Here is a 57671-nt window from a genome sequence, read left to right on the forward strand (position 1 = left end):
TTATTACTGTTAGCTTTTGGAATTTCAATACGTTCGATGAACTCACCACTTTCGAGTTGTGTCACTTTGTAATCAACAAAATAATCTTCAACAGATATTTGACGAGTACGCTCGCCTTTGCGAAGTACTAGCTTAGCACCTAAGGCGATTAACACGGGCGGCGTGTCTCCAATCGGAGAAGCATTACCGACATTTCCCCCTAACGTGCCCGAATTTCTCACCTGAGTTGAACCAAGGCGATAAAGCATTTGACCAAATTCTGGATAATGCTGGCTTAATAACTGATGGCTTTGCTCATAGCTCACCATAGCGCCAATAGACAAAGTTTCTGCTGATTCATTAATTTGTGCAAGCTCGCGCACATTACTCATCGAAATCATGGTTTGTATTTGCGCCATACCTTGGGTAACGCTTAACGCTAAATCGGTACCACCGGCTAACAATTTAGCTTTCGGGTATTGTTCAACCAATTGTGCTAATTTATCTAAGGTATTAGGAAGATAAAGGCTCTTGCCATTATTGTGCAATTCAACAGTTTCTTCTTGCTGAACTATGAGTTTTAATTGCTTAATAGTCGCCGCTTGCTCGTGCTCAAACTGATCAACGTCATTGTTATCACAAGCTTGTTTTGCCGCTTCAGTGATAGAGCGATAGCCAGTACAGCGGCACAAGTTACCCGCTAAGCCATGCTCGATGTCTTTGTCTAAATCAATAGCAGGAGAATTATCTGTCGCATCAGTGAACTTGGCTTGCGCTAAATTTTTCTTTAATGAAAAAAGTGACATAACAAAACCAGGAGTACAAAAGCCACATTGTGAGCCATGGCAATCGACCATAGCTTGTTGAACACTATGTAATTTATTTCCTTGCTGTAAATCTTCTACTGTCACAAGCTGTTTGCCATGAAGTGCTGATAAAAATGTAATACAGGTATTAATCGATTGATAGCTAAGATGTTCTGTTGTTGTTTGACTTTTTGCTGATTGAACCACTTCAGCAAGCACTGCTGTACAGGCACCACAGTCTCCTGAAGCACAACCTTCTTTCGTCCCTTTTCGACTCAACTCTTCTCTTAAATAGTTGAGTACCGTCATATTAGGATCACAATTTTCGATAACTTTACGTTCGTTATTTAACAAAAATTGAATTTTATTGTCTGACATATGGTTAATTACCTATACAAATATGCGTGCTAAAACTAAAGAATACTTTCTAGAGTAACTTCAATCATTTCGCCAAATTTTAACTGACGATCTTCTGCTGACATTTTTTCGCCTGTTTTAATATGATCACTTACTGTTAGCAGGCATAGCGCTTTTTTACCTAATTCAGCAGCAACGCCATAAAGACCAGCCGCTTCCATTTCTACCGCAAGAATGCCATATTTTTCTAACTTCGCGAATACTTCAAATTCTGGTACATAAAACAAATCAGCTGAAAAAACATTGCCGACTTTCGGCGTTTTGCCTAACCGCTTCGCGGTGCTAACCACTTTTTCTAGTAGCTCATAGTTAGCTATAGCCGCAAAATCATAATTATTCAATCGTTGGCGATTAACATTAGAGTCGGTGCTGGCACCCATAGCTATAACGATATCTTCTAGTTGTATATCGTCACGAATTGAACCACAGCTACCAACACGAATAATATTTTCGACGCCATAATCTCGGTAAAGCTCAGTTGCATAAATAGACATAGATGGGATCCCCATACCTGAGCCCATCAACGAAATACGTTTACCTTTGTATTCACCCGTATAGCCAAACATATTTCTAACTTCGGTGACCTGTTTAACATTAGTTAGGTAGTTGTCTGCGATGAATTTTGCACGTAAGGGATCACCCGGCATGATAACCGTTTCGGCAAAATCTCCGACATTAGCTGAGATATGTGGTGTTGGCATAATAAATTTTCCTAATAGTTCAGAGATGTTTTAATTATTTTATACTTACTTATTATCACATAATAGAAATAACCTGACACCAGTGTCAAGTAAAATCATAATTCTGCTAAAATTAAACCCTAAATTGACTATTAACTTTATTGTTGAAATAGCTTATATTTGCCACCCTGCTAATAAATCCTGTAAAGATGATTGATTAATATGCCAATAATAAAGAATCAACAACCAAACACGTCATCAACTGGGCGGGTCAGAAAAAAGAATCAATTGATCATTTTAAAAGCTGCCGAGCAAGATTTCTTAGAGCATGGTTTTAAAGGGGCATCAATAAAAGGCATTGCTGAACGCGCCGGTATCCCACGGGCAAATGTTCATTATTATTATAAAAATAAAGAAGCTATTTACTCTGATATATTATTAGAAATTCTTAGCTTATGGGATTCATCCATTATTACCTCGACTGAAGAACCTGCTAAAGTTTTAGGTGATTATATTCTTGCTAAGGTGATGTATTCAAAGACTAATCCTGAAGCATCACGGATATTTGCCGGTGAATTTATACACGGTGCTCCTCGCTTGCAGGAATACTTAAAAACCAGTTTTAAAACTTGGATAGATGAGGTTAAAGCGACTATTGAAGGCTGGATTAAGCAAGGTAAAATGGACCCCATTGACCCACTTTATTTACTCTTTACTATTTGGGGAGCCACGCAACATTATGCTGATTTTGCCCCACAAGTTACCGCAGCCATGGGTAAAGGTAAGTTAAGTAATGAAGACTTTGAACAAGTGGCTAAAACCCTTACGCAGATAATTCTTAAAGGTTGTGGTATCAGTAAATAAAAAAATTACACTGATAAAGATAAACCTAGACGTGCAATATTATGCACTAATGCCTTGAAAGACAGGATGTCTGAGAGAGGCCATCCTGAACATCGTTTCTCTTTCACATCCATGTGACCGTGACATACCGTTCATCCTGAACATAAAAAAGGCACTTCACCTTTGAAAATGAAATGCCTTAACGTTACTTTGTTAACTAAGTTTCCTAATGCTTTAAAAGCAATGAATAAGAGAATTTCCCTTAATTAGTTCCCCCAGATACTGTCAACATATTCAGGATGGTCAACAAAAGGATTACGATTACCTTGATGACCAAGTGCCGCTTCATTTCGATCTATTTCTTTTTGACTGACCGGGTCATTAGTATGCCAACGCAATAACATTTCTAATTGCCATAATTCAAAAACTTGATTACTACTACCATCTAAAATAGCATCACCATACACTGAATTATTCTGCCAGCTGCCAATCAAGTTTTCATAACGTGTGGCCATGTAAAATTGTGCACGGGCTAAATCACCTTTAAATTCATCAATGGGTTCAAACACAGTACCGCTATAACCTAAAGTCGTGGTTGCTGAGCCTAATTTACTGTTATTAGTTGAAGTAAAAGATGCTGTGGCAACTTCACCGTAAGGGAAACCACCGCGTTTCGAGTTAACAAAACCGTCGGTAGCATAGATATGATGAACATCAGAGTTCATTGGCTCTACTTTGCCGCCAAACCAGCTTTTTGGGAAAGTATGTTCTCGATTATAACAACCGCCTTCACCGCTATAATTACCACATTGATTGGTGACTTTGATAAAATTATAATTGTCACTCGTCAGCGGATTTTCAGAATAGATATCTAAAATAGAGCCATCATTTTCAAAATAAACATCCAAAGAATGGTTTTCATAGAAGGTCCACAGTGCTGAATAGCCTTGATTTGCATGATCTTTGATTAAATTATAAAGCTCTGTTTTTAACGGGTAACCTGATGTCGAGCTAATGCCGTCATAATAGGTACCAGAATAAGTGCCTGAGCCACTGCCTCCTCCACCTGGAATTCCGCCTGTGTTACCTAAAGTAAAGGTTTTGGTTTCACTGCTGTTGAAGTCACCACCGTTAATTAATGCAGTTCCACCAAGAGAAAATTCATAAGAGCCATTGCCGTATGTACAGCAAATACCATCACCATAAGTATCATTAATAGTAAAAGTATAATCATCATCCGCTAAACAATAACTTTCATTATAGCTGGTCGAACTTTCGTAATTATTACCACTAGCAACTTCTTGATTACTCGTGTTGGTTAATGTCCAACTGGTTTCGTAACCGTAATTATCTGTGGTTAAACTAAAAGTCACATTGTTGGTACTGCAACTGCCGGTCACACCGCCCGATGCTTGAGTAGGTTGAAAATAGTCAACATAGACAATTTCAGAACCATCAAAACCGGCAATGTCGTAAAAACGTAAGCCAACAGCAATATCTGATGTTGAGCTGGCGGTATAACTATGGGTAACTTGTTGCCATTGATTAACTAGACTTTCATTCGAGTAGCCCTGATAGCCATCGATATATAAACGCGCTTTGATACTTCCTTCTGTATGGTAAACCCAAACAGAAAATTCGTAAGTTTGTCCTGCGACAACACTAACCAGTTGTTGAATGTCGGTAGAACCTTGCGTACCGGTATTAACGGTAATTTCAGCTGAACTCAAACCTTCTTGAAAAATAGTGGTATTTTTATTCACGCTAATACCAGAATCAATCGTCGTCCAACCCGAGGGGGAGCCTGCTAACCATGTTTCAAAACTTCCATTATTAACATCTGCAACAGCATAATGGCTGGTAGCACAGAGTAATAAAGCAGCAATATTATTTTTATAGTTCATTTATATACCTTATGTTTTTATTAGATAATGGTAACACTCCCTATATTTTCCATAATGCTTGCAGCTCCGTAATAATACCCGAATAAAACTTGCACAAATGCCGTGCAAATTTGACACGACACCAAGATAAATAATCTTAACCAAGTAGTCAACAAATAACAAAAAGTAATAATGCAGATTGTATATTAATACCACAGCATAAATTCTTATCTAACGGCTGTGGCATTACTGTTAAACTATCATTGCAAAGCTTTAACCGTTTTAACAACCTCATCAACAGTAAAATTAAAGTACTCCATTAACACTTTGCCCGGTGCTGACTCTCCAAAACAACTAAGGCCAACAACGCCGCCACTTAAACCGACATACTTTCTCCAAAAATCGCTATGGGCGGCTTCAATAGCAACACGCTTAGTCACAGCAGCTGGCAATACTTCTTCTTTATAATCGCTACTTTGCGCATCAAATATAGTGGTTGATGGCATAGAAACAACTTGTACTTTTTGTCCTTGCGCGGTCAGTACTTTGCCAGCATCTAAAGCAAGTTCTACTTCAGAGCCCGTCGCAATTAAGATAACCTCAGGTGTCCCTTGACAAGTGGCTAGTACGTAAGCACCTTTTTCAATATTTGCTAACTGTGATTCATTGCGAGGTATGGCTGATAAATTTTGACGTGAAAAAATTAATGCACTCGGTGCTTTTTGATTTTTAACCGCCATTTTCCAAGCAACAGCAGATTCAGTGGCATCACAAGGACGCCAAGTTGTTAGGTTAGGTGTGGTACGTAAATTGGTTAGCTGTTCTATCGGTTGATGCGTTGGGCCATCTTCTCCTTGTCCAATGGAATCATGGGTGTAAACAAAAATATTTTGAATACCCATTAGCGCTGACATACGAACTGCATTTCGAGCGTACTCCATAAACATCATAAAAGTAGCACCGTAATTAATAAACCCGCCATGTAAAGAAAGACCATTCATTATGCCGCTCATACCAAATTCACGAACACCATAATAAATATAATTACCTGCGACATCACTTTCTATACCTTTAGCGTCTGGCCATAATGTTAAATTAGACCCCGCGAGATCAGCGGAACCACCCAATATTTCGGGTAACATGGCCGCAAACTCCGTAATGGTATTTTGTGAAGCTTTACGAGTTGCAATATTTTCGGCTTTGCTTTGACATAACTGAATATAATCATTCGCTTTTTGTTCAAATGCTACCGGCAAGGCTTTATCAATCACTCGGCGTTGAAATTCGTTCGCAAGTGTCGGGTGTTCTGCTTTGTAAACTGTAAATTTTGCTGACCAATTATCGCTATTGTGCTGACCTTTTATTTTATGATCCCAGTCAGCATAAATATCGTCAGAGATAGCAAAAGGTGTTTCATCAGACCAGTTTAAAAATTTACGAGTAGCGGCAACTTCATCATCTCCTAAAGGTGCACCATGGCAATCGTGAGAGCCAGACTTATTAGGAGAGCCAAAACCAATAACGGTTTTACAACAAATCATGGTTGGCCTGTCAGTGACTGCTTTTGCTTGCTCAATTGCACTTGCTATGGCCGTTGCATCATGGCCATCAACAGAAATAACATGCCAGCCATAAGCAGAAAAACGCTCAGGTGTATTGTCGGTGAACCATCCTTTAACTTCGCCATCGATAGAGATACCGTTGTCGTCCCAAAAGGTAATTAACTTGCCTAATTTAAGGGTACCCGCTAACGAACACACTTCATGCGAAATTCCTTCCATTAAACAGCCATCACCTAAAAAGCAATAAGTAAAATGATCAACAATTTGATGCCCTCTTCGGTTAAATTGACCGGCAAGCGTTTTCTCTGCTATTGCCATGCCAACTGCATTAGAAATGCCCGCACCTAATGGTCCTGTTGTTGTTTCGACACCTGGAGTGTAGCCATACTCTGGATGACCCGGAGTTTTGGAATGCAACTGTCTGAAGTTTTTTAGATCATCTATCGATAAGTCGTACCCTGACAGATGTAATAGTGAATAAATCAACATAGAGCCATGACCATTAGAAAGTACAAAACGGTCACGGTCACACCAATGCGGATTATTGGGATCATGCTTAAGAAAGTCCCGCCACAACACCTCGCCTATATCAGCCATGCCCATTGGTGCACCTGGGTGACCCGACTTTGCTTTTTGAATGGCATCCATTGTTAATATTCTAATGGCATTAGCTAATTTTTTACGTGGCAACATGATTACTCCTACTTTTGGTTTCATTGTTTATGATACTATTATTTAAAATAGTATTTTCTTGTCCAATTGGTCAAGAAAAACTTGACACATATGACAAGATAGTATTATTTTAGTGATGACTCTATAGAAGAAAAATGCTGCTCGATATTGAAAAATATTGCTAAATAAAGCTTAAGAGTAAAAATAATTATTTGAAACGTTGATTATTTTATAGAGATTATTTGAACTAACGGATCACTGATATTTCAATGAAAATGTTACAGAATAACGTTGGTTCTTTTTAAAAACTTAGGGAACAAATATAAAATGAACAAACTAAGACTGTCAAAAATAGCCAGTGCGATTGTAATCGCTGTTGGTTTATCGACTTCTGCAATGGCTGCAGATACCTCGTCTTCAATGCGAGGTAAAATCCTAAGCCCTACGGGCGAAGCCGCTAGTAATGTTAAAATCACCGTTATTCATGAGCCTTCAAAAACCAGCCGTGAGTTTATGACAAATGCCACAGGTACCTTTACCGCTAAAGGTTTACGTGTTGGTGGTCCTTATACTGTTATTATTGATTCTGACACTTACAGTGATACCACTTTAGATAATATTTTTCTTAATCTTGGTGATACCCATCGTATTAGCCAACAGCTACAAGCAGATAATATTGAACGTATTCAGGTAACAGGCTCAAGTTTTCTTCAAAAATCAGGTGGTTCAAGCAGTATTTTTGGGGCAGAGCTTATTCAGAATACGCCAAGTTTTAACCGCGATATTAAAGACATTGCCCGTTTAAACCCATTAGCAAGTATTAACGGTAACGGCGAGTTAATTATTGCTGGTGGTAACCCACGTTCAAACAGTTTAACCGTTGATGGTATTGGCCAGAATGATGACTTTGGACTTAACTATGGTGGCTACCCAACAGAGCAACCACCAATATCGTTAGATGCTATTGCGCAAATATCAGTCGATGTGTCACCATTTTCAGCACAAAAAGGTAACTTTGGTGGTGGTACCATTAATGCAGTTACTAAATCGGGATCTAATGAATTTAAATTTTCAGGCTTTGCAGAAACTTCAACACCGGACATGGCTGGTGATGTTCAAACAATAGATATAGCAACTGAAGTTTATTATACTGATTCAGACGTCGATAAAAAGAACCCCAGAGTACGCAATATATTAGATGATGATGACCATCAAACATTTGTTACGAAAACGGTTGCCCCTATCAAAACACAATCACGTTTTGGTTTTAACGTTGGCGGCCCTATTATAGAAGATAAACTATTTTTCTTTGTTAACTATAGTAATTGGTCGAGTGAGTTGGCCATGGATTATGGCTTCCAAGGGAGCGGCGCTACCCATGAATACGATATTTCTCAAGAGCAATTTGATGACTTCAATATAATTTTAGGTGATGTTTATGGCCGCACTGATTCTTTAGGTGGCGATCAAGAAGACACCAATGAAACGTTATTAGCTAAATTAAGCTGGAACATCAATGATGATCACCGACTTGATTTCACCTACCAATGGCAAGATGATCAAGATGAGCGTAATGCCGGTACCGGTGGTACAACCGTTAGCATGGCATCAAACCGCTATACTTATGCAACTACATTTAATAACTTCGCCACTAAAATTTATTCAGATTGGACTAATGACTTCAGTACTGAAATGGGCATAAGCTACAAAGATGTTGCAACAGATAGCAATACTAATAGTGATATTGGTGAAATAACCGCTATTACAGAATATCGTGGTCCACAGTTTGTTTTTGGACAAGACCAGTTCCGTCATGCCAATGAATCAGCCACTCAAAACCTGACATTGTCGTTAGATGCGACTTACTTGATGGATGACCATGAAATTAATTTTGGTCTCCAATATGAAGATTTAAACTTATACAACTTATTTGGGGCTAATTCACTAGGGTCTTGGGAGTTTGCAAGCTTTAAAGATTTTGCCGCACGTGATTTAGCTAGATATGGCGAATTTACTTATCAAAATTCCTATACCGGCGATACTCAAGACCTTGCTTACGATGTTTCACGTAGCCAACTATCCTTTTATATTGAAGACAACTTCGACCTAACAGACGATATCAATGTTACTGCAGGTGTTCGTTATGAACGATTATCATCAAGCGACAAACCAACACTTAATAGCAAATTTCAAGAAACTTACGGTTACACTAACCAGGAAAATCTTGACGGTTTAGATATTATCTTACCACGGGTTAATATTGAATGGAGATTCTCTGAAAAACTAACACTTTCTGCGGGTATTGGTCGTTTTCAAGGTGGTATCCCAAATGTTTGGTATAACAACCCATTTCAAAATGACGGTATTACGCTGGTTGCTGCATCAAGTAAAGCGGTTGAAGATTATTATAAAGATAGACTTGTTGAGATTGACTTCAATGTTCCTAGCGAAATAATCAGCTCACTTGAAAAAGGCGCTGGTAGTACAAACTATACTGACCCGAATTTCAAACTCCCTTCAAGTTGGCGTAGCCGCATTGCCGCAGATTACACTTTTGACATTGATGGCTTAGGCGAAAACTTTAACTGGTCAACAGAGTTGATGTACCATGTTAAAGAAAATGAAGCTGTTTGGAAAAATACCGCATTACTTTATCCTATTACCGCTGCTGATGGTGAGCGTCTAATCTATGAAAGCCGTTACACCGGTGATGTAAAGGATAACTTTGATATTCAAATGACTAACGCGCAAGGCAATGGTCGCTCTATTATCTTCTCAACAGCGCTAGCAAAGCGTTGGGACAACGGCTTAAGTATGACCATGTCTTACGCTCATCAAGATATCGAAGAAAATCACGCAGGCTCATCATCACGCGCACAAAGTAACTACAAAAATAATGTTGTTAAAAGCCGTAATATTGATTTCGTTGCTCGTGGTAATTATGAAGTTGAGCATAACCTAAAAATTAACTTAGGCTATGAAACTGAGTTTTTTGCTGGTTATAAAACTAATATCAATTTATTCTTTGAACGTCGTTCAGGCCGCCCATTTAGCTGGGTAACCGGTAACTATCAAGATGAAGACTTAGGTGATACTCGCGACTTTTATTCAAACTCGGCTTACTTAGCGTACATTCCAACAGGTGCTGAAGATCCAAATGTAAATTGGACCGATTCGGGAATGAAATGGAACGAGTTAGAAGCACTCTTAGACCGAGCAGGTATTAGTGAACGAGGTGAAATTCTTGACCGTAATACTGGCACACAACCTTGGGTAACAACGATGGATCTCAGCATTAAGCAACAGATCCCAGGTTTTGCAGAAGGTCATAAAGGTGAAGTATTCTTGATGGTCAACAATTTTGCTAACATGTTAAATGATGACTGGGGTGTTGAAAAGCGAATGGGCTATCCACAACAAGCTATTTATGATTTTGCTGGTTTAGATGGTGATGGTAAATATAAAATAGATAAAGTTTATAATGGCTCTGATACTCGCAGTTACGATCAAACGGTATTAGGCTCATCTGGTTGGCAGATGAAGGTAGGCATTAACTACAAATTCTAATACCAATCGGTAAAACTGCTTAATAACAGTTTTGTATAAAAATCGAACGGCTTTGATTTAATTCAAAGCCGTTTTTTTATTTTACGGCTAACTTTTAACTGATAAGAATGCTCACAAATATCATTACCTGCTGGGGTTTATCTAGCGACCCCCAAAAGAATAAGCTTATGTTTTAATTAATTTATATTTTAAGTAATACAGAGGGCTGCAACCATACCAACGTTTAAATGCGCGATTAAAAGAACTTTGATCGTTAAAACCAAGTTTTAAGGCGATAGTACCTAAGGGATATTTACCCATATAGCCTTGTAACCGCCTTTTGCGTTCGCTTTCAAGTAAATAAGCAAACGAGGTCTGTTGTTGTTTTAACTGACGTTGCACCGTTCGAACTGTCATGTTTAAAGCACTTGCTGTGCGTATTAAATTGCAATCGTCCAAATCATTTTTAGCCATCAAGAGATGGCTTATTTTCTCGGCTAAGCGCTGTTGGCTTTTAAAACCTGACAATTGCTGCGCCGATACTTGTTTAAGTGCTAAATTAATAGCGGCGTTATCAGTTTTAAAAGGCAGTGCTAAATAGCTACTAGGAAAGATAATTTGATTATATTGTGCATTAGTTTTAATCGGGCAGTTAAACCAGTCAGCGAGTCTCTTTATTTCAATATCAGGCCAAGACTCAGTAAAAAAAATATAACTAGGTGAAAGCTGGGAGTTAAGCAATTGGCGAATAACACTAACCCAAGCCGTCATATTACGTAAAATAGCCTGCGCGCTGCAGCTTGCGTTTGGCAACCAACGAATAATAGCGATATCTTCTTGTTGTTCAAATTCAGCCTTGCCGATATCGGCGACCAAACGGTCATAAATTAACAGCGATGAAATTGCGCTTGCTAAATTATTACTCGATTCGATGAGATAACCCAACACACCAAAATCCGCGGCTCTGATTTGCTGGCCTAATTTAAATCCAAAAATTGGCTCATTTAAAGTCTGTTGCGCATAATTAAGCAGTGCATTATAACTGCTTAAACTAATGCGAGGCGCTAACTGTTGCGCTTGCTTATTAGCGTATTCATCAAAGTTTATCGCCGATAAAACACTTTGACTCTCTAAACCAAGCGTTTCAAGGTAATCAAGACAACTTGTATAGTAATGATCGGCCAACGTGGTCATTTGTCACCTAAAGCTAAAAAATGGTCATCAATAAGCAAGTCTGCCACGGAAGTTTTTTTTATACTAGTGGTAATTATCAAGAGTGGTGGTGGTAACTATGATATCAATAACCTTAAAACAGCATATTAATGCAACACCGCAACAAATTTGCGAGACCTTGCTAGAGCACCAGCAATTAAGTCGTTTTTTTGATGCAACTTTTAGCCTGATTAAACCACAAAATAAAGATGAACTAAAAGGTGGCAAAGGTGCTATTAGGCAAATAAAAATCAGTGGCATTCAATTTGCCGAGCGTATTATTAGCGCTGACCATCACCATATAAGTTATCAAATAATAGGTAATAAACCCGTTGCAGAGCATCGCGGCGACATTTATTTTAATGAAAATGATTTTGCTAAAGATAGTCGCATTCCCGCAACCACTGAAGTTACCTACCATATTAGCTGCAAAGCCCCCTGGTGGTTACCGAGCTTTATACTGGCTTTTTTTATTAGAAAAGATTTAGTGCAAGCACTTAAAAAATTAGCGTTACACTTTAAAGGTGACAGAGTATGTCCATAGAAATTATTTTACTGGCGCTAAGCCCGGTCTTTATTATTTTTGTTACGTTAGAATTTATTAAATATCGCCGTTATTACGATATCAAAGACAGCTTCGCCAACACGGCACTGGCTCTGATGCATCAAGGTGCAGATGCTGTCGCCTTACTGATTTTAATGCCCTTTTTTTATTGGCTTTATGATTATCGACTCTTTGATATAGCGCTAAACCCTATCAGTATTTTTGGTGCCTTTATCTTGCAAGACTTCTTGTATTATTGGTTTCATAAGGCATCTCACCATATTCATTGGTTATGGGCCGCGCATGTGGTTCATCATAGTTCGACCAAAATGAACTTTACTACCGCCTTTAGACAGAGCTTAATGTATCCGCTTGCCGGTATGTGGCTATTTTGGTTGCCGATGATATTACTAGGTTTTGACCCCATTACCGCATTTACTGTAGTCGCACTTAATTTGGCTTATCAATTTTTTGTTCACACTCAAGTTGTGAATAAGTTAGGGTGGTTCGAAAAAGTTTTTAATACCCCATCGCATCACAGGGTTCACCATGCAATAAATGCGGGTTACCTGGATAAAAATTTTGCTGGGGTACTGATTATTTGGGATAAATTATTTGGCACCTTTGCCGAAGAAGAATCTGGAAAACCTTGTAAATACGGTATTGTTGGACAACTGCACAGTAATAACCCACTGACGATTACCTTTCATCAATGGCGTTATTTAATAAGCAGTATGTTGACCAGTAAAGGCATGAAAGCAAAACTGAAGGTACTCTTTGGTTATCCGACCAGCTCCGTTAAAGAGAAGTAAGTGAGATAACCGCTAAGCTTTGCTGGTTCTTACGACTAAGCAACAACACCTTGCTCAAAAGCACTTGAGATAATGGCATCATCATAGTTAAGCATATCCTTTAAAACAAAGTAGGTATGCTGTCCTAACTCGGGTGCTGCACTATGGTATTGCAGAGGTGTCGCCGACAGATTAATGGGTGATGCCACAACATCGATTAAATCGCCATCATCGTTTGGCAGTTGCTTAACCATAGCTCGGTGTTTTATTTGAGGATGGTCAAATACTTGCTCTAGAGTATTTACCGGTCCACAAGGTACTGATATCAATTCAAGTTGCGCTATCCACCACTGCGTTGTTTGTGTCTTAATTTTTTTAGCTAATGTCGACACGACATCGTCTCGATGAAGAACCCGTTGAGCATTCGTGCTATAGCGGTCGTCTGCTGCAAACTCGTTTAGCTGACACAAATGACAAAACCTTGAAAATTGGCTGTCATTGCCGATGGCTAAAATTAAGTCACCGTCTTGGGTGGTAAACGTTTGATAGGGCACGATGTTTGGGTGTGCATTACCTAATCGCGGCGGGTTTTCATTAGTGGTTAAGTAATTCATCGCTTGATTAGCCAGCATTGCTGTTTGAACATCAAGTAAAGCCATATCAATATATTGACCACACTTGGTGTGATGCCTAGCCATAAGAGCGGCTAAAATAGCGTTACAGCTATATAGCCCGGTCATAATATCCACGACTGCAACCCCAACCTTCATTGGACTGCCTTGCTGTTCACCGGTAATACTCATCAGGCCACCCTCGCCTTGTATCATGGCATCGTAACCGGGTTTGTGAGCATAAGGACCCGTTTGCCCATAGCCAGTAATTGAACAATACACCAAATTAGGATTAATTTTTTTCAACTCAGCATAATCTAAACCATATTTAGCTAAATCACCGACTTTAAAGTTTTCAATAAAAACGTCTGACTGCACCACTAAATCTTTAATGATCTGTTGACCTTGCTGACATTGAATATCAATGGCAATAGATTTTTTGTTACGATTAGCGCAATGAAAGTACGCCGCTTGTGGCGGTTGACTGGTTGCTTGGGATTTTACAAAAGGAGGTCCCCAAAAGCGGGTGTCATCACCTACTTTTGGCCGTTCAACTTTTATCACCTCAGCCCCCAGATCAGCGAGCATTTGCGAGGCCCAAGGCCCCGCAAGTATCCGGCTTAAATCGACTACCTTGATACCTGCTAATGCCGATGGAGGGTTTGCGTTTGTAGGAGTATCTGTCATTAGCAAAAAGCTTGTAAACCGGTAATAGCACGACCTAAAATTAAGGCATGAACATCATGTGTACCTTCATAGGTATTAACCGCTTCAAGATTCATCATATGGCGAATAACCCCGTATTCATCACTAATGCCATTGCCACCGTGCATATCACGTGCAACACGAGCAATATCAAGTGACTTACCACAATTATTACGTTTCAATAATGAAATTAATTCAACCGGACATTGATCCGCATCCATTAACCGTCCCATTTGTAAGCAACCTTGTAAACCAAGACTTATCTCAGTTTGCATATCGGCAAGTTTCTTTTGAATTAATTGGTTAGCAGCTAAGGGGCGACCAAATTGCTCACGGTCTATCGTGTAAAGTCTTGCGGCATTAAAACAGAACTCTGCAGCCCCTAAAGAGCCCCAAGCGATGCCATAGCGCGCTTTATTTAAACAACCAAAAGGCCCTGCTAAGCCTTTAATCTCTGGGAACATATTTTCATCGGGTACAAAAACGTTATCCATAACAATTTCGCCGGTGATTGAAGCACGTAAAGAAAATTTACCTTCGATTTTCGGTGCCGTTAACCCTGCCATACCTTTTTCAAGCACAAAGCCGCGGATTATCCCCTCAAACTTTGCCCAAACAACAAAAACATCAGCGATAGGCGAATTGGTGATCCACATTTTACTGCCTGTTAAAGCATAGCCACCCTCAACTTTCTTGGCGTGCGTGCTCATTGAAGCAGGATCGCTACCTGAATTAGGCTCAGTTAACCCGAAACAACCCACCCATTCGCCGGAAGCAAGTTTAGGTAAATATTTCATCCGTTGCTCTTGTGTACCATAGGCATAGATAGGATGCATAACGAGTGATGATTGCACACTCATCGCGCTACGATAGCCACTGTCAACGCGTTCTACTTCACGAGCGATTAAGCCATAGCTAACATAGTTAACTTCACTGCCACCATACTTAGCAGGCAAAGTAGCCCCTAGTAAACCCAATTGACCTAATTCACGCATTATTTCTCGGTCAAAATGTTCATGTCGATTGGCTTCGAGTACTCTGGGCATCAATTTTTCTTGGCAATAATCATAAGCCGTATCGCGTATCATACGCTCTTCTTCGGTTAATTGATTATCAAGGAACATCGGGTCTTGCCAGTTGAAAGGCGTTAATTTGTCGCTCATCAGGTAACTCCATTAGTAGGTGGTTATGCGCTAAATTTTTTATTTATGCGTTAACTCTATCCTCAAAATAAAAATAAATATAATATATAGTTATTATATTTATCATAACTTTCTCTTATATACAGGCTTAATATGAATTTAAAGCGTTTAGCATATTTTTGTCAATTAGCCTTATTAGGCAATTTTACTCGGGCTGCACATAAAATAGGTATTGCTCAGCCAGCGTTGAGTATAGCTATTCAAAAGCTAGAACAAGAGGTTGGTTTAAAACTAATTAATCGTACCGATAAAAACTCCTTATTAACCGCTGAAGGCGAAGTGCTCTATAAACTGGCAACACAATTATTAAGCCAAGCAAAACAAGTTGAATTAGAGTTAGAAGAACTGAAAGATTTAGAAAGAGGTACCATTCGCTTTGGTGTTTCCGCGATGATGGGATCTTATTACTTTCCGAAAGTGTTAACGGCATTTAAGCAACAGTATCCAAAAATAAAAATACACTTGATTGACCAAGGCACAGCGGCACTCGAGAAAATGTTAATGGATGGCGAACTCGACTTAGCCTTGATCCGCGGTGATTTAGAGAATCAACAACTGCGTTATACCGAGCTTATTGATGAGGAAATTGTTGCTGCTATGGCGATTTCACACCCGCTAGCAAAAGAAGAAACTTTATCATTGGCACAATTTTGTCAAGAACCACTGGTGTTGTTTCATCAAGGTTATTTTTTACGTGAAGTGGTTAGTCATTATGCAAAAGCGCATAACTTATCATTAGACATACGTATGGAAACGAATCTTATTGAACTGCAAAAATCATTGGTTCGAAATGAAGTCGGTATCACCACCTGTTTGTCACGTATTTTGCAAAATGAACAGCAGATAACTTCAATTCCGTTTGAACCAAAACTCGCCTTTAAATTGAGTTTGGCATGGAAAAAAAATCATTATCTTTCTAAAGCGAGTAAAGCCTTTATGACTTGTTTAACCTCTACACTCGATCCCATCAACTAAGTATTTTTGCTTAGCTTAGGCTTAGGCAACATAGAAAAATCATCTTCGTTGTTTTGGTCTTTATAGATTGCCCTTATGTTGAACTTAATATGCCAACATCGATTGCCTGCTGTTCATTACTAAAAATAGCCATTGCCGTATTCATTTGTTTAAAGCCAAGCTTTTTATAAAAACCTTCTTTACCCGGATTAGCATATAATATTATTTTTTTATGTCCGAAAGATAGCTCAACTAATTGATTAATCATTTTACGCCCTAACCCCATCCCCTGATATTCAGGATGAATAGCAACGTCACATATATATGAACAATCAAGTCCGTCAGCTAAAGCTCTCCCTGCACCAATAAGCTTTTGTTTTTCATAAACAAAGCACTTAAACTTACTGTTTGAAAAGACAATATTAAGGTCGTCTTTGGCTTTATTACCTAAAGGCGCAATACGATATAACCTTGATAACTGCTGCCAATCAATGTCGGCTTGGTCGAAGACCCATGAAAAGTTCTGCATATATTCCTTATTTAATATCACAACAAGTGGCTAACAATTGTCGTCTATTATCGTAAAATAATGACTAATTTTTTATCATCTTTTATTAATAAAAGAGAAACTGTAAGCATGTTATAAAGCGCTGTTCATTCTCTCAGACAACTAAATTTAGTCATTGTTCTTTTTAATAAAGTCGCACATTGAATCTAACAGCAAGTACCGGCTTTATAAATACTATTCTCTATTACTTATATGGTTGAATAATAATGCAGCTAAAATAATGCCCGCGCCAATACTTAACTTCACTAGATCAGCATCTCTGTTCCAAATAAGTACGTTCACAATAATACCTGCAGGAATAAGTAAATTATTCAACACGGCTAATGCACCGACATTGACTAAGGTAGCACCTTTATTCCAGCCAAAGTAGCCTAAACCCGACGCTACAATGCCTAGGTAAATAAGGACACCCCATTGCGTTGCTGTACTGGGTAATTTATCTGAATTGCCGAATAAGGTATAGCAAACAACAGCAACGATTAATGCACCAATAAAAAACCAGCCAAAGACCGTTTTATCATCTAACTTGCTATTAGCCATTAAACGTTTGTAAGTGACTTGTCCGGTTGCAAAACAAATGTTGGCCGCTTGCACAAGCAGAAAGCCTGTCCAAAAGTTACTGTTAATACTTTCATAACGAATAGCTACTGCGCCGCCAACGGCGATAACGGCAGTTAGAAAAAACTTAGGGTTAAAGTGTTTTTCAAGGGCATCATTTAATAGCGTGATATAGATAGGTGTCATTACCGTAAACAATAAGACTTCTGGTACAGATACATATAAAAAGGAATGATAATAAAAGCTATACATAACGCCAAGTTGCACAGCGCCTATCATCATAAGCTTTAGCGCTAAGGGCTTTGGTATTTGTGTTAATTTCAAAAAAGGTAAAAAAACTAAGGTAGCGAGCGTTATCCGCATAAGCACACTAAACCATGCATCAACCTGCCCTGCCAAATAAACGCCGATTAAACTAAATGAAAATGCCCAAAGCAAAGTAACTGCAAATAAATAGCCCATAAAATCTATCGTTAAATAATTAATTGCCGCAGTCTACCTGTTATTAATTACGGTATAAACAATAAAAGAGAGCAATAAGCAATATAAAGACCAAACCAAGCAAAATCAATTATTCAAGCTGCGACTTGTATGTAAGTCCAAACTCTGTTTATATTGATGCATATTCAGCAAAATCTTAACAGAAGGGAACTATGTCTGTATTGAATCACCCCAAGAAAACCCTGTTTTTATGCGCAGCACTTTCACTCACCGCTTGCCAAAATGATAAAGAACCCAATAAGGCCCCCGTAATGAAAGTGGAAAACCTTGATAAAACTATTACCTATGACACCTTAGGTAAAACTGACCAAGATCATTTATATCTTGAGGAAGTTTTAGGTGACAAAGCATTAACTGAAGTAAAAAGCTGGAATACCCGCACCCTCGACCGCCTAATGGCAGACCCTCTATTTGAAAAAATGAATAGCGAAGTGTTGGAAATTGTTAACAGTAAAGACAAAATTCCATACGCGTCTTATCGAAATGGAGAAGTGCATAATTTTTGGCAAGATGAGCAACATGAGAGGGGGATATGGAGAAAATCGACCCTCAGTAGTTACCTTTCAGACACTCCGGTTTGGCAAACTGTTTTAGACTTTGACGCTCTGTCAAAAAGTGAAAATAAAAACTGGGTCTACAAAGGCAATAACTGCCTTTCACCTGATTACGAAATTTGCATGGTCAGCCTTTCTGATGGCGGTAAAGATGCCGTTATTCAACGTGAGTTTAATACCAAAACTCAAACTTTTGTAACCGATGGTTTTATCACCCAAGAAAGCAAAGGCAGTATAGATTGGCTAGACAAAAACACCTTAATTATCGGGGTTGATTTTGGTGAAAACACCATGACAACATCTGGTTACCCTATGGTTTCTAAACTATGGCAACGCGGTACTGCGTTATCGAGTGCCGTTGAAATTGACCGTGGCGAGCAAACAGATGTTGGCTATTGGGGGGGTATAACAGAGCTAAGTGATGGCCGCCGCGAAATTATTACTACCCGGGCATTAACCTTTTATGATACCGAGTATTATTGGTTTCCACGTAAAAGTGATGGCAGCATCAGTGAAAAAATCAAATTACCAATACCTAAAAAATCAAATTTAAGTGGTGAGTTTAAAGGGCAAATGATTGTCAAATTAAACGAAAACTGGCGTGAATTCAAACTAGGCGACTTAGTCAGCTTTAATATTGATGATTTTATGAATGATAGCAAAATTGACCTTGTTAACCTTGTTTTTAGTCCTGATGAAAAATCTTCAATTGGTAACTTTGGCGTCACAAAATCTAAAGTACTGATGAGCATCTACCATGATGTAACCGGCTCTGCTCATCAATTCGATTGGCATGACGGTAAATGGACCTCTAAAAAATTAGACTTTCCAGCTAATGGTTCCGTCTCTATTGGCAGTACCAACAGTAAAGAAGAAATTGCTTTTATTTCAGCAGAGAGCTTTCTTAACCCTGACACACTTTATACTTATAACACCGCAACAGGTGAAAAAGCTAAAGCGAAATCTTTACCTAGCTGGTTTGATGCTGAAAGCATGGTCAGTGAACAATTTTTTGTTTCTTCAACCGACGGTACTCAAGTCCCCTACTTTGTGGTTCGACACAAGAATACAAAGTTAGATGGTAAAAACCCAACGCTTTTGTATGGCTATGGCGGTTTTGAAGTTTCTCTAAACCCTAGTTATTCCGCTACTCGTGGAAAGTTGTGGTTAGAAAGAGGCGGTGTATATGTCCTAGCCAACATTAGAGGCGGTGGCGAATATGGACCTAAATGGCATCAGGCTGGTTTAAAAACCAATCGCCAACGTATTTATGATGACTTTATTGCTGTCGCTCAAGATTTAATCACAAAAAAAATAACGTCTCCTGAGCATTTAGGTATCGAAGGTGGCTCAAATGGAGGCTTGTTAATGGGGGTGATGTTTACCCAACGTCCTGATTTATTCAATGCGGTAATATGTGCTGTGCCCCTGCTTGATATGATGCGCTATCATACACTATTAGCAGGTGCCTCATGGATGGGCGAATATGGCGACCCTGAAAACGAAATTGAAGGTAAGTTTTTACGAAGCATTTCGCCTTATCATAATATTGACCCTGCTGTAGATTATCCAGAAGTCTTCTTTATAACATCGACAAAAGATGATCGTGTTCATCCGGGACATGCTCGAAAAGTAGCGAAACGCATGGAAGATCAAGGGCATAAATTTTTATACTATGAAAACATTGATGGTGGGCACTCTGCTGCTGCCAACCTTAAAGAAACCGCCAAGCGAATCGCACTGCAACATACTTATTTAATGCAAAAGTTAGCAAATAATTAACAGTTTTATAGCGTAACACTGATGATAGTGGCAGGATAATTCGTAGCACTTGTCTAATTATCACCGCAGGTTTTTTGAAGTCTGTTTAACGTGGTTAAACAGACTTTTTATTAATAGCAGTAACGAAGTCTTGCCATCAATAGCTATAAGGAACATTGTTTCTGTACCTTTATTTAAAGTACCTTGCGAGGCTAATATGGGTAAATAAATACCCAAAACCTTAAAGCACTAGCTTTTGTCTTTTGATATTTGATGAATAAGTAATGTACCCCAATCATTCATTCCATCGCCAATAGCACCGACCATCAGCGACAAATACTTTTTCCCGGTAGCTTGCTTATAAAAATTACTATATTCATTTAAATCTTCATTACTGATTTCACGATAAATAAAATATGACGTTAAAACCATTTGCTGTTCCATTGATGGCTTTATATTGACCGCCATTTGTTCTAATTGAGCATCGAGTTGCGTGGCAAGCTCAACATTTTCTGGTTGGGTGATTTTCAACGCTTCAAACATATTTTCTAACATCGCCATCATCAAATTCATCCCTTGTTCTACAATTTCTGATGACTCAACATAATTAATAATTACTTTTGTTCTCTCAGGAGATGGCGGGCTTGATTGCAACTCAGCCATATAAAGCATTAAATTTTGCTGAAACATTGGATCAGTAGATTGAAGTTCAGCACTTACAACGCGAGAGGCAAGATCACTATCCAACCATGTAAGAATCGGCTGTAGTTCAGCTAATGAAATATTCTTCCTGATGTTTTCAGTCATTTTTTTTAGCATCACATCAGGATTTAATGACGATGCAAACACTTGCATAAATTTTTCATGTTCAACTGGATTTTTAGCCGTTAAAGCCATTTGTTGACCCATCGCTTGCAATTGTAACGGTAGTCCCTCAATTGACTGGGTTATCCCTGACTTATCCATTAACTGATAAATTTGTTTGTCTGTTATCTGATCATTGGCATACGATGTTGTGATGATAGACGACACTAAAATAATGCAGAGAGCTATAAACGTAGTAAATTTTTTCATGTTGTTCTCCAGATTTATTAAACTATATGTTTAAAAATTTTTAGTGACTTTACCATTTGAAGTAAGTCGCTAAATTCCATTAAAAAACTTTCTATAAATACAAGTTATGCCCCCTTTTCATTATCAAACCAAAAAAAAGCCTTGCGTACCGTGCGACTGAAAATGTGATAAAAAAGAGTATCCAATAAACTAATTTGTTATGAACTAGGTTTAGGTATAAAAATCACTAGACTTAATAAAGGTAACTTAAGTCTAGTTTATTAAAACAAAACAGAATAAGTTATTATGGGTGGCCTAATAAGTGGTGTTTTTTGCAAGCGTCATATAGACACTTAAGGTAAAACAGATAACCAGCATCGGCAAAAAAGCACACATTATGATTATTGCCGCGACTAATAACATGATAGTGAACATTCGTTAAAAAGTGGCATGGTTTATGGAGCATTATCGACTCCTTTCGATAGTGAATACCCCGTTCATTATAGCTGATTAATGACAATAGCAAATAAGATCTATTCTCAAGTGTCACCGACCTCTTTTATTTTTCTAAGTATTTCTAAGGAAGTTCAAAATACTTTCTGTGCCTATGTATTTCACATAACTTTTCTTCACAAAACTTCAGCTTTAATGAGTTAAAATACGACGCATTCACGTAAAAAGACCATGTATCCTGTTTTTCAAATGAAGAAAAACCTATTGGATGAAATAACGGTTCAACCATTACATTAAAATCTGGTTTCGTTGCTAAATCTTTAGCTGTTTCAGTAGTTACTTTAATTTGAATAAATACGGAGTCTCCATCACCTTTAAATTGGCTCAGAGATCTTGCAAGTGATTTATATACATTATTCTTATTTGCTCCAATCTTCAAACCATATGCTGAGCCAGATGTAACTGTTTCATCAATATAAGTTAACCATAGATAAGCAGGGTAGCTCAAAAACAGAAAACATAATATTGATAAGAGAGGTCTAATTCTCATTTATCTTTCTCCTTAAACCCAACTCTTTCAGGAACTGTGCTACCGGGTTGGCTTATACCGTTATTTACAAAAGAATACCCCCCATCAGCTTTCTTAGCAATCGCTCCAGCAGCGGAATTACTGTTTACACCACCTTGTACTTCTGGCACCGCACTATATTCTTGGCCTCCTTGCACAGAATCAGTAATCTTAGCAACTTCCGCGTCCGTTGCATCAATCTTACGATAAGTAACTTCTGAACCTTCAATACTTAGACTTTGCCAAGCTTCCATATCTGAATCAGAAGTACCTTCTGAAAACCCTCGTGTATCAGAATTTACTTCGCCCATTTTGTCATTACCAGTATCACCGAATGACCTCACTGTAGCCAAAGGGTCACCTATAGATTTTGCATTGTAAACAATAAAGTTGTGGTTAGCTGAACTTGTAAAGCTTAATGCCTTGCTAACCAAATAGGAAGCCTTCCCATCAGGATCAGTATACTTATACGGATTATTATTTGCATAAGCATAACGATTAAAGTTATGAACATTGTTAAACCCAACAGGATCATTCGAATAAAACCGCCCAATCACTGGATCATAGTATCGTGCTTGCATATAACTTAAGCCAATATCAGTATCGAACTTATGTCCGGTATAACCTACATCATCACTTTGTGTTCCAATCGTTTCACCAAAAGGTTGATAGTGTAGAGTTTTTATAATCACTCCCGCTAAGTTACTAAATGCAGCGGGACTGCCTAAATAGTCAGTATGAATGAATTCTACACTGGCATTTTTTGTGGCGACTAATTTACCACCTAAACGGTAGTAATCTGTGTTAACCCCACCAACTTTTCTAAACATTAGCTGACCAGATAAGCTGTACATCGAATAACTTAAGCCTGAACCATCGTTTGTTTTCACTCTTCGGTTATGGCCATCATAAACATAAGTATTGCCACTTGCTTCGTCCATTTGACCGGCAACATTATACGAAAAGCTATCATGACCATTTGAAGTGACATTTCCTCTACTGTCGTAAAGAAAGTTATATGATTTACTTCCTGTGGTGTAATTTAAACGGTTTAAGCTGTCATAAGCATACCCAATCGATTTAGAACCTATTTTATAGTAGGTAATATTACCTTTGGTGTCGTAATTAACATCTCCGGTACCCGAGTAACTATCGGTGATCAGGTTTAACCTATCAAGCCCGTCATAGGTTGCTTTTAAGTCATAGGCATTATTTTTTTGGTCATCCCAGAACGTCAAATTATTATTTGAGTCGTAGGTCATGGCTTGTTTTATCGCATAAGTGCCACTTCTTGAATCATAGGTTGAAGCAAGTAAGCCAGCACTGTTTAGCGTAGCAGAATACACAAAACCATTGCTATAATTATGAGACTTAATAGCACCTAATGCATGATACTTAGCATTCGTTGCGTAATTACCCACTCGCAATTGTTGACTTAACGCATTATGCTTGACATTCATCACTTGCCCGCTGGGATAAGTGATTGAACTTTGATTACCTAAATTATCCGTTTGATAAATTAAGTTGAAGGTATTCCCGTCTATAGATAAGCTTTCAGAGGCCAATCCCCCTAAACTATTGTATGAATAATGATTAGCAACACTTCCGGTATTAAGGGTAATTAACTGACCATTTCTATCATAATAAAAGCTTTTGTTTGCTCTATCATCCTCATATGTTTCTGAAATAGTATTTCCTCGGTATCCATAGACGTAATTCGTTTTATTTGAACTACTTACTAAACTAACGCACGAGGTGGTACTAGTACTAATCGACGTTCCATAAGCTTTCCAGCTTAACTGCCCGACACTATCAAATGAATAAGCTCTCGGGCCAACATCCTCTCTAACAACTTTACAAAGCTTTTGATAATCATCATAAACGCGGTATTCATGCTCTCCGCCTTGGCTAACGCTGCTAACATTACCGTAGATATTGTAGGCCATACTTGTACTAACATCAGCGGGTGAGTTAATTAAAATAGGCATTGATTGACTAGGTGATGCATAAGACAAATAAGTGGTTGTGGTAACATTGCCTTTATTATCATTAACTTCTACTTTGTCATTAACCAAATATCGATAAGATATTTGACCTGAAATGGCATTGTTATTAACCGCCTTTGGACGCCCTAATCCATCATAGCTGTAATTAACACCATAATAAGTAGACGCAGAACTTGTCTGCTGACTTTGAAAAGTTGGTTTATTTAAGTAGTTAAAGTTTGTTCTTACATACCTTGTTGTATTACTACTATCGCCGTTATCCCACTCTTTTACGGCCAACGGCCTCAATAGTCCATCATAAAAAGTCTGTTTACGGTAGTCACCTTGACTAACCGTTTGAACCGTCATACCTGAAACTGTTCCTGGAACGCCAATACCACCTGATGACTGTGAATATGAAATATTGGTATTTGACCATTCTTCGTCACAAGGGTCTATTAAGGTTAACCGCCCTAGAGTGTTATAGCTGTAGTTTTCACAGTTACCTTCAAAATCCGTTACTCGAGTAACCTGAGCATTGGCATTGACTATTCGATAACCATATTGAGAAACTGTACTGCGGCTCTTAGGCGTCTGAATAGTTCTAGGAATTCCACGATAATAATTTGAGTATTTTACCCACTGATTATTGGCATTTCTTGTTATTTTATTAGGTAGACCATTCGATAAGTAGGTGTAATTGGTATGCCAACGACCAAATGAGTATTGGTTAGCGGGTTGTGACTTGTAGATCCCCGCAGCAGAGTGATAAGTCGTCTTTACTACTTCTTCATAAATAGTACCGTTAAAGACCTTTGTTTGATATGGCCGACCAATTAGCCAGTATGTTGGATCATTATTATAGGTGGTTTGAATATATTTATGTTTGTTACCATTAGCATCATTGTATTGGTGTGCCTGCGTTGGGTTACCATAAATATCATATGAGTTGGTTAGGTGAGTAAAAACATCTTTACCACCTACTCTATAGTATTCTTTTACTTCAGAAGCAATTAACGCTCTGTTTGAATGAGCAACACCACTGCTTAACTCAAATCCCACATTACCGATATTTTGACGAGTAAATGTTTTCTTTGTTTGGAGCAGCATCGCGCCGTTTGTATCAAATTCTTCTACAGCGGCTAAGCTACCGTCTAAGTAACTGGAGTAATCACGGTTATGATAGTATTTTGTTCGACTGTTATCTGGAGCTATTACTTGTGTCCATTTATAATCTTTATTATTGATATTGCTCGGTAATGTACCCTTTAATAACATACTACTTTGGATATTTTCATTAGCGGCAAAACCTGTGTTTTCAGAGTAATCATAATTCCATGTCATCTTGGACATTCCCGGTCCGTCTAACACTTTTTCAATAATAGACATGGTTGCGTAGCATTGTGGTTGTATATAGGGACCGTTATTACTAGTAGTGGTTTCAAGCGTGTTACTTCTTCCTTGAACTTTTCCTTCAAATTGAAATGTGCCAGTTACACCATCAGGGTGTGTGATACTTGCAGTACTGTTTTTTGGTGTATAATTTATGGTGTATGCACAATCATCCATTTTGTCACCGTTCCTGGTACCAACAGTTGGTTTAGCATTTCTATATGGGCTTAAATCAAAAACCCAGTTTTTACCATCAGGTCTGGTGACAGAATCTAGCCCTTCCGAACTCCCATATGAATATGTCCAATGACGTCCGTTATAAGAAACTTTAGTAATATGATTTAGATGGGATCCCGTTCCATAAGTCATAAGAACTGTTCTGCCATCACTGGACGTTATTGAAGTTAGCTTGTTACCAGAATAATTATACTGAATCCAATTACCGAAACGATCTTCTACTTTTGAAGCCAACATAAAGGCTTGATACCGAGAAGTAACTTTATAATCTCGATAAATACCCTTAGAGGATATTAATCTCATTTTGTTGAAAGTGTACTTAAGCCCATAGGGTGAGTGACCGATAAAGCCTTCGCCATTGCCTCCTGAACGAGTAAAACAATCGAACTTCCAATTAGATTTTGTTTTTCTACCGTTTTTTTCAACTAACTTCTCTTGCCGACCGGGTAAAATAAGAGAGTCACCGTTCCAGTATTCATGAGATTCAAACACGTTACCATGATCAGAAATTCCGCCAGGGTTTAAGGAACCAGAGCATTCTTTGCCTATTCCCCATGAACCTGAATACCGAGAACCATTAAAAAGTAGTGTGGTATGAATCGCGGGGATTTCAAGTAACCAATCATCAAAAAAAGCTGAATTATAAGCAGTTAAACCGGCAGCTTCAGGATAGAATTTTCGAGCTATGACAATGTCGGGGCCAATCCCTTTAGCCACCAAATCAGTATGGCTAAATCCAATCGTGCCAGAGTTAAGGTCAATATGCTCGCCGAGTAAGTCGGTTGTATAAGGCGTAACAGAATCTTTTACAGACATACGCGCTAAGATATCTTCATTGGCAATACCATAAGCATCCCCACCAGGGTCGTCTCCGGGATCACCACCGCTAGGAGGAGCTAAAGTAGACATTTTTGTTGATGACTTGTGCGTTGTTGGTAAGTTTTGGCTAACAATTGCTGAAGTAATTTCCGCAGTCATTGCTTCATTGAATGGAATTTGTTTAGCAATTGCCATTATAGGTAAAATTAATGCTATCGTTAAATATCTCATAGAAATCCCTTATCTATTAATAATTACAATAATATTCAGTTACTTATTTTAATAACTTATAAATAAAAGTTAAAAGACAGCCAATAAATTAACCAGGTACACCCAACCTAATCTACTTTTTCGAACGCTGGTTAAAAGATTATTTCATTTTATTTAAAGCTGTAAATGCTTAAGTTTTCCAATTTCAAATAATGAAATATTCGCATAACTTTTTGTTTACTTGTTTGTATGGGTATCACGAGCTGTATATTATTCATACAAATAAGCAAACAAAAAGTTAATATAACGTAAACATAAAACAAATATAGTTGGTAAATATCGCTAAAGCAATTTATGCGTAGACATTAATAAGAGAAAAGAAATAAAGTTATGGCTGTGTATAAAATTTTATAAAAGGCGTATTTATAAAATAATTTTACGTGTTTGATATCATGAGTTAATTAACAAAATGATGATGCTATTAAATAAATGATAGCGCGTAATAATAGGCATTTGTTATGTTTTATATAAAAAATAATCGCTAATTAATCCTAATAGATAGGCTTTCTGGAGTTGTACCACTCATTAGCTGTTCACTTTGATTTAATAGCGTAGTGAATTAATAGCATCTGCTACTGTTAAGAAATATATTTTAGTGAGACAAAGCTCCGCCTTACTAAACTCATGAGCACGGATCAAATCTAAAACTTCCGCTATAATGACTGTTCGCTCTGTTTTAACTAGCACTCGTTGTTGTGATACACATTCTATTAAATAGCAAACCCCCATAGAATCTATAACATAATCCTCATCGCTAAGAATTAAATCCTGACATTCTGAAATAAAATCTAGCGCAGAGGCTAAATAAGTAAGCTCATCTTCGCCTTCTAACTTTAAAACACATGGCCAACAGATCATAAAAACTCTCTATAAATATAACGGAAAAACAAGCCTGCTCAGTCAAGGTTTACTTACGAGTCATCTCTTTGAAGGCAACGGCCCCTGGGTTCATCACCTTCATGAAGCACAGTGTCGGTATGTAGGAACTTTGCCGCTTCTGCAGAATCTTTCACTTTAGAGGCATTGCGCGCCAGCATTTCTGCTTCAAACTCATTGAGGACACTTTCCCTGATGCCAACATCTCTCCATTGAGATAATGGCCGACATCCTATCGATATGCCTCGTGCAAGCGACAACGCATCGAGAAGCGCTTGATTGGCTCCCTGTCCTTTGAATGGGCTCATCGGGTGAGCCGCATCGCCAATGAGCGTAGCTTGTTGCCCTTGCTGCAATAATTCAGCTTCGAGTAATGGCCTATCATACACGGGATAACCAGAAACTTGAGCCACCAAGGTAGCAGCTACAACTTGTGGTATGGGGTCATGCCACTGAGTTCTTCGACACGCTTCGTCTTTTAGTGCCTGAGGACCTTTAGCGCTTAATGCCTTAGCTTCCGCTTCAGGCATAGGAAAACTCAGTTGCCACATCACAGAGTCAGACGCATAAGGCATCATATAAATACGTTCATTACCATTCGCCGTTTGAAAAACAGTCGCTGAGTCCAGCAGTGAACTTTTAAGTCCTTTAAGTGCCGCCAAAGGACAAATACCCAAAATAACAATACAGTCTAAGTATCGTAGAGGTGTTTTATCATCAGTTATCAGTAATTTTCGCACTAAACTGCGAATACCATCGGCGCCAACAACAAGATCGGCCTTGGCGCTTTTCAATTCACCTTCGACCTGAAAGCTCAAATCAACACCTCCCGCCAGCGACTCTTTATAACCTACTAATTGGTGACACCATTTTACTTGGTTGTCACCAACGAGTTGCTTAAGTAAAGCTAATCGCAAAGATTGGCGAGCGATATGAATATTGGTGCGTTTAACCGACGATTTCACCGCAGAGGGATGCCACTTTCTGATCCCCCATTCACCAATAATTTTACCCGTGGTGGTATGAACAACATGCCGAGTTGAAATAACGCCTTGGCTTAATAAAGAAATGCCAAGCCCTGCTATCGCTCTACTGGCTTGTTGTAATGTCAATCCATACCCCTGAGAGCGAGTATCAAAGCCATTGTCTCTTTCATAAAGCGTAAAAGGAATTCCACGGTGCAAACAAGCAACTGCTAGTGCAACACCGCCGATACCGCCGCCAATAATAGCAATGTGCGGATAGTTTTCTTTATCTGCGATGGTAATATTTGTCGCCTGAATAAGGCCAGTTCCATTGCAATTTAAACAATCAAATAGATGTCCCTTAGGACGAACTGGAGGTGTACCTTCACTTTGTTTTTGTTCAAATTCATCCAACTGACGCTGATACTGAAGTCGCATTTTTTTGCGTGGTCTTTTATTTTTTTGACCAAGCCCTTGGCACTGCTGACAAACGGCCCAATTAATTTCTTCGTTGTTCAACTTCATAAGTTCCTGTTTATTTGACCTGATTTTAACTTCACTTTTGCGTAAAAGATTCGTGTTAACAACTCATATTGGGGTTAAATGCAAAGCGGTACATTTCATTAAGGCTATAACAATTTAATGGCTTACTATATCGTTGCAATTAATAATAGCGACAATTATTTAGCCATAATTTTGCAAGAAAAAACTGATGGGCTAGGATTTTAGACTGATTTTTATCAAGAAGACATTCATTTGATGAAAACATTAACGCTATAGTGAAAGAACAGCAGGACATATAGATTCAATATTCTATAAATACGCCACTTAACGTAGCGACTTGTAATCGTATAATATGTTACCTATATTTTAGCGTTCAGCTCAGCATATATGGTACCAGCGCCAATAACGGAGTAATTAATAGCCAATTAAAGTACCAGTCGATAGTGTTTATTCTTGCTCTGTTTTACATACTTTTTGAATGAGTATTGAAACCGACAACGCAATTAATAAGCCCATAAAAAAATAGATGGCGATTAAGTACTTCCCTAAATCAGATGCTTGTATTTCACCATTTACTAATACACATTCACCTTTGCTGTAATTGAAGCTACCACTATTATCTAAGCATTGATCAACCAAAAAGAAATCGTTAACTAACCAAATAGCAACAAAACTAATGATGACACCAATAAACTGTGGGATAGAATTTTTTTTCATAAGTTCCTAAAGACATAACAGAAGGTCAAGTAACACGTCATTGTTGATAATAGTGTAATACAAAATGAGGCTCGATCGATAATTATCCCTGCTTCTTTATAGACTTATTTAATTTATCTAGCTTTAGGTATTGAATAAGTTCCAACAACATGAGCTACAGGGTTTACATCACCATCTGAGTATAAGGATACCTCTCCAACAATGAGTGACTTCCCTATTTTTAGTAAGGTACATTTACCAATAATATCTTTGCTTGAAGAGGGTTTTCTCAGAAAATTAATGGTTAAGCTGGTGGTCACAGCAAGAGAAACGATGCCTATTTCACCAAGAATAGCCACATATAGAGCACAATCGGCAACAGTCATTAACACGGGGCCAGATACAGTTCCACCTGGCCTTAATTCATCAAAACCTACGGTATGTCTTATTGTTGCTGATTGTTCTCCAACAGCTTCAACAATGCACTTGGCCTGCGGAAACTCTGTCCTCATAAAGTCTGTTACTTCTTGCTTAGTCGCCAAGATAGTTCTCCAAAAAACACTAAACCAAGGGCAAATACTACTGGCTGTAAGATGTCTAAAAGTCACTATTTCGGACATGCTTCAAGCTGTTTTACCCTTACTTTTATGAATTGTAATGATAGTGAAAATTAACAATTATTTTTAAACGATTCGATGAAGCGCACAAATTTTGTTATCTGAGGGATCACGTAAATAAGCGAGATAAATATTACCTATCGTTCCATCTCTTACACCCGGAAGGTCTTCACACGCACGACCACCATTAGCAACACCCGCTGCATGCCATGCATCAGCAATAGCGGTACTATCAGCTGCGAAACCAATAGTAGAGCCATTACCATGACTAGCAGGCTTCCCGTCTATCGGCTTACTTAGCCCAAAAACACCATTTTCGGTAAAATAAAAACAACGACCTTTGCCGTCAATTACACCAGGCTCGTGGCCCATGGCACCAAGAATGGCATCATAAAAAACTTTTGATTGTGCGACATCATTTGCACCGATCATTATATGACTAAACATTTTTTCTCCCCGTTAATATTAATCAGGCCATTAAGGGCCAATGAACTTGTCGGCTATAATATTTATTGTTGGCTAGCCAATTTAATAAGTAAATTAAGTACTACCTTATCTTTTACTCACTTATAAAAAAAGCCTTTAGTGACGTATTATCGACACAAAAGGCTTTGTTATTATTACCTATGACCATCTGTCTTATTGGTCATCTTAGCGATTCATAAAACTAATAATATTTTATGTACTTACTAACGCCGCTGACTTAATAGGTAAATCTCGTACTCTAACTCCTGTTATCTGAAAAATAGCATTGGCGATAGCGGGTGCTATTGACACAACGCCAGGCTCACCTAAGCCAACAGGAAACTCTTCGCTTTCTACAAATTCGATATCAAGCTCAGGCACATCATTCATTCTTAATGGAGTGTAGGTGTTTAAATTAATATTACTTACTTGACCATTTTCTATCGGACTTTGTTCGTGTAATGCTAAGCTTGTTCCCCATAGCATTGACCCTTGTACTTGAGCTAAAGCGCCATCAGGATGAATAATAACGCCAGCATCAGCAATCATAGTCAATTTCTTAACCGTGATTTTTCCAGAGCTAGGTTCAACATGTACTTGAGCGGCACAAGCCATCCAAGCTGGCATGGTACGTTCTTGTCCCGCACTTATCGCAACACCAATCGCTTCATTTTTTCCTAACTTAACATTGGCGGTCTTTTCTTTAAGCCTAGTTAATACATGAGCTAAACGCTTAGCACCACCAACACTTTCTGGTGCTTTACCCGCTTGCTTTCCTAAACCATCAAGCATGGATAAACGAAAATCAATAGGATCCATTTTACTTTGATGCGCTATTTCATCAATAAATGATTCTAATCCCCAAACAATCCAACCCTGCCCTACGGATCTTAACCAACCAGGCAACATAGTTTGTTGTGCTAGGCTATTGTTAGCCACGCGCACACGATGGTTTTCCATGCTGTACCAATGATCTGCACCACTGGTGGAAAACATATCGACACGAATTTTATTATCTAAACTTTCAGGCATAAACCCTGGCGCCATCGATAAGGTTGGCCAACCTGCAGCAAGTGCGTGCTGCATGCCAGTAAATTTATTTTTTTGATCAAATAGCGCTTGAAACGAAACAACCGAGGGCGATCTTGGTTGGTCAAATCTAGAGTCATCTTCGCGAGTAAAGACCATTTTTACCGGTTTGCCAATGGCTTTAGCCGTTAATACAGCAGGAATCGCATAATCGCCAAATAAACGACGACCAAAACCACCGCCGAGGTATTGCTGATGCATAACAACATTTTCATCTGAAACTTGTAGCGCTTTAGCGATCGCTGGCAAAGTTAACGACTGCCATTGATTACCGGTATAAACATGCCACAGACCATTTTTTTCTTCTACCGTTGCGTTAACTGGCTCTAAAGCAAAATGTAACGCGGTATGCGTGCGGTAAACAGCATTAATAGATTTATCTGCTTTAGCACTCGCCGCTGAAAAGTCGCCGTCATTAATAAACAACCCACCTTCGTTTTCATCAGCAACTAAACGCTCACCTTCTTTAATAATATCTTGCTCGCTAACTTTGGCAGTTTTACCCGCTTGATAGCTTACTTTTAACGCATCGCCGGCTTTAATCGCGCCGTAATAAGTATCGGCCTCGACACTCACCCAGCCCTGAATGTTTTCACTTGGGTCTTGCAAAATATGATAGCCAAGATAACCTTTAACCTTTTTAGCCGCACTATCATCAACATTGGTGACCTTAGTGCCATAACGTGTTGGTGGAACAATAGGTCGAGCATAAACCATCCCTTCCAACTCAACATCAATACCATAAACCGCCGAGCCATTGGTTTTATCCGGAATATCGAGGGCTAAACTAGGCTTGCCAACTAATGTTCTTTTACTGGCTGGTTTTAAGGGTAATGCATCAATCTCTTTTGGTGTAAAGACACGATTAAAGGTGCCCTGAGTGACGACTTCACCAAAACTCAACGATTGTTCTTGATAAATTACCGCACCATTTTCAACACGACATTGCTCCGCTGGGCAATTCAATATTTTTGCCGCTGCTTCTATTAGCGCAATACGACCGGCTGCCCCAGCCTGAGAAAGTGGCTTAAACGTTTGAAATACTGACCAAGAACCGCCCGTGACCATATAACCCCATTTAGGGTCAGTGTCTACATGAGTAATAGAGACTTTAGACCAATCAGCGCCTAACTCATCCGCCACAACACGTGCGAGTGCCGTACCAATATGCTGCCCCATTTCTGCCTTAGCAATATTAATGTTCACATCGCCCTGTGGGTTAATTTCAAACCATACAGTTGGCGAAAATAATTTATTTTTCAGCGTTTCTTGTGGGCTTTGCCCAATATTGGCGGCGCTAGCTAGGGGTGCGAAAGCCATTAATAATGTACTACTGACCGTACCAACTAAAAAACGACGACGAGATAAGCTGACATTATTTTTTGCATCTTTAATATTTTGCATTGTCATGCGCCTTTATGATTGTTGGGTTGAAGAGCGTGGATCAAAAGTTTGTACATCGGCTGACATAACATCTGCAGCACTTTTAATGGCGCTTTGAATACGGATATAGGCCATACAACGACATAAATTGCCGCTCATATGATCGACAATTTCTTGGTCACTTGGGGAAGTATTACTGGCTAGCAAAGTTGCGGCCTGCATAATTTGTCCAGATTGACAGTAACCGCACTGAGGTACTTGTTCATCGATCCAGGTTTGTTGCAATGGATGTTTGTTGTCTAAACCTTCAATCGTGGTGATATTTTTATTTACGGCAGCTATTAATGGAAAAGAGCAGGTTCTGATCGCCGCACCATCGATATGTACAGTACAAGCACCACACATGCCAATACCACAGCCAAATTTTGTGCCTTTAAAACCAAACTCATCACGGATAACCCATAATAAAGGCGTGTCTTCCTCTGCAGTAGAGGAAACATTTTTCCCATTTAACTTGAATGCAATCATAACTTTCTCTCCAAACTGAGCTAAAAAATTATCAACTCATTTATTTATTAAGTACGCCACTTATAAAAGTAGCTGATTTTTATTTCTGATTATCTCTGTATTAACAGATTGAATTATTTTCAACAGCGCAAATTTGTAGCTTAAGATAAACTTTTGAACAACTTATTGATAATTATATAATGATGCGTTTATTTATAGTTAACTTATACCTAAAAAATTAAAAGTTTGAGCAGTAATATTTATTACTACCTTCATAGGTTAGCACCTTAGGTTTATTTTTCCTCATTAAGGGAGAATATTAAACTAAGCTAAGCGTTCGCCATCAGAATTAGCGCTGTTTTCAACGGGATCACTACCACCAAAAAGGTACAATAGTAAAAAATTACTATAATTGTAGTCACTTAGTTTAAGAATGTCGCATACGATCGAACCCTATAACTGTACTATTGGGCTATTTCGGTACTATTGAGCTATTTCAGTACTATTGAGCTTTAGTGAGATGCTGCACAGTGATGTGGATCAATACCCCTAACCCTCGAGTTTATCGGGTGCATTAATGAGGCGGTTAAACGATTATCAATGGTGATGTAGCTTAATGCTAAGCTAAGACGCTAACGTTGCAATAATAGCGCTGGATGCTAATAAAAAATGTATTAAGTGATGGGGGGCTTCTTTGCTGCTAACTGAACAAAATAGTATCGACCTAAAATCACCGTTAAAATACCACCAAGTACTAAAGCGGATGACTCAACCAAACGTAATGTAATGAGTTCATTGGCAAATACTATTCCGCCTGCAGCAGCAATAACAGGTACAAACAATTGCACAACAGCGGCTTGTGTAACAGAGAGTCCCCGCAGGGCTATATACCAAACAAAATAACCTATGCCAGAAGCTACAGCACCAGACAATACCGCAAGTAATATCCCCATTGGTGTTATATGAGCATCATTAAGTCCAAAAATTATCAGTATTAAAATAAAAGGAGACGTTCTCATAAAATTATAGGCGGTATCACTGAGTGGATTTTTAGATGTTCTGCCGGCAAGGGTATAAAGTCCCCAAGCAATACCTGAAACAGCCATCAGTATAAAGCCTTTAAATGATGGTGTTACTAGGCTAGGCACGATTAAATAAACAAAGCCAGAAAACGCAATGATGAGTCCTCCCCATTCAGTGAAATGAAGTTTATTTCCTGAAATTACACTCGCCATAATCATCGTTATTTGTACTGCGCCAAATAGAATCAGTGCGCCTGTTCCTGTATCTAACGAGATATAGCCAAATGAAAAAGCGATAGCATAAATAAAGAGCATACCTGCTGCTAACCAACTGCCTTTTGATTTAGGTTTAATTTCGTTTGGTTTACGTGTTAGTTGCAGCACAAGAATTAATATAATAATGCCAGAAAGAAGCCGTATAATTGTAAAACTGCTTGCATCAATGGCATTATCGCCTAATGCTAACCTACATAACACAGAGTTTGCCGCAAACGCTAAAAGGGCGAAAATAGTACTCGCAATAATTTTTATAAAATTGATGTTCAAGAAAAATCCCACTTAAAAAACACTAGATTACTGACTTAGGTAATATCTTGGCTGCAATTAGCCAGTAAGTCTCCCTTATACATTGTGCACAATAGAGTAGCCATTATAAAGTAACCGGATTATGTTTGTTTAGAAATTGAAGCACTTTTTCATGATATATAATTCGGTTGTCAGACTTATAAAAATTATGCCCTTCATTTTCAATTTCAAACCATTCATACGACTTGTTATGCTGTTTTAATTGCTTAAGTAATACTTCTGCTTGCTCTAAAGGCGTTCTGTCATCCTTGGTGCCATGCACTAATAAAACGGGCGCTTTTAATAAATTAATCTTATGAATGGGTGAATGATCTTTTTGGATACTTTCTAGACCGATTCTTTTAATTAATATTTTCGCTACCTCAGGCTCTTCGTGATCAACCAATAATGGCAAGTCATAAACCCCTGATCGAGCAATAGTACACTTAAACAGATCCGGTGCAATAATGCTGCTTTGAATAGCACTATAACCGCCAAAACTTGCGCCCATGATGCAGAGACGGTTTTTATCTATGTATTTTTTGTCGACCAAATAATTGATGCCATCTAAAATGTCATACTGAATTTTCTTTCCCCATTGGCCAAAACCAGCGGCTTCAAATTTCCAACCTAAACCTGTTGAACCACGATAGTTAACCTGAACCACCGCATAGCCTCTCGAAGCTAATAATTGAACTTCAGGATTAAATCCCCAATAATCTCGAGCGTGAGGGCCACCGTGAACTAAAACAACAGCAGGTACTGTGGCAGTCGTCGTTTTTGTTGGTAAGGTTATATATCCTTGAATGGGGGTGTTATCTCTCTCGCGTTAAATTTAAACGAGTATTGCGGATGTAATTTTTTAGTATCAATACCCTTTTTGCTATGTGCAACGTGGCTCAACTTATTGGTTTCACCGTCAAATAAATACCATAAGGTTGGTTGAATATCGCTCGAAAGAGAGATTAAGGCTTTTGTCTCAAATGTCTGATCCCAGCTAACGTTAATATGATAACTGGCAAATTGTTCTAAGAAGTCTGAAAGTTTTTCAGCCATAGGATGCTTTTTATCTAAAATTTTATATTGGGGGTACTCGTCAAAGTAAGAGACAACAAAAGGTCTATCTTTATTATCTAAGTAAAGCCAGTTGGTATCATAACCATCGACGGTATATAACGTCGATAATTGCTCAGTCTTTGGATTAAATAAACAAATAGAAATAGTATCGTTACCACAATAATCACTTACCACCAGTTGCTTTTGATCTTTATAACTACTGATAATTGACAAGCTAGTGCTCGCATTTTTAGGTTTGTAGTACAACCAAGACTCATCATCAAAATCATAACGCGCGATAGTAATATCATCATCTTCCGTGTTGCTGCTAAACCATAACTCTTGGCTTTCATCGAAGTAATCTAGCTGAGTCGTTTGATGGTTTGCCTTGCTATCATCTATTTTTGCTAACGTTTCTATTTGACCCTCATATATATTTAACTTAAAAACCCAGATACCTTTATCATTATATTGTGACGTTGAAATAATGATATGTTCAGGGTCATCCTTTAACATGCTGATTATTTCAGGGTGTGCCAAATGTTTTTCGTAGTCGTGGTCTTTAGTCCATTTTCTTATTTTTCCTCGACAAACAAGTGAACGGACACCAAAAATAAAGTTACCTTCATCTTCATCAATATTAATACTATAAATTTCACCATAGTAGCCCTTCCTCTCTTGATTTCTTTTTTTACTGGCAAGAAAAACCAGTAATCTTTCATTATTTGCCCATCGGTATTGACCGACACTGTCTTTATTGGCAAAAGAAATTTGATTAATCGCTTTCATCGTATCAACAGCAACGATCATAAGAACAGGCGTCCCTTTTTGATCTTGGATCAAAGCAAGGTGTTTACCATCGGGAGATAAACTAACATCACGGTAATCGTCTTCCTCAAAGAGTGTATTAATATCGAGGTTTTTTAACGCTAGCTTGTTTTCTATATTGTTATTTTCCAACGCGTGAGCCATGGTACAGCAACTGAAAAACATGAAGACTAATGTCAGTATTTTTTTTGTTTGGGAATACACAGAACATCCTTTTACTATTATATTTCTGTTTATCGTATCCTTGTGTTTTCATAAAGGGCAATATTTATTCGACAGTTTTACCACAGCATTTATAGCTAAGCTATTATAATAAAATGAGTTTTTATTAAGCATATCTAACCATACCGCTCTTTCTTGGATAAAATAGTGAAGTAAAAATAGCCGCAAAATTTCTGCCGTTGACAACAAGCGAAGTAACAGTAACTCAAACGGTTAAAGCACAAAATCATTGCATGAACATGCCTCAAAAAATGGCTTTTATTTAATTGTTCACCTACGCTTTTGATAAACCAACTCAAATAATAATACGACTAATTCGTATTATTATTACTCTTCCATATTCCATTTAGTTGTTGGCGGTTGTCATAGATGAACAATCATATAAAGGAAGCTAACATGACTAAAAATCTAAAAGTAATATTATTTTATTTTGTATTATTAACCTTGTTCTTACTGTTAACTTGGGTGTCAGTACCGGTAAGTGCAGAAGAAAAATCAGTAAAAAACATTGCTAATGTTTGGTTATTTGTACCAAAACCAGGACAAATAGCTAATTTTGAACAATCGTTTATAGACCACATTGCCTATCGAAAATTAATGAAAGACCCAAGAAGCTAGTCTGTTTATCAAGGAGATATGGGGGCAAATATGGATGCTTACATCGTTCGGTCTTGTTGTAATACTTGGTCAGAGCTTGATGATTACCGTCAGTGGAACATTCAAGCGAAAGCCTCTGAAAACTGGCGTGAAAATGTCAGTAAATATATTTCTCATTATGAGCACCACCGCGCTAAAAATGATTTAAACAACAGTCATTGGCCAGCAGATGTTACTTATAAATATATCGGTGTTAATACCTATCAGCTGAAATTAGGACACAGCGAAGCTTTAGAAAAAGATAAGAAAATCATTAGTGATGCGGCTAAAAAAGAAAACTGGCCATATAATTGGTTATGGTATGACAGAGTCAATGGCACACTTGAAATGAGTCTGGCTATTCCTTACATGACTTATGGAGCTATGGCGCCACCAGAAATTAAGTTTAGTAAATTACTAGCTAAACATTTAGATAGTCCAAAGAAAGCTAAAAAAGTACTGCAAAGATGGTCATCACACTTTGATGAAATTTCTTATAACATTTACATATTACGTGAAGATTTATCGATGTAAGGTATTTGATGACTAGGCGCCTAATGAAAGTGCATATAGAGCGAATAAAAAAGCGTCTTTGGTAACAACTAAAGACGCTTTTTATTTTATAAAGAGTATTTATTTCACTATATTAAAGCTCACTGTATTAGCGCTTACTGTATTAGATCTTAATAACGGCCATCTTATCCTGAGACATATCATGCATAGTGTAAGCGATGCCTCCAGTATTATATCCTGAGCTTTTGCGCCCAGCGAAAGGCATCCAATCAACCCTAAAGGCAGTATGGTCGTTGACCATTACAGCTGTAGCGTCTAATTCCTGTATCGCCTTCATCGCAACATCAAGATTTTTGGTAAACACCGATGCCTGAAAAGCATAGTCTAACGAATTAGCCTGAGCAATAGCCTGGTCAATGTCATCATAGCCATAAACACAAATGACTGGCCCAAAGACTTCCATGTTTGAAACTTTGGCATCGACTGGCGGTTCAAGCAGTACTGTTGGCGCATAAGTAGTATCACCCAAGCGTTTACCGCCGGTAACAAGTGTTGCGCCACCAGCCACAGCTTCATTAACCCACTCTTCAACACGATCGACTTCTTTGGGACGAATTAGTGGCCCACATTCGGTTGTTTCGTCAATAGCGTTACCAACAACGAGCTTTTCAGCGCCATTAGCTAGCATTTTTGCAATGGCTTCAGCTTTATTTCGAGGCGCAAAAATACGTTGTACAGAAACACATACTTGCCCCGAATGATAAAAACCACCTTTGAGCAAACTCGGGATCAATGCTGCAATATCGGCACTTTCTTCGATAATAACCGGGGCAACGCCACCATGCTCTAATGCACAGCGTGTTCCTGGCGCTAATTTAGAACGTAACATCCAACCAATTTTAGCTGATCCAATAAAACTAAAAAAGGCAACGCGAGGGTCGGTGATCATTCTTTCAGACGTTGATGTCTCGCACGTAATAAAGCGACACCACTGAGGTGGTAATCCCGCTTCGTGCATAATATCAACGAATGCCTGACAAGATAATGGTGTATCTCGAGCCGGTTTAACTAACACCGGACAACCTGCAGCTATCGCAGGAGCTACTTGATGAACAATTAAATTTAATGGGTGATTAAATGCTGAAACAGCAACCACAACTCCAATAGGCTCTTTACTGGTGAAAGCAATTCGCCCCGCTCCAGCTTCAGTTAAATCCATCGGTATTTGCTTACCTGTTAATGCCGATATTTCTTTTGCGCAAAGCTCTACACCATCGATAGCTCGAGTAACTTCTACACGAGCATCGACCAGCGGCTTTCCGCCTTCACTTGCGATGAGTAATGCTAATTCATCAGCTCGTTGTGAGATTAACACCGCCGCTTTTTTAAGAATACTTATCCGTTTAAAGGCAGGTAGCCATTGCTTACGATCTTTGAAGAGTTGCTGGGCAGTCTCTAAATATTCATCAATTTTATCCCACGTTACCGTTGGAACTGATCCTACATAAGTTTGATCATAAGGGTTAACCACATCGAGTGTTTCAGCGGTACTATTTTTGTCTAAGTCTGCCATAATCTGCTCTTTATAAAGTTAAAAAATGCTTGCTGACAAGCGATATTATAATAAAAGGTTTATATTAAACAAGCCTTTGCTGCCAATTCATCAATCAATACCCTTTGATTCTCAGAGTAATCAACGGGAAGTTCAACAAGATGAACACCTCCCGCTGAAAATGCTTTTTCATAGGTAGCAATGATATCTTCAGCAGAGGTAACTCTGTGCCCAGTTGCGCCGTAACTTTCTGCGTATTTAACAAAATCAGGGTTATTAAATTCCAAGCCCCAATCTGCAAAGCCTGAGCTGGTTTGCTTCCAGCGGATCATTCCATAAGAGTTATCATTTAACACGGTGATCACTAAATTCAAGTCTAAACGAATTGCTGTTTCTAGTTCTTGTGAATTCATCATAAAACCGCCATCACCGCATATTGCCATCACGCGTCGGTCAGGGTTTAACATTGCTGCCATCATACCTGATGGCAAACCAGCGCCCATTGTAGCGAGGGCATTATCGAGTAATACCGTATTAGGTTGATAAGCTTTATAATTACGGGCAAACCAAAGTTTGTACATACCGTTATCTAAGGCGATGATATCTTTTTCACCCATGACTTTTCGAATATCAGCAACAAAGCGCTGAGGAATAATAGGAAAGCGATTATCGCCAGCTCCTTCTTCAAGATGCTCATCTATGGCAAGTTTTACCTTGTCAAAATAGCTTCTATCAAACTTTACTTCTCCTGCTAACTTATCTTTTAAAGCAGTCACAGACGCCGCAAGATCACCAATAATTTCTGATTGAGGGAAATATACTTGATCAACTTTTGCAGATTTATAATTAACATGAATAACTTTTTTACCCCCTTGCTCCATAAAAAACGGCGGCTTTTCAATAACATCATGTCCAATATTAATAATTAAATCTGCACGTTCAATCGCACAATGTAAATAATCACCCGATGATAACGCTGCAGTGCCTAAAAAGAGACTTGAGCGTTCATCAACAACTCCTTTTCCCATTTGTGTGTCAAAAAAAGGAATACGTGTTGTATGAACAAGGTCACACATTGCCTCTCGAACATTTTGACGATTCGCGCCGGCTCCAATAAGTATTAACGGCATTTTAGCGGCCTTTATTAACGTAACCGCTTCCTCGAGTGCCACCTCATTAGGACCTGCATAATAACGTTTATGGGGTGTCATAATCCCTGCCGTACAATTTTCAGCAGCGATATCTTCGGGCAACTCTAATAACACAGCACCGGGGCGTTCTTCTTCACTGAGGCGGAAAGCTTCGCGCACTAATGACGGAATCGTATTGCCATGGACAATTTGTTTAGACATTTTGCAAATGGGGTCAAACAAGCCAACTATATCAATAATTTGGAACTGGCCCTGCTTAGATTTTTTAATTGGCTTTTGTCCGGTGATCATAATTAAGGGCATGCCACCTAAGTGAGCATAGGCCGCAGGTGTAGCTAAATTTGTTGCTCCTGGGCCTAGTGTTGCCAAACAAACGCCCGCTTTATTAGTCAAGCGTCCATAAGTTGCCGCCATAAATCCTGCGCCTTGTTCATGGCGAGTTAACACTAATTTTATCGACGACTTACGAAGGGACTCGAGCATATCGAGGTTTTCTTCGCCGGGAACAGCAAAGATATGATCGACCCCTTCCGCTTCTAATGCTTGCACAAATAAATCGGACGCTTTTATTTTGTCATTTTCGTTCATAGTTTTCCCTCATTAGTTTGTACACAATGGTTTATAAAACTTTACCCAACTACCCTACCATCAAAGAGACTTAAAAGTACGGGTGCTATTTTAAAACGCCATAACCTCGATGAACATTAGGGTCAGTGCTAAGCTATTTTTATCACCACTATTTTATCGATGACGATCGCCATAAATAAAACAGCGTTGGTAAAACCAGCAATGTTAAAATAACCGCACTCAACATACCGCCAACCATAGGTACGGCAATACGACTCATCACTTCAGAACCCGTGCCTGTGCCATATAAAATAGGGAGTAAACCAACAATAATAGCGGCAGCAGTCATCATAACAGGACGAACACGCATCCCAGCGCCATGTAAAACAGCCTGTAGCACATCTTCTTTTTTAGTGATGCTGCCTTCTAAGCGGTGTTCATTGAGCATCGATTGGTAAGCCTGATTGAGGTAAACCAACATAATACCCCCAATCTCTACAGCAACACCGGCTAACGCAATAAAACCAACGCCAACAGCGACTGAGAAGTTAAAGTCTTCTAAGTACATTAACCAAATGCTTCCGACCATAGCAAAGGGTAAAGTTCACATAATCATCGCCACCTCAATAACGTTCCTAAAATTGAGATAGAGTAAAATAATAATAATATATAAAGTTAATGGCACCACATAAGTCAGCTTAGCTTTAGCACGTTGCATATATTCATATTGTCCAGCCCCAAGTAATAGAGTAGCCAGCAGGCAAGATTAATTTATCAGCAATCACTTGTTGCGCCGCTTCAACGTGGGTTCCGACATCTAGGCCATCAATATCAACAAAAGCCCAACCATTGAGTCGGGCATTTTCAGATTTAATGCCCGGAGGTTCATTTTCTAAGATGATATTGGCAACATCACCTAACGAAATACGTTGTCCGTTTGGCGTCATTATGGATAGTAAAGATAATTGTTCAGGCGAATCACGATAATTTTGTGGATAGCGTAAATTAACGGGATAGCGATCTAAACCTTCTACCGTTTTAGTAACATTCATTCCACCAATAGCCGTTGCTACCACTTGTTGAATTTCTGTGATATTTAGGCCATAACGAGCAGCTTTTGCTCGTAGGATATCTATTTTAATATACCGGCCACCGGCAACTCGCTCTGAATAAACGGACGCTGTGCCGGGAACATCGGCTAAAATGACTTCTATTTGCTGACCTATTTCTTGAATAACGTCCAGTTGCGGCCCCGCTATTTTTATGCCTACCGGTGTCTTAATAACGGTTGCCAACATATCAATACGGGTTTTAATAGGCATAACCCAAGCGTTGGTTACTCTGGGTAGTTTGACTAACGCATCAAATTCTTTTTTTAAGCTATCTGTGGTTAAGCCCACTCGCCATTGGTCATGAGGTTTTAACTGAATAAAAGTCTCTATCATAGTCAGTGGCGCAGGATCTGTTGCGGTTTCAGCTCGACCAACTTTACCAAACACGGTTTGTACTTCGGGGACGGTTTTAATCAATTTGTCGGTTTGTTGAAGAAGTTGACGAGCTTGACCAATAGAAATCCCTGGATAGGTTGTCGGCATATACATCAAGTCACCTTCATCAAGTGGTGGAATAAATTCACTACCAATTTTATCCAATGGATATATGCCAATAGCCAACACAGCTAATGCCGCAACTAAAGTTATTTTTGGAAAATGTAAAACCTTCTTCAAAGCTGGCATATAAATAAAGGTCATAAATTGATTAACCAGATTTTTATGCTCTGCTAACACTTTACCGCGAATAAAATAGCCCATAAGTACCGGAACTAAGGTTATAGCTAACGCAGCAGAAGCCGCCATAGCATAGGTTTTAGTGAAAGCGAGTGGAGCAAACATTCGCCCTTCTTGTGCTTCTAAAGTAAATACCGGCACAAAACTGACAGTAATAATTAATAAGCTAAAAAATAATGCTGACCCGACTTCACTGGCGGATTCTGTGACGATTTGCCAACGATTTTCTTTTGTTAAGGGCGTTTTTTACATATGCTTATGCATATTCTCTATCATGACAATGGCGCCATCAATCATCGCACCAATAGCAATAGCAATAGCAATACCGCCCAACGACATAATATTAGCGTTAAGCCCTTGCAAGTGCATAATGATAAAAGCGGTTAATATACCTACCGGTAAACTAATAATTGCCACTAAAGAAGAGCGAACATGAAACAAGAAGATAATACACACTAATGCGACTACGCCAAATTCTTCGAGCAACTTGTAGGCTAGGTTATCTACTGCGCGTTCAATTAAGGCAGAGCGGTCATATACAGGTACTATCTCAACGCCTTCGGGCAAACCTTTTTTGAGTTTTTCCAGTTTATCTTTAACACGATTAATGACTTGCTGTGCGTTTTCGCCAAAACGCATCACGACAATACCACCAACAACTTCACCTTCGCCGTTCAACTCAGCAACACCACGACGCATTTGCGAACCTGTGCCTATATCGGCAACATCTTTTAATAACAGCGGTGTTCCTTTCTCGTTAACCCCTAGCGGAATGTTTTCTAAATCACTGACACTTTTAATATAACCTGTTGTCCTGATCATATACTCAGCTTCTGCCATCTCAACAACTGATGCACCTATTTCCTGATAACCTTGTTTAATGGCCTGTTGTATATGAGAGAGAGGTATACCAAAAGCACGCAGTTTTTCTGGGTTAATTTGTATTTGATATTGTTTAACCATGCCACCAATAGCAGAAACTTCCGAAACGCCAGGCACAGTTTGTAACTCAAATTTTAAGAACCAATCTTGTAAACTCCGTAATTGGCTTAAATCATGTTGACCAGTTTTATCGGTTAGGGCATACAAATATACCCAGCCCACGCCTTTAGTATCGGGACCCAATTGAGGGCGAGCATCACTGGGTAAGTTTGGGGCAACTTGACTTAAATACTCAAGAACTATTGAACGTGCCCAGTAAAGATCGGTATCTTCATCAAAAATAACGTAAACATAAGAATCACCAAAAAATGAATAACCTCTTACCGTAACAGCGCCGGGTACGGACAACATCGCTGTAGTAATAGGATAAGTAACTTGGTCTTCAACAACTTGTGGCGCTTGACCCGGATAACTTGTTTTTATGATGACTTGCACATCAGATAAATCTGGTATTGCATCAATAGGTGTTTTGCTGACAGAATATAAACCAGCAGCCACCAGTAATAATGTTGCAAGTAAGACAAAAAACCGATTACCAACAGACCATCGAATAATAGCAGTGATCATCATTATTTCCTTTCGTCGTTAGTCATGTTATTTACATCGACGCCAGGTGCTGACATTGCCATAGCACTAACAATAATAAAATTACCCGCGCGAATTTCAAAGGTAAACATCACATAGGCATTAATTGAAAATAAGGTCATATCAACCTCTTCATTGACAATAAAATCGACTCTATCGGCTTCTCGGTCGATAGTCACCATTCGATGATTTACCATAGTGGAAATAACGGTATCATTAAGGGTTGTAGAGGAAACACTCTCTTTGATAACGTTATCACTGCTATCACTCATCGTCATCGCTATTGAGTCAGACGTTGTTTGTTCCAGCTGATAATGCATACGTTTAAAGTCAGAAGATTTACTTGATTCAGAATCCAATAAGAATTATGCCGAGCTCACCACTTTATCGCCATCAGTAAGGCCGGTTAGTATTTCAACACTGTCACTGCCATAACGCCCAACAGAAACCTCAACTGACTTAAAACTGCCTTCTCCTAATGCCAAAACAACTCTGTCTTGATTACCCGTTCGAATTAACGCTTCTTTAGGAATAATGAGTGTTCGTTTATCACTTGTTGTATCTATGGCAATTTCTGCAAAAATATTAGGCTTAAAGTCACCCGCTTCATTATTAAAACGTAAACGTACTTTCACAGTAGGTGTTTTAGCATCAAGCATTGGGTAAATATAGACCACTTGTCCCTGCCATTTTTGACCCGGTAAATAATCAAGTGTCATGGTAACGGGTAACGCGGTTTTAACTAGACTTGCTTGCCTTTCAAACACCTCAGCCTCAACCCAAACTTCCGATAAATTAGCTACCGACATTAATGTTGTACCTGGCTTTACAAAAAAACCTTCACGGATATTTAGACTTTCAACAAAACCAGTTTGTGGTGAATAAAAAGTTATTTTTTGTTGTACTTTTCGCGTTTTCTTTAGTTCTTTAATTGCTAGTTTAGGTAACTGTAGTGCTGATAATCTATTTTCTGCCGCGTTAATTAATCGATTGTTTTTCCTCTCTAATCCCAGCAGTAGCTCTTCTTGGGCATTAACTAACTCAGAAGAATAAATATCATATAATGGCTGGTTTTTTTAACTGGATCTTCAACCGCTTTCACATAGAGCTTCTCAATCCACCCTTGTACACGAGGGTGAATATGATCAAGCTTATCTTCGTTATACGTAACATAACCGACGGTGTTAATTTGGTTATTGAGCTTTTTATATTGAACATTTACCGTGCGTACGCCTAAATTATTAACAACATCAGGTGAAATACGAATGGTGCTAGGACCTTCATCGGGTCCTTCGCCACCGTCATCGTAAACGGGTACTAAGTCCATTCCCATGGGTGATTTACCCGGTTTATCTTTGGTATAATTGGCATCCACTGGTGCGACCCAATAAAGTGGCACTCTCTCTTTAGGCGTAACATTTGATACTGAGTTGCTGCCCGAAGTGATAAGTTTAATGAGAGCAAAAGTCAGCATCCCACCAAGAATAATACCAATAACTAATGGTTTAGCGTATTTTGTTGAGGTAGATGTACTCATTGCTTTTCTCCCGAAATAATCGTATCTCGTCTACTTTTGTCTAAAGCCAGTTTGCTATTTTTGTTTTGTATAGCGGCCGAATTGAAACCAACAATAAAGAGATAATTAAGCTCTAGCCTTATCTTCTGCTCTTCTACATTAAGCGTTAGCTCGTCGATTTCAGCGTTTAGCACGGCAATACGTGAGCGAACAACTTCTGAAAAATCGCCGTCTTCATTGGTATAAGCAGTCAAAGAGGCTTCTGCTTGGTCATGTATTTGTAGTAATAATTTATTTTTATATAAATTTTGTCTGTAATTTAAGCGCAATAGTCTTCCTTTTGCGCTTGAGTAAGTACCTAGCAGTTGTCTTAGTAACAGTAATTTTTCGGTTTTCACCGCTTCTGCTTGAGATATCGCCGATTGAACCTCTTTGTCTTGTCGGTTTTCAGTAAAAAGGGGGATGTCAAAAGTTACGCCTATAGAAAATAAATCGGCGCAACTTCCCCCCATAGCGTCATCGCCACGATAGCCATAGCTTGCGTTTACACCCCATTCAGTTTTATATTTTTGCTGCGCCAAATTTATCCCTGTTTTAGTCGCAGTCACCTTCTTATCAACAGCAATAACCGCCGGATGATTTGAAAAATATGGCAGCAACTCTGCTGGTGTAAGCCAATTTTCTTTCAAAACTAAGTGACTATTCATTAACTCTATTTGCGGTAATTGATGACTGACTACAATATCATGTGAAGAAAAAACAGTGAGTAATGACGCTTCGTCTATTGTACTACCCGTCTTAGAAAATGTGTTTAGCCAGGGTAAAAGCATGCCTTCATAGTGATTTTTCTGTTGTGCTAATTTATCTAACCTGTCTTCTAAATAGGTTAATTCTAATTGCGCACGAACAATATCTTGTTGACGAGTTTTACCTAAAGCCGATGAATAGCTTGCAGTTGCTACATCGGCTAACTATTCAAATAACGATCTGTTTTTTTCAATTAAGACAATACTTTGCTGAACTCGATAGGTGTCCAGCCATAAACTTCCTACGGTAATCGCAACCTTTAATTATCTGTCTTTGCGTTGATAGGGAAACGCTACACTTTCAATTTTTAGTTGTTGGCTTTTAATCGCTAAACTGTCGCCACGTGGAAACATTTGTGAAATAGCCACTTTAATTTTCGTCATACCTTCTTGACCAAAGTCATAACCGTTAGTCGGTAAATTTGCCAAGCCAATTGACATTTTAGGATCAGGTAAGGTACTAGCAGCCGAGCTCATCGATTCAAGAGCGTGTTGTTGATGAACATTCCCTGTTAACCAAGGATCATTTTTTTGAGCGACCTTAACTGCCTTTATAAAAGACAATGGTGGCGGGCTCTTAAACATTTTAACATCAGAGGCACTGGCAGAAATAACAATCAAAGCAAGCAGCCCTGCACTGTATTTTAAGTAAAACTTACTATTGATCTTGTGATTATTAATCAGCATATTCCTTAATGGAACACCGTTTGTCAGAACCCATGTTAACGGTCGCGTCACAGTAGCAAGTGCAGGCACTTTATTATCTGAGCCAACAGCAAAGTCTGCCATTAATTTTGGTGTGAATTTTTTGAAAACATAACCCCTCCAAGAGGGATATCAATTAATATTTTTGATTAATTAGGTTTTTTATCAGTATCAGTTGTTATAACAACCCAATATCAAAAGAGCCTAATACAAGAGTAATGATATAAATGGTCCAAAATTTGGAGGCATTTATCCTGTATTTAGCTTAATATTGGTGGGCGGTACAAAGATGCTGGTTGTTGGCTTAAAGCCAAACTAGAAGAAGAAAAGATCTTAGCTGAAAAATTAGCGACAGGTCCGTTACCTGCAACACCTTTGATAAATGCGATAACCATAGAGCAACCGCCAGCAGAGCATTTACATGAAGACGTACAACAATCTTCTTTTGTACTTTCTGACTACTCAGTTGAGTCACTAGCCGTAATGTGGTCGCTGTGATCCATCATAGACATATCTTGTGGCTGCGCATTCATTACCTTCATACCTATCATTTGATAAGCCATACTAGTAGACGCCATTGCCTGACCAACAAAGGCCAAACATACGAACAATATTATTAATGTTTTAGGGAAAATAAATCTCAAAGTGGCCAACAAAATATTAATAAATTAATAAACGATTACATAACTGTTTTTTTTATTCAATAAAAAAATTAATCGCTACTTCTACTAATCATTGCTCTTTTGTCATAACCTCAGCACCTAAATGCCCTCGTAAAAGTGCTTCTAGCACTTCTTTCATTAAACCATTAACCGCACCTTTTATTGCGGCGCCCTTAGATTCAAACGAATATAAATGTATTTTAAAAGAATTTTTATCACATATATCTATTGAAATACGTCATGATCAAAGTGAATACATGACCTAACTTGAAGCGATAAACATTCGTAATTTTATCACTTGATGATGTAATAGTGGTTAAAGTTGAAATTCACTTAACGATATTTCTCATCCTAAAAATTAAAATTCAGCTACATTAGGATCCCCAAAAGGGTTACTAATGCGAGAGAAGCTTTAAACCCTTAGCCAATACCATTGATAGAATATGGTTAATTTCTAACTATTAATTAATTATTAAATTTTAGCGCTAACCGCAATGTTAATTCGCTCAACAGTGCTTGCTCGTTAACAACATGAATTAAATGAACTAGGATATTGAATGACGTTGGTAAACATTTTATTGTGCAAGTTAGCAGCTTCGCATTGTACAAAATATAATCCCAGTAGAAATGATGAATCACTGCAACATGCTCAATACCATCATCATTTTCGTTGTTAAACAACACCTCCTATTTTGTTTGGCTCACTTTACTCAGTAATACTTTTATTTGTAATTGCTCGCCCTGCGGTAAAAAGTCACTTATTGCACCTAAACAATTAGCGTCTTTAAATTGGCAAGATAAAACGGTAACCTGTAGTCTTAATGTAGAGCAAATAAACTCATTCGCACAGTATCAGAGAGAAAAATTGAATGATGCTAATTACCTTAAAGCGGTTAAGGCAAAACTAATATTTGAGAAATAACCCTATTCAATAAACTCTGTTCGACCTTACTTTATGATTAATGTGCGTGATACTTAAAAAGGCTAACTAAATGCAAAAACAAGACGATAAAACAACAGCTAATAAAAAGCATATAACTACCTGTTTATACGGTAATGAAACAGCTAAATCATTAGCCAACTTCACCATTAGCGAATTAAAAATGCCACGTGCTTTCCTTTGGGCATTAGGCACAATCAAGAGCGCATCTGCACAAGCGAACCAAGAACTGGGTCTACTTGATGCAGATAAATCTGCAGCAATTCAATTGTCTGCCAAAGAAGTTGCGGATGGTTTCCACGATAATCAGTTCCCCGTTGATGTCTTCCAGACAGGATCGGGAACCAGCACGAATATGAACGCAAATGAAGTAATTGCCTCATTAGTTAAGTTAAATAGTAATCAAATCATAAACGTTCACCCCAATGATCATGTAAATATGGGACAAAGTTCTAACGATGTGATCCCCTCTTGTATCCACTTAAGTGCAGCAAAACTTATCGCTGAACAGTTATTACCCTCGCTAGAACACTTACGTAACACCTTAGACAACAAAGCCGAGCAGCATCATGACACCATAAAAACAGGGCGTACTCATTTAATGGATGCAATGCCATTAAGTTTTGCTCAGGAAATAAGTGGTTGGAGTGCTCAAGTGAGTTACGCCTATGAGCAGCTTCAAAATAACTTACCAAGTTTATACAAGCTTGCCATTGGCGGCACAGCTGTAGGTACTGGTGTTAATACACACCCAGATTTTGCCACGATTGTCACTCGCGTCTTAACAGAGAACACCGGCTTAACCTTCATGCCTGCCGATAATTATTTTCGGGCAATTAGTGCGCAAGACACAGCGGTATGCATTAGCGGTATTCTTAAAACCACCGCTGTTAGTTTAAGTAAAATCAGCAACGATATTCGGTGGCTAAGCAGTGGACCATTAAATGGATTAAATGAAATTCGATTACCTGAGTTACAAAAAGGTAGCAGTATTATGCCAGGGAAAGTAAACCCAGTGATCCCTGAAGCAGTTTTAATGGCTTGCACACAAGTCATTGGCAATGACACAACCATTACGTTATCTGGACAATCTGGCAACTTTCAACTTAATACCATGCTACCTTTAATCGCTCATACTTTAGTGCAAAGTATTCAATTACTCAGTTCAAGCGCCAACGCTCTTGCTGATAAGGTTATCAAAGATATAAGCGTGAATCATGACGAAATTAAACAAAATTTAGCAAAAAATCCAATTTTAGTAACCGCGTTAACTGACTTGATCGGCTATGAAAAAAGTGCTGAGATTGCTAAAAAAGCATACATAGAAAAAAAGACCGTAATGGACGTCGCTATCGAACTAACCGATATCAGTGAAGCAGAGCTTATGGCACGATTAGATCCTAAACAGCTAATTGGTGGTGTTAATAAAACCCAATAATCGATAGCTTTCCCCATAAATAATAAACGTTCCCCGTGATCTTTTTTGAGGTGATCACGGAGTTATAACTCATCGATTAGTCCTTATTTAAGATGACCAGCCAAGCTTACTAACTCCTTAATCCTTCATTATCGTTATAGGTTAACTCAGTGTTATTTTCAGTAAGAAAACTAAAACTCAAAGACAGTAAACATATTTCAATAGTGCCAATAATTAAGCAGATAGTACTGTAGGCTAAATTTAATCAGAAAATATAATTTAGTTAATTTTATCAATAATTAAGGTAACTAATCAAGCTGGCTCAGCAGGCTTATTCAGTAAAGTGAAGGTATACACATAACCATAAATAGCGGTAATGACTATACTAGGTGTAACCGTTAACCATAAATTAGGCGTATGGTTAATAAGGTTAACACCAATAGCAATGGAAGATTGAATCGCTATAGGTAAGAGTGGTGCTAACAAAGTACCGGGTATAGCGTTATTACTTAAATATTTAGCCGAGCGGTCTAAGGCATTTCTGAAGGTTCTAAAAATGACGATGTTTTGTTTTGTTTTAGAAAATACTGTACAAATAATAGGCACAACAAATATTAATGAGAGATAACTTTGCCCAAATTTAGACACTGACTTTTCTAATATAAAAGTAAATAAAATAGTAATCGTGCCGCTTAAAGTTCCTTGCACAACTGCCGATCTTAAAACCAGTGACTGATCTTCACTGACTAAACCATTCGCCCAATATGACCAAGCAAAATAAAAACAAAATGAGATCCCCGCCGAAAGAATCAGTCTTACTGTAGATGACATATAAAATTGCCTTACCTGCGCTTTAGTTAATTTTCCATATTACCGCTATAATGGTGCCCTCGCGATAAATATTTATTTTCAACGAAATTGTTGCTTGATATTTTATTAATATTTGATCTGATAAAATTAAAAGCTTCACGGCCATATCGGTTTTTTAAAAAAGTATTAGAGCCATCGGCTAGTGAAAATAAATCGATAATTGCCACCTTACCTCACAGTATAATCAAACACTAATCTTTCAGTATTAAAAATTTACAAACCCATATCTATATAATAATGACTGATTATTCTTACTATATTAGCCAAAATTATCATTGAAATCAGCCTGACGAATTTTTGCACTAATATGTTCATAAAAAGATGATATGATAAGTTAAATTAATTTAACATAGCGAAGATTAGTAATGCGGATAAAATTAACTCAAAACCTAGTATGTGGCAATGACACTTTTTTAATGGGTGAAGAATACGAAGCAGTATTGATATTACCCCGTTCGACTACCGTAGAATTTATAGCTGACTCAGGTAAGAAAGTCAGAGCATTTAACTATGAATATACGAAAGTAACCTCTGCAACAGAAATATAGCAAGCTGAGTGCGATCACAGTCGTTTAACAGATCAATAAACGCTGATATTCACAAAGTGGCTTAGCTTAAGTTATATCAATTAATAGTAACCGCTTTCAAAACACTCAATAAACGTAGTGAACGACCAAGTACCGTCACTACGTTTTAAAAATATAACAACCTATATCGTTTTAATCATCTGCACCGTTTCAGGTTTAAAACCTAATGTTTGGTAAAAGTTGTTTGCTTTTGTATTATTAGCGAAAACTTCCAGATGCAGTAACCTGCACTCTAAATCTTTAGACCATTTTTCAGCAAACTCAATTAAAACTTTACCAACACCTAACCCCTGTGACTCAGGTGAAACAGCCAACAAAGGTATTGTTCCAGACATCTCACCAGAGATACTGTCTTTATGGGTTCTAACATGAATAAACCCCAAAGAAACATCACTTTTTGCAGCGATAAAGGTAACGTTGGCATGTGATGATTAAGCAAGCATTTCCGCAATGTAATCAAATTGCATTTTTTGAATAACATCGTCAGAATGCCAAGATAACTGAGCAACGTTAGCTAAAATAGGCGAAAGTTTAAAAATAAACGAATGATCACTTAATTTTGCTTCCCTAATGACTAGTTCGTTATCCATAAACACTCTACATTCACCCTTAAATATCAGTTAAATATTAGCCGTTTAAAACAGCTAATATTACGAAGCAATAGCTTACTATTTTAGCTGTTTTTATTTATTGGGGATTTTATATTATGCCCTAACGCATTAATATCGACGCCTTGTTCAGAGAGAATTTTCTCAAATAACGGCAGTAAAGCTCCTAGATTTTCTTCCAGTGCATCGCGTAAAGTGTCAACAACAACTTGAGTGCCGCGCTCTATCTCTATGTTAATATTTTCGCCAACAGTCTTAGCCTCAAACACTGTCATCCTTCGAGTCTCAGGAATTAACCAAACTTCAAACCACTGCTCTGTCTTATTCACTTGAGAAATGGTTAAACTGGCTCCGTTTAAGGCAATATAGCCCTTTGGAAAGACATAGCGCTTCCATTCTTTTGACAAACCTAAACGAATACAATAATTGTCTTCTATATGAGTAATATTGACAATAGGGGTTTTAAAGTCCACATGCCCCGACAGAGGATGACCTCCAATTTCAGCCCCCTCTTTAGCTGCTCGCTCTACATTGACACAGGTATTTGTTCTATATTCGCTGAGGGTCGTTATTAAAAGGCTTTGTAGCATTACATCAAACTTGACCCTAACTTCAGACACTATTTCAGTAACTGTCAAACATACTCCGTCAACAGAAACACTTGCTCCTATTTCTAGATCAGTACAAAAACCTTTACTGAAATCAATAACAAAAGTTCTGATACCCTTTTCATCTGTAATATCGATAATTTTAGCTATCGATTGAATTATTCCTGTAAACATAAATATCTCTTCTTTAATTAGTAACACGACTTAATACTCATATATTGTTAAGCCATGAAAAAATGAACTCAGTTGTCGGATAAGCTAGGCCAATGAGTTTGCTGTCATCATTTAAAAATATCAAATTGTGTTGAAGCATTGAATGGTTAGCAATTTCGGTCTGCATATTTAATTGAAAACATCAAAAACTATATTTTATTGTTCGCTGTGACCAGATAATAAATCAAATAAGATAGTATCAATACGGTATGAATTTTCAAGATTTTCCCTAGCCATCTCTCGTTCCTCTTTAGCTGCATCAGATTGACCAATAGATTCATAGTAATCGCCTGCCTTGGCATTATTATAAGCTCTTTTATTTAATGCTGAACTGGAGACACAACCGCTGAGTAAAAAGAAAACGATAAAAATAATAACATTATTTTTTTCATATAATGACTCACCCTAAAAATAAATACCCTGCAATAGCACTTATCAGTAAACACACGTCATATAAGCTAAAATAGTTGGCTAAAATTTGAAAAAAATAGCAAGGCTAACCTTATTTAATGACTTCAAGTATGAAGCTACCAGGTGTTAATTATCGTCACTTTCAGAGATAACTTGCTCGTCTTCTGACGGTATCTCCTCTACAGCTGATTTTTTCAAACGTTTTTCTTCCTTTTTTTTCTTTTTAGCTATTTCTTTCTGACGCTTTTCGAAAGAGTAATTTTGCTTAGCCACTCGTATTCTCCTCTGGGTATCTTAAAATTCTAGCATGAATAATACGGCATCCCCCGAATAATTGCGCCCTTGATTACGATTATAATAAATAAAATTAAGGGATAATGCTTTTATTTCATCTGTCGGTTCAGGCTACTAGGCCTTTTTCATGATGCCATCAACCACTACACCTATTATACCAACAACGATATTACCGAGTAAGCCAAAGCCCGTCACTTTCATTAACCTTAACGCTACCCCCAGCTAAAGTGCCGATAGCTGAGAATATAACCAGTTCTGTTAAATCCATAAATTAACTTCTGCTATTAATTCTTCTTAGAACGCGACAATCTGTCACATTACAATCGTAGAATATAATTTTGCTATATCTAAAATAAACAAGACTAGTCAACTGATTGTTTATTAATCTAAAACACTCCAAACGTTATAATTAATTTTTCATCTTTTACTTCCAATGATTTCAATACTGCTTTGGCTAATTTGTGTTTTACATTTTCATCTTTAAATTTATAAACTGGATAAACGGCCATCACTTTTGAAAGCGCTGCCTGCGCAATATTTTGTATTATTGGAATGAAATTTTTAGCGACTTTATCAATGGCTAAACTGACAATTCTAGGGTTTTTAAAATAAAACTCACTTTTTATAGGCTCATAATCTAATGTGCTTTTAATCATTACTTCGCCACTACCCTTGATTCCATCAGGAGCACTGGTGTCAATATTTGCACGAATAGCTATTTCATCGCTTTCTTTTAGTAAATCTATTATAGAATTTGATAACAGTAACAAAATATTTCTTTTTTCTATTGGCATAAAAGCTGATATTTTTCTTGTATCTCTTGTTCTGTGATCTCCTTTGTGTAATCTAGCGCAACAGCAAACTGACTCAGTAGCGATAAAGAATAAACATAATGCATCTAAACATAGCTTTTCCTTAAAAAACTCACAATACTTTAAATAAAGAAATCAGTTAGCCAAAATAAACAAGACCGTATTAAATGCCAACGGTTCTTTTCGTTTTAATCATATATTATGTTCTTCTTCGTGCAAAAAAAGATTAACCAATTTATGTACAATAGGAGATATAATTAAAATAGTTGGAAAAGCAAAAATAAAAGCGAAACTCCACGCTTTTAACCATATAGGAACAATATTCTTCACCATACCTACGTTAAACACACTTATAACAAAAGACATTACGCAGGACATAAGTAACGCCATAAAAAAAGAAAATACAACTTTGTGATATTTACGTGAAATCATCTTGAATACTCATCGATTGTGCTAAGACTCAGTGCTTTACTGAGATTAAAAAGAAAATTTTTATGTCTTGTTAACTTTGCGCTAAATAACCCCGTTCATTTATTTAGCTTCGCCGGTAATTTAATTATTTAAAAAGCTTATTATATTTTTTTACAAGTTGACATATCTTTTGAGAGTTCTGTTATATATAAACCATTTTTACCGTGAAAGCGGTACACCATTATTACCCCCAAATTTATAAAACTTTCTAACGCTTTATTCGCACACAATGTACCTATCAACACTTTCTCTATAATTGGCTCAAAAGCCTTTACATCAAGTTGATCATCGGTGTAATTGATCATAGTGTTATTATAGATAATGAAATTTTTGAATGTTGCTGCGTAACCAAGTCTTGTTTCTTCATCAATTATTTGAGCACCTTTAGCGTTAATTTTAGTAACTGCCTTAGTTAACTCTTGCGATAAAGAACGCTCTAACAGGGTCTGTTCAGCATGACACAAAAACGATGTCGTTAAAGCGATAGGTAATATTATTTTAATTTACTCTATCGATTACGTTTTTTAACACTTATCCATCAAAGACTATTTTAGCTTCTGCATCAAGTTAACAAAAACTACTTAAATAATCGATAAACAGTTAATTAATGCCTTTTATTTTAAACGAATCAAAAAACAGACCCCTTAATACTCATTCTCAATGACTTATATCGCAAAATCACTCAGAAATAAAATAATAACCTTTAAATAAAGCGGGACGAAATGCAGAACCACTTAATGCTCTTAGTGGTGTATAAGATATTATATTGCCGGTTGAGACAAAGCTTAAAACAACTCTTAACTGACCGTTTTCAAATTTAAATTTTAGCTGCTCATCGAGCGCGTAAACTCGACTGCTAACACCGCAATTAAAAGTGATGGCAGGTTCAAATTTATGGGTCAGCGTATCCATTTCGTTTATGGGTAAGAGCTTACTCATCAGCATGCCATCAATATTAACCGCATACTTATTCAAAAAATCCTCTGCCGCAGTGCAAGACAAGGAAAAGCTTAATAGTATAAATGATAGTGTTTTCATTCGATCTCCCTATCGTTCTTTGTCGCTAACGTTGCGGTCTGTAATAGACAAGCCCTCAAC

At 38.0% G+C, this 57671-nt stretch carries 46 protein-coding genes and 4 pseudogenes (1 of these 50 only partly in view); 10 read left to right on the plus strand and 40 right to left on the minus strand.

Features of this window, described 5'->3' with window-relative positions; all coding sequences use genetic code 11:
- Positions 1-1163: the 5' portion of a xanthine dehydrogenase small subunit gene (xdhA, locus tag H4J67_RS11670; protein ID WP_182203819.1), read on the minus strand. Its footprint begins 391 nt before the window's first position; 1163 of the gene's 1554 nt are visible here — the first part of the coding sequence; it begins with the start codon at positions 1161-1163; the stop codon falls past the left edge of the window.
- A gap of 35 nt (positions 1164-1198) precedes the next feature.
- Positions 1199-1903, minus strand: a complete 705-nt coding sequence (gene deoD, locus H4J67_RS11675; RefSeq protein ID WP_182203820.1) for a purine-nucleoside phosphorylase — start codon at positions 1901-1903, stop codon at positions 1199-1201.
- 267 nt (positions 1904-2170) lie between these two features.
- Here deoD and H4J67_RS11680 point away from each other — a divergent pair, with 267 nt between their 5' ends.
- Complete coding sequence (locus tag H4J67_RS11680) at positions 2171-2746, plus strand: TetR/AcrR family transcriptional regulator (protein WP_259368581.1); 576 nt, start codon at positions 2171-2173, stop codon at positions 2744-2746.
- A 245-nt stretch (positions 2747-2991) separates the two neighbouring features.
- Here the strand turns inward: H4J67_RS11680 and H4J67_RS11685 are convergent, their stop codons facing one another.
- Both H4J67_RS11685 and tkt read right to left on the minus strand, forming a co-directional pair.
- Complete coding sequence (locus H4J67_RS11685; RefSeq protein ID WP_182172273.1) at positions 2992-4629, minus strand: endonuclease; 1638 nt, start codon at positions 4627-4629, stop codon at positions 2992-2994.
- A gap of 239 nt (positions 4630-4868) precedes the next feature.
- A complete protein-coding gene (tkt, locus tag H4J67_RS11690) occupies positions 4869-6863 on the minus strand; it encodes a transketolase (protein ID WP_182203822.1) in 1995 nt (664 codons plus the stop codon).
- A 306-nt stretch (positions 6864-7169) separates the two neighbouring features.
- Here tkt and H4J67_RS11695 point away from each other — a divergent pair, with 306 nt between their 5' ends.
- On the plus strand, positions 7170-10409 hold the full coding sequence (locus H4J67_RS11695) for a TonB-dependent receptor (protein ID WP_182172267.1): 3240 nt from the start codon (positions 7170-7172) through the stop codon (positions 10407-10409).
- Between the two features lie 165 nt (positions 10410-10574).
- Here H4J67_RS11695 and H4J67_RS11700 read toward each other — a convergent pair whose 3' ends face one another.
- Complete coding sequence (locus H4J67_RS11700; protein WP_182172264.1) at positions 10575-11582, minus strand: AraC family transcriptional regulator; 1008 nt, start codon at positions 11580-11582, stop codon at positions 10575-10577.
- A 97-nt stretch (positions 11583-11679) separates the two neighbouring features.
- On the opposite strand from H4J67_RS11700, the gene H4J67_RS11705 reads away from it, so the two are divergent.
- On the plus strand, positions 11680-12144 hold the full coding sequence (locus H4J67_RS11705) for an SRPBCC family protein (RefSeq protein ID WP_182172261.1): 465 nt from the start codon (positions 11680-11682) through the stop codon (positions 12142-12144).
- Positions 12135-12956 (plus strand): sterol desaturase family protein, encoded by an 822-nt coding sequence (locus H4J67_RS11710; protein WP_182172258.1) that lies wholly within the window; start codon positions 12135-12137, stop codon positions 12954-12956. The genes H4J67_RS11705 and H4J67_RS11710 overlap by 10 nt, the downstream gene beginning before the upstream one ends.
- Before the next feature lie 35 nt (positions 12957-12991).
- Here the strand turns inward: H4J67_RS11710 and H4J67_RS11715 are convergent, their stop codons facing one another.
- Both H4J67_RS11715 and H4J67_RS11720 read right to left on the minus strand, forming a co-directional pair.
- A complete protein-coding gene (locus H4J67_RS11715; protein ID WP_182172255.1) occupies positions 12992-14233 on the minus strand; it encodes a CaiB/BaiF CoA-transferase family protein in 1242 nt (413 codons plus the stop codon).
- The gene (locus H4J67_RS11720) at positions 14233-15414 is read right to left on the minus strand and encodes an acyl-CoA dehydrogenase (protein WP_182172252.1); all 1182 of its coding nucleotides are present in this window, start codon (positions 15412-15414) and stop codon (positions 14233-14235) included. The genes H4J67_RS11715 and H4J67_RS11720 overlap by 1 nt, the downstream gene beginning before the upstream one ends.
- Positions 15415-15546: 132 nt before the next feature.
- Here H4J67_RS11720 and H4J67_RS11725 point away from each other — a divergent pair, with 132 nt between their 5' ends.
- Complete coding sequence (locus tag H4J67_RS11725; protein WP_182172249.1) at positions 15547-16428, plus strand: LysR family transcriptional regulator; 882 nt, start codon at positions 15547-15549, stop codon at positions 16426-16428.
- Between the two features lie 73 nt (positions 16429-16501).
- On the opposite strand, the gene H4J67_RS11730 is transcribed toward H4J67_RS11725, so the two are convergent.
- Together H4J67_RS11730 and H4J67_RS11735 are read right to left on the minus strand one after the other, a co-directional pair.
- Positions 16502-16936, minus strand: a complete 435-nt coding sequence (locus H4J67_RS11730; RefSeq protein ID WP_182172246.1) for a GNAT family N-acetyltransferase — start codon at positions 16934-16936, stop codon at positions 16502-16504.
- A gap of 213 nt (positions 16937-17149) precedes the next feature.
- Entirely contained in the window at positions 17150-17995 is an 846-nt protein-coding gene (locus H4J67_RS11735; RefSeq protein ID WP_182172243.1) for a carboxylate/amino acid/amine transporter, read from the minus strand.
- A 191-nt stretch (positions 17996-18186) separates the two neighbouring features.
- Between H4J67_RS11735 and H4J67_RS11740 the strand changes: the two genes are divergently transcribed.
- A complete protein-coding gene (locus tag H4J67_RS11740; RefSeq protein ID WP_182203824.1) occupies positions 18187-20370 on the plus strand; it encodes a prolyl oligopeptidase family protein in 2184 nt (727 codons plus the stop codon).
- A 228-nt stretch (positions 20371-20598) separates the two neighbouring features.
- On the opposite strand, the gene H4J67_RS11745 is transcribed toward H4J67_RS11740, so the two are convergent.
- The 13 genes from H4J67_RS11745 to H4J67_RS11805 form a co-directional block, all read right to left on the minus strand.
- Positions 20599-21423: a hypothetical protein gene (locus tag H4J67_RS11745; protein WP_182172238.1), complete on the minus strand. Its 825-nt coding sequence runs from the start codon at positions 21421-21423 to the stop codon at positions 20599-20601.
- Between the two features lie 556 nt (positions 21424-21979).
- A complete protein-coding gene (locus H4J67_RS11750; protein ID WP_070376782.1) occupies positions 21980-22405 on the minus strand; it encodes a hypothetical protein in 426 nt (141 codons plus the stop codon).
- The gene (locus H4J67_RS20650; RefSeq protein ID WP_182203826.1) at positions 22402-27087 is read right to left on the minus strand and encodes an RHS repeat domain-containing protein; all 4686 of its coding nucleotides are present in this window, start codon (positions 27085-27087) and stop codon (positions 22402-22404) included. Before H4J67_RS20650 ends, H4J67_RS11750 begins: the two co-directional genes overlap by 4 nt.
- Before the next feature lie 582 nt (positions 27088-27669).
- Entirely contained in the window at positions 27670-27984 is a 315-nt protein-coding gene (locus tag H4J67_RS11760; RefSeq protein ID WP_182203827.1) for a DUF4144 family protein, read from the minus strand.
- A gap of 53 nt (positions 27985-28037) precedes the next feature.
- Complete coding sequence (locus H4J67_RS11765; RefSeq protein WP_182203829.1) at positions 28038-29492, minus strand: NAD(P)/FAD-dependent oxidoreductase; 1455 nt, start codon at positions 29490-29492, stop codon at positions 28038-28040.
- 426 nt (positions 29493-29918) lie between these two features.
- Positions 29919-30188, minus strand: coding sequence for a hypothetical protein (locus H4J67_RS11770; protein WP_182203830.1), 270 nt, complete (start codon positions 30186-30188; stop codon positions 29919-29921).
- A 113-nt stretch (positions 30189-30301) separates the two neighbouring features.
- Positions 30302-30712, minus strand: coding sequence for a PaaI family thioesterase (locus H4J67_RS11775; protein WP_182172386.1), 411 nt, complete (start codon positions 30710-30712; stop codon positions 30302-30304).
- A 138-nt stretch (positions 30713-30850) separates the two neighbouring features.
- Positions 30851-31231, minus strand: coding sequence for a VOC family protein (locus H4J67_RS11780; RefSeq protein ID WP_182172226.1), 381 nt, complete (start codon positions 31229-31231; stop codon positions 30851-30853).
- A gap of 231 nt (positions 31232-31462) precedes the next feature.
- On the minus strand, positions 31463-33748 hold the full coding sequence (locus H4J67_RS11785) for a xanthine dehydrogenase family protein molybdopterin-binding subunit (RefSeq protein ID WP_182203832.1): 2286 nt from the start codon (positions 33746-33748) through the stop codon (positions 31463-31465).
- A gap of 6 nt (positions 33749-33754) precedes the next feature.
- On the minus strand, positions 33755-34249 hold the full coding sequence (locus H4J67_RS11790; RefSeq protein ID WP_182203834.1) for a (2Fe-2S)-binding protein: 495 nt from the start codon (positions 34247-34249) through the stop codon (positions 33755-33757).
- Between the two features lie 653 nt (positions 34250-34902).
- The gene (locus H4J67_RS11795) at positions 34903-35796 is read right to left on the minus strand and encodes a DMT family transporter (protein WP_182172217.1); all 894 of its coding nucleotides are present in this window, start codon (positions 35794-35796) and stop codon (positions 34903-34905) included.
- Between the two features lie 103 nt (positions 35797-35899).
- Positions 35900-36622 carry a S9 family peptidase gene (locus H4J67_RS11800; protein ID WP_182203874.1) on the minus strand — a complete coding sequence of 241 codons (723 nt, stop codon included), beginning with the start codon at positions 36620-36622 and terminating at the stop codon, positions 35900-35902.
- Positions 36607-37842: a hypothetical protein gene (locus tag H4J67_RS11805; RefSeq protein WP_182203835.1), complete on the minus strand. Its 1236-nt coding sequence runs from the start codon at positions 37840-37842 to the stop codon at positions 36607-36609. Before H4J67_RS11805 ends, H4J67_RS11800 begins: the two co-directional genes overlap by 16 nt.
- Before the next feature lie 474 nt (positions 37843-38316).
- Here H4J67_RS11805 and H4J67_RS11810 point away from each other — a divergent pair, with 474 nt between their 5' ends.
- Together H4J67_RS11810 and H4J67_RS11815 are read left to right on the plus strand one after the other, a co-directional pair.
- Positions 38317-38538, plus strand: coding sequence for a hypothetical protein (locus H4J67_RS11810; protein WP_182203837.1), 222 nt, complete (start codon positions 38317-38319; stop codon positions 38536-38538).
- An 18-nt stretch (positions 38539-38556) separates the two neighbouring features.
- Positions 38557-39090: a hypothetical protein gene (locus tag H4J67_RS11815; RefSeq protein WP_182203839.1), complete on the plus strand. Its 534-nt coding sequence runs from the start codon at positions 38557-38559 to the stop codon at positions 39088-39090.
- A 142-nt stretch (positions 39091-39232) separates the two neighbouring features.
- Here H4J67_RS11815 and H4J67_RS11820 read toward each other — a convergent pair whose 3' ends face one another.
- The 9 genes and pseudogenes from H4J67_RS11820 to H4J67_RS21050 all read right to left on the minus strand — a co-directional run.
- Positions 39233-40642: an aldehyde dehydrogenase family protein gene (locus H4J67_RS11820; protein ID WP_182172205.1), complete on the minus strand. Its 1410-nt coding sequence runs from the start codon at positions 40640-40642 to the stop codon at positions 39233-39235.
- Positions 40643-40701: 59 nt separating this feature from the next.
- Complete coding sequence (locus tag H4J67_RS11825) at positions 40702-42342, minus strand: acetolactate synthase large subunit (RefSeq protein ID WP_404842792.1); 1641 nt, start codon at positions 42340-42342, stop codon at positions 40702-40704.
- A gap of 166 nt (positions 42343-42508) precedes the next feature.
- Positions 42509-45635 (minus strand): annotated as a pseudogene (locus H4J67_RS11830) (efflux RND transporter permease subunit).
- Positions 45636-45637: 2 nt separating this feature from the next.
- Positions 45638-46012, minus strand: a complete 375-nt coding sequence (locus H4J67_RS11835) for a hypothetical protein (protein ID WP_182172175.1) — start codon at positions 46010-46012, stop codon at positions 45638-45640.
- A gap of 6 nt (positions 46013-46018) precedes the next feature.
- Positions 46019-47190: pseudogene (locus tag H4J67_RS21235) on the minus strand (efflux RND transporter periplasmic adaptor subunit).
- On the minus strand, positions 47187-47999 hold the full coding sequence (locus tag H4J67_RS20655; RefSeq protein ID WP_259368582.1) for a TolC family protein: 813 nt from the start codon (positions 47997-47999) through the stop codon (positions 47187-47189). The pseudogene H4J67_RS21235 and the gene H4J67_RS20655 overlap by 4 nt, the downstream one beginning before the upstream one ends.
- A 240-nt stretch (positions 48000-48239) precedes the next feature.
- Positions 48240-48764 (minus strand): hypothetical protein, encoded by a 525-nt coding sequence (locus H4J67_RS20660; protein WP_259368583.1) that lies wholly within the window; start codon positions 48762-48764, stop codon positions 48240-48242.
- Between the two features lie 176 nt (positions 48765-48940).
- Complete coding sequence (locus H4J67_RS20665; protein ID WP_259368584.1) at positions 48941-49075, minus strand: hypothetical protein; 135 nt, start codon at positions 49073-49075, stop codon at positions 48941-48943.
- A 337-nt stretch (positions 49076-49412) separates the two neighbouring features.
- Positions 49413-49511: pseudogene (locus H4J67_RS21050) on the minus strand (metal/formaldehyde-sensitive transcriptional repressor); the annotation flags it as partial.
- Between the two features lie 823 nt (positions 49512-50334).
- On the opposite strand from H4J67_RS21050, the gene H4J67_RS11855 reads away from it, so the two are divergent.
- The gene (locus H4J67_RS11855) at positions 50335-51720 is read left to right on the plus strand and encodes a lyase family protein (RefSeq protein WP_182203843.1); all 1386 of its coding nucleotides are present in this window, start codon (positions 50335-50337) and stop codon (positions 51718-51720) included.
- Between the two features lie 291 nt (positions 51721-52011).
- Here H4J67_RS11855 and H4J67_RS11860 read toward each other — a convergent pair whose 3' ends face one another.
- Positions 52012-52530 carry a hypothetical protein gene (locus H4J67_RS11860; RefSeq protein WP_182203844.1) on the minus strand — a complete coding sequence of 173 codons (519 nt, stop codon included), beginning with the start codon at positions 52528-52530 and terminating at the stop codon, positions 52012-52014.
- A gap of 404 nt (positions 52531-52934) precedes the next feature.
- On the opposite strand from H4J67_RS11860, the gene H4J67_RS11865 reads away from it, so the two are divergent.
- A complete protein-coding gene (locus H4J67_RS11865) occupies positions 52935-53117 on the plus strand; it encodes a hypothetical protein (protein WP_182172166.1) in 183 nt (60 codons plus the stop codon).
- Between the two features lie 161 nt (positions 53118-53278).
- Here the strand turns inward: H4J67_RS11865 and H4J67_RS20670 are convergent.
- The 8 genes and pseudogenes from H4J67_RS20670 to H4J67_RS11900 all read right to left on the minus strand — a co-directional run.
- Positions 53279-53566, minus strand: a pseudogene (locus H4J67_RS20670) (GNAT family N-acetyltransferase); the annotation flags it as partial.
- A gap of 21 nt (positions 53567-53587) precedes the next feature.
- Positions 53588-53746, minus strand: coding sequence for a hypothetical protein (locus H4J67_RS20675; RefSeq protein WP_259368585.1), 159 nt, complete (start codon positions 53744-53746; stop codon positions 53588-53590).
- Between the two features lie 83 nt (positions 53747-53829).
- On the minus strand, positions 53830-54546 hold the full coding sequence (locus H4J67_RS11875) for a riboflavin synthase subunit alpha (RefSeq protein WP_182172160.1): 717 nt from the start codon (positions 54544-54546) through the stop codon (positions 53830-53832).
- 576 nt (positions 54547-55122) lie between these two features.
- The gene (locus H4J67_RS11880) at positions 55123-55269 is read right to left on the minus strand and encodes a hypothetical protein (RefSeq protein WP_182172157.1); all 147 of its coding nucleotides are present in this window, start codon (positions 55267-55269) and stop codon (positions 55123-55125) included.
- 407 nt (positions 55270-55676) lie between these two features.
- Positions 55677-56084, minus strand: a complete 408-nt coding sequence (locus H4J67_RS11885; RefSeq protein ID WP_182203846.1) for a DUF1439 domain-containing protein — start codon at positions 56082-56084, stop codon at positions 55677-55679.
- 210 nt (positions 56085-56294) lie between these two features.
- Entirely contained in the window at positions 56295-56534 is a 240-nt protein-coding gene (locus H4J67_RS11890) for a DUF2798 domain-containing protein (protein ID WP_182203848.1), read from the minus strand.
- Between the two features lie 140 nt (positions 56535-56674).
- A complete protein-coding gene (locus H4J67_RS11895; RefSeq protein ID WP_220471643.1) occupies positions 56675-57037 on the minus strand; it encodes a hypothetical protein in 363 nt (120 codons plus the stop codon).
- A gap of 214 nt (positions 57038-57251) precedes the next feature.
- Positions 57252-57611 carry a hypothetical protein gene (locus tag H4J67_RS11900; RefSeq protein ID WP_182203849.1) on the minus strand — a complete coding sequence of 120 codons (360 nt, stop codon included), beginning with the start codon at positions 57609-57611 and terminating at the stop codon, positions 57252-57254.
- Between the last annotated feature and the right edge of the window lie 60 nt (positions 57612-57671).

Origin of the sequence: Colwellia sp. BRX10-4, from assembly GCF_014077465.1 — a bacterium.
In the GTDB taxonomy this organism is placed as follows: domain Bacteria; phylum Pseudomonadota; class Gammaproteobacteria; order Enterobacterales; family Alteromonadaceae; genus Colwellia_A.

Coding starts and splice junctions, on each gene's coding strand:
- deoD (WP_182203820.1), bottom strand. CDS start 1,903: ATGCCAACACCACATATCTCAGCTAATGTCGGAGATTTTGCCGAAACG.
- H4J67_RS11685 (WP_182172273.1), bottom strand. CDS start 4,629: ATGAACTATAAAAATAATATTGCTGCTTTATTACTCTGTGCTACCAGC.
- tkt (WP_182203822.1), bottom strand. CDS start 6,863: ATGTTGCCACGTAAAAAATTAGCTAATGCCATTAGAATATTAACAATG.
- H4J67_RS11695 (WP_182172267.1), top strand. CDS start 7,170: ATGAACAAACTAAGACTGTCAAAAATAGCCAGTGCGATTGTAATCGCT.
- H4J67_RS11700 (WP_182172264.1), bottom strand. CDS start 11,582: ATGACCACGTTGGCCGATCATTACTATACAAGTTGTCTTGATTACCTT.
- H4J67_RS11705 (WP_182172261.1), top strand. CDS start 11,680: ATGATATCAATAACCTTAAAACAGCATATTAATGCAACACCGCAACAA.
- H4J67_RS11710 (WP_182172258.1), top strand. CDS start 12,135: ATGTCCATAGAAATTATTTTACTGGCGCTAAGCCCGGTCTTTATTATT.
- H4J67_RS11715 (WP_182172255.1), bottom strand. CDS start 14,233: ATGACAGATACTCCTACAAACGCAAACCCTCCATCGGCATTAGCAGGT.
- H4J67_RS11720 (WP_182172252.1), bottom strand. CDS start 15,414: ATGAGCGACAAATTAACGCCTTTCAACTGGCAAGACCCGATGTTCCTT.
- H4J67_RS11725 (WP_182172249.1), top strand. CDS start 15,547: ATGAATTTAAAGCGTTTAGCATATTTTTGTCAATTAGCCTTATTAGGC.
- H4J67_RS11730 (WP_182172246.1), bottom strand. CDS start 16,936: ATGCAGAACTTTTCATGGGTCTTCGACCAAGCCGACATTGATTGGCAG.
- H4J67_RS11735 (WP_182172243.1), bottom strand. CDS start 17,995: ATGGGCTATTTATTTGCAGTTACTTTGCTTTGGGCATTTTCATTTAGT.
- H4J67_RS11740 (WP_182203824.1), top strand. CDS start 18,187: ATGTCTGTATTGAATCACCCCAAGAAAACCCTGTTTTTATGCGCAGCA.
- H4J67_RS11745 (WP_182172238.1), bottom strand. CDS start 21,423: ATGAAAAAATTTACTACGTTTATAGCTCTCTGCATTATTTTAGTGTCG.
- H4J67_RS11750 (WP_070376782.1), bottom strand. CDS start 22,405: ATGAGAATTAGACCTCTCTTATCAATATTATGTTTTCTGTTTTTGAGC.
- H4J67_RS20650 (WP_182203826.1), bottom strand. CDS start 27,087: ATGAGATATTTAACGATAGCATTAATTTTACCTATAATGGCAATTGCT.
- H4J67_RS11760 (WP_182203827.1), bottom strand. CDS start 27,984: ATGATCTGTTGGCCATGTGTTTTAAAGTTAGAAGGCGAAGATGAGCTT.
- H4J67_RS11765 (WP_182203829.1), bottom strand. CDS start 29,492: ATGAAGTTGAACAACGAAGAAATTAATTGGGCCGTTTGTCAGCAGTGC.
- H4J67_RS11770 (WP_182203830.1), bottom strand. CDS start 30,188: ATGAAAAAAAATTCTATCCCACAGTTTATTGGTGTCATCATTAGTTTT.
- H4J67_RS11780 (WP_182172226.1), bottom strand. CDS start 31,231: ATGTTTAGTCATATAATGATCGGTGCAAATGATGTCGCACAATCAAAA.
- H4J67_RS11785 (WP_182203832.1), bottom strand. CDS start 33,748: ATGACAATGCAAAATATTAAAGATGCAAAAAATAATGTCAGCTTATCT.
- H4J67_RS11790 (WP_182203834.1), bottom strand. CDS start 34,249: ATGATTGCATTCAAGTTAAATGGGAAAAATGTTTCCTCTACTGCAGAG.
- H4J67_RS11805 (WP_182203835.1), bottom strand. CDS start 37,842: ATGGCTCACGCGTTGGAAAATAACAATATAGAAAACAAGCTAGCGTTA.
- H4J67_RS11810 (WP_182203837.1), top strand. CDS start 38,317: ATGACTAAAAATCTAAAAGTAATATTATTTTATTTTGTATTATTAACC.
- H4J67_RS11815 (WP_182203839.1), top strand. CDS start 38,557: ATGGGGGCAAATATGGATGCTTACATCGTTCGGTCTTGTTGTAATACT.
- H4J67_RS11820 (WP_182172205.1), bottom strand. CDS start 40,642: ATGGCAGACTTAGACAAAAATAGTACCGCTGAAACACTCGATGTGGTT.
- H4J67_RS20655 (WP_259368582.1), bottom strand. CDS start 47,999: ATGCTTTTACCCTGGCTAAACACATTTTCTAAGACGGGTAGTACAATA.
- H4J67_RS20660 (WP_259368583.1), bottom strand. CDS start 48,764: ATGGCAGACTTTGCTGTTGGCTCAGATAATAAAGTGCCTGCACTTGCT.
- H4J67_RS20665 (WP_259368584.1), bottom strand. CDS start 49,075: ATGGTTATCGCATTTATCAAAGGTGTTGCAGGTAACGGACCTGTCGCT.
- H4J67_RS11855 (WP_182203843.1), top strand. CDS start 50,335: ATGCAAAAACAAGACGATAAAACAACAGCTAATAAAAAGCATATAACT.
- H4J67_RS11860 (WP_182203844.1), bottom strand. CDS start 52,530: ATGTCATCTACAGTAAGACTGATTCTTTCGGCGGGGATCTCATTTTGT.
- H4J67_RS11865 (WP_182172166.1), top strand. CDS start 52,935: ATGCGGATAAAATTAACTCAAAACCTAGTATGTGGCAATGACACTTTT.
- H4J67_RS20675 (WP_259368585.1), bottom strand. CDS start 53,746: ATGGATAACGAACTAGTCATTAGGGAAGCAAAATTAAGTGATCATTCG.
- H4J67_RS11875 (WP_182172160.1), bottom strand. CDS start 54,546: ATGTTTACAGGAATAATTCAATCGATAGCTAAAATTATCGATATTACA.
- H4J67_RS11885 (WP_182203846.1), bottom strand. CDS start 56,084: ATGCCAATAGAAAAAAGAAATATTTTGTTACTGTTATCAAATTCTATA.
- H4J67_RS11890 (WP_182203848.1), bottom strand. CDS start 56,534: ATGATTTCACGTAAATATCACAAAGTTGTATTTTCTTTTTTTATGGCG.
- H4J67_RS11900 (WP_182203849.1), bottom strand. CDS start 57,611: ATGAAAACACTATCATTTATACTATTAAGCTTTTCCTTGTCTTGCACT.